This is a genomic window from Thalassotalea coralli (assembly GCF_055786205.1).
Genome location: NZ_JBVVBK010000001.1, coordinates 634,387 through 692,057, shown reverse-complemented (window position 1 = coordinate 692,057; position 57,671 = coordinate 634,387). Strand labels below are relative to the sequence as shown.

Sequence of the window (57,671 nt, the reverse complement as noted above, 5' to 3'; positions counted from 1 at the left end):
TACCAAATTTTTTCCGCTGGTATTTTTTTAGGCTTGCTCGAATCATCTCGATAAGATTTGGTCTTTCCAGATCCTTTTCCCTTGCCTTTACTTTGACCACGGTTTGACACTTGAATCGCCATCAACAATTTACGCAACACTTGCGATTTACAACGTCGATAGTTTTTGTGCTCAGGTTTACGGAAAAATGCGCTAAGTTCTGAAGCACTTATGGTCATTTCTTGGCTGGCAAGTAGCTCAATAACTTGGTCGCTTGTTAACGAGAAAGCGATTTGTATCTTCTTTAGCACGACATTGTGATTAATTTCGGCATCAACAGGCGGCAACTTACCGTCTTTTTTGCCGCGCTTATTCACGATCAGGCCATTAAGAAAATGTCCTAACATGTCATCTGGCATAGTGTTAAAACCTGGATCTTCATCAGCAGCTAACCATGCTGACACTTGCTGTAGACTAACGGAAATACCCACTTCGTTAAACAAGGCGATCATTTGCTGATCTTTAGCGTTAAGAATATATCTAAGGCGGCGGAAAACATCGTTGTTAGTCAATGGAAGCTCACTATTATGGATTAGTTAAAACCACCGTATTATAAAGGAAATCCGCTGATTGGAGAAATAATTGTGTTAAGTTCTATCAATGCTTAGGCGTGCTGCGGTAGAATCTGCCAACAGTTTTGGCAAAATTAACCCTTTAGATAGTTCAATGAGTAAACGGCATTCACTTCTTCAACCTGTTCTTACTAACCGACGCGGCGAAAAAGCAGATAAGAAATCTTGGCATCAATTACTTGGCTCAAGTTCATCTGTCGCTATATACCAAGCTGCACTGCAAGCAGAACAGCCACTACTGCTCGTTACTCATGACACGCCATCAGCTCTGCGTTATGAACAAGAACTGATGAGTTTAAACAAGGCTCAACTTACTATCTGCCTATTCCCAGATTGGGAAACATTGCCATACGACAGCTTCTCACCACACCAAGATATTATTTCTCAGCGGTTAGCGACCTTATATCAATTGTCGCGATTAGAGAAAGGAATTGTCATTGTCCCTGTTACTACCTTAATGCAACGCTTAGCCCCTAAGAGTTATCTCGACAGCAATAGCTTGCTCATTAAAAAAGGCGATAACAAAGACTTACACCAATTAAGACAAGAACTTGAAGCAAGTGGTTACCGCAATGTTGATCAAGTGATGGAACACGGTGAGTTTTCAGCTCGTGGTGCTATCCTCGATTTATACCCAATGGGAAGTAAAACACCGTTTCGTTTAGACTTTTTCGATGATGAAATTGAAGAAATTCGCCTATTTGATCCTGACAGTCAACGCTCCAGCGATAAAATTCCGGCGATCGATTTATTGCCAGCACATGAATTCCCAACGGACCAAGAAGGGATCAACACCTTTAGGCGACAGTATCGTGAAACCTTTACAGGTGCTATTAATAAAGAGTCAATATACCATCAGGTGAGCGATGGCATCATGCCAGCGGGTATAGAATATTACTTGCCGCTATTTTTCGAGCAAACCAATACCTTGTGTGACTACTTGGCGGCAAACACGCTAGTAATGCTTTCAGGGGATATAGAAAGAACCTGCAATAATCACTGGCAAGATATCGACTATCGATACGAAGACCGCCGCTACGATCCAACGCGTCCTTTATTAGCGCCTAATCAATTATTTTTATCAGCAGAAGAGATATTCTCTGCATTAAAGCCATTTGATCGCATTACCTTATGTCATCGCAAAGGTCATGAACAAGGTGCGCAAACAGTTGATGCAGCGCTGACTGAAAACGAAGAGCAAGCTGTTGGCCGAGGTCAAATTTACTACGATGTACTCCCGCTACCTAACATCGCGGTGGATCATCAATTAAAACAACCCTTTGATCGTTTAAATCAATTTATTGCCGACAAAGAAACACCTCACAAAGTGTTGTTTGTTGCGGAAAGCCAAGGCCGCCGTGAAAGTGTATTAGAACTACTACAACGTAACCAGTTAGCACCTAAAGAGTTTACCTCAATTCAAGAGTTTATTGAGCAAGATGAAGCCATAGGCATTACGGTAAACAGCCTGGCACAAGGTTTTAGTTTTCAAGTAAAAGGCGCTAGCGCGCGCAATGCTATTGCCTTGGTAACGGAAACGGAATTACTGGGTGATCATGTTCGCCAAACGAGGCGTCGTAACAAGCAACAAGATGCTCAAAACGATGCCATCTTTAAAAACTTAGCCGAGCTTAGCATAGGCCAACCCGTTGTCCATATCGAGCACGGCATCGGTCGTTACTTAGGCTTACAAACGATAGAAAACGGCGGCTTAAAAACAGAGTTTTTAACCCTAAGTTATGCCAACGATGCCAAACTTTATGTACCGGTAGCTTCATTACACCTGATATCTCGTTATTCAGGGACAGAAGCAGAAAATGCACCTTTACATAAACTTGGCAACGATACTTGGAGCAAAGCGAAGAAAAAGGCCGCAGAAAAGGTTAAAGACGTTGCCGCCGAACTTTTAGATATTTACGCCAAACGTGCTGCCAATAAAGGCCACCAATTTAAGCGAGATAAAGACGATTATCGCGCGTTCTCTGACAGCTTTGGTTTTGAAGAAACCTTAGACCAAGAGCAAGCAATTCATGCCGTCGTTAGTGATATGCTCTCTGAAAAAACCATGGACAGACTGGTTTGTGGTGACGTTGGCTTTGGTAAAACTGAAGTTGCAATGCGTGCAGCATTTGTTGCTGTTAACGACGGAAAACAAGTGGCAGTGCTGGTTCCAACTACCCTACTAGCACAGCAACATTATGAAAATTTTAAAGACCGCTTTGCAAACTGGCCCGTTACCATTGAAGTGCTTTCTCGCTTTAAAACAGCAAAACAACAAAATGAAGTGATTGCCAAAGTAGAGTCTGGTCAGGTAGACATTTTAATTGGTACTCACAAGCTTTTACAAAATACCATTAAATATCATGACTTAGGTTTACTTATCGTTGATGAAGAGCACAGATTTGGTGTAAAACAAAAAGACCAAATTAAGAAGCTTCGCGCCAACGTAGATATCCTAACCTTAACTGCGACACCAATCCCGAGAACATTAAACATGGCAATGGGTGGGATGCGTGATTTGTCTATTATTGCCACGCCACCTGCGAAACGCCTTGCCGTTAAAACCTTTGTTCGCCAGCGCGATAACGCATTGATTAAGGAATCTATTTTACGTGAAATCCTCCGTGGTGGTCAGGTGTACTTCTTGCACAATAACGTCGACACCATAGAAAAAACCGCACAAGAACTTAGTGAACTTATTCCCGAAGCAAAAGTAGTCGTTGCACATGGTCAAATGCGCGAGCGTGAGCTTGAACGCATTATGAGTGACTTTTATCATCAGCGCTTTAACGTGCTTGTTTGTACTACCATTGTGGAAACAGGTATCGACGTACCAAGTGCAAATACCATTATCATGGACAGAGCTGACAATTTAGGATTAGCGCAGCTTCACCAATTACGTGGCCGTGTTGGACGTTCACACCACCAAGCTTATGCTTACTTGCTAACACCGCACGAAAAGCGCATGACCAAAGATGCCAAAAAGCGTCTTGATGCTATCGCCTCCCTAGAAGATTTAGGTGCAGGCTTTACCTTAGCAACCCACGATCTAGAAATTCGAGGTGCCGGTGAACTATTAGGTGAAGAGCAAAGCGGCTCAATGACCCAAGTAGGCTTTAGCTTATACATGGACATGTTAGATCACGCGGTTAATGCCCTGAAGCAAGGTAAGCAACCTTCTTTAGACCAAGTATTGGCCACGCAAACTGAAGTAGATTTGCGCATTCCCGCTTTATTGCCAGACGACTATATTTTCGATGTCAGCTTGCGTTTAAGCCTATACAAGCGGATCGCCAGTGCAAAATCAAAAGAAGCTTTAGACGACATTCAAGTGGAGCTAATAGATCGCTTTGGTTTATTACCGCAAGCAACGAAAAATTTAATTCATATTGCAAAGCTTCGTCTGAAAGCTCAAGCAATAGGCATTGCTCGTATTGATGCGAGTGCCGCGAGTGGAGCTATCGAATTTAGTGACGATACACAAGTAGACCCTAGAGACATTATTGACCTTATCCAAAGCCAACCAAGTGTCTATAAAATGGAAGGGGCAAACAAACTTAAGTTCGTCAAAGCAAACGAAGAGGCAGCTGCCCGTGTTACCTTTGTTTCGGGGTTAATTTCCCAGCTAGGTAAAAATCGTCATTAACAGTAGTGAGATTTAACGGTATGATGCTCATAGCAATTTTGTCGCAATTTGTGGAAGTTGAATGAAAACCAAGTTAGGGTCAAAGTTAGGATCTACTTTAGGGTCATTAGTCACTGGTGCTGTACTCTGTTTCAGTACTCAAAGCTTTGATGCTCAGGCTAACACTAAAAGTAGATGGTCTGGCGACTGGTTTGAAATTGAAGTTATCGTGTTAGCGCACCTTAACGATAAAAACAAAGTACACGAAAAGTTCGACCCTACTCCACTTTCTATCCCCAGAAATGTTAGAGATCTGCTAGCTGGATATTTACAGCCCGATATTGCAACACTTAAACAGCAGTTACCTAATTGTAAGGATCCCGTATATCCGCCAACGCCTATTGAGCGAGGCGCGATATTGCCGTATATGTTGGCAAATTTAACGGCTGAGGAAATATCTTCGCTGCCGTTAACCGATGAATTGTACTTAAGACTAGAAGGTGAGCATCAAGCCAAACTGGATGAAATCGCCCAACAACAGGCACTAATAGCAAACCAAGAATCTAGTTTATCTTTAGCAGCAAGCGATTCAGAAGATGACTTTTTCGATCGGGTAACACCTGAAAATGTGCGCTTATCTGATACCAAACAAGACCCACAAAATAACAATCAAGAATCGACTGACTTTAGTCAACAAGCAACAAATAACTCTCCTATCAATACATTAGGAGATGCTAATAGTGACGGTTCAATAGCGACCTTAAATCAAGTTAACCAGTCTGACACACTGATAGAAGAGCAATTAACCGAAGAACAACTAGCCGAAATCAATAGCTTGGTATTACAAGCTGAGCAAGCCTTCCCAGAGCTGCCTTTTGCTTATAATCACTTACAACAGAAAATAGCAAAAACTTGGTGTGCTATTTCTGAGGAAGAGTTTATTGCATTAAATGCTAACCCTGAGCTTTATTCTTACCTTGGTTATAATGTTGATGAAATGCCAACGCGCATAGACAATGCCGAAGACCTTTATGCGTCAGTTCCTTATTTAATTAGCAAAGACTCTCTCAAGCTCGCCGATATCTTCAGAAAAATGCGCCTAAGTAAGCACTTCAGGCCGATGTTGCACTTTGGTTGGCGACAACAGGTTTTTGAAGAGAATAGAGCAATTCCAATGCGATTATATGCAGGCGATAACCTTGCACTTAATTACTTAGTAGAACAAAGCCAGTTTGAAGAAGAACAACAGCAAGCTTTAGAGCAAGAGCGCATATTACAAGAAGCACTGCAACTTTCTTTAGATAGCGAAAGTGCAACAGAACTAGACAGCGAGCAAGCGACAGAAAAAGAACAGGCCTTTGCTATACGCGTGCAGGATTTGATCGAACAGGTTGAGCAAATCAACCCACAAACTCCTATAGAACAAGTGACTGTGCAAGCTCAGCCATTAACCACGGCAAGTAATCAACTGATGTTCGACAAAGCCCCTATTGAGCCATTACAACCATGGTTTATCGACGGGCTACTCAAAGTTTATTTAGTCGGTAATTACTTGCATGTCGACGCAGATGTATCTGTTGTTGATAAAACTCTCGCAGAACAAGCGACACATAAGTTAACGTTTAATGATGCACCACAGTTACAGACTGTAAGACTGACGCAAAGCCGCCGAATGATCAGCCGGGAAACCCACTTTTTTGATCATCCATACATGGGTATTGTTGTGCAAATTAGACGTCATCACAGGCCAAAACCAAAAGAAACATTAGATTCAGAAGTAGAATAAAAGAGATTTTTATGGATAAAGAAATTGAAATTCAAGCTGCGGTATTCCGTCGCCTTTTACGCCATTTAGACAGCCGAAAAGACGTGCAAAACATTGAGTTAATGAATCTTGCAGGTTTTTGTCGTAACTGCTTTTCTAAATGGACAGTTGCAGAAGCCGAAAAGCTAGGTGTTGAAGTTGATATTGATGATGCGCGCCAGCAAGTTTATGGTATGCCGTATCAAGAGTGGAAAGAAAAGTACCAAAAGCCAGCGACACCAGAGCAGCTTGCTAAGTTTGAAGAATTAAATAAGAAGTAATATTTCAAGCTCTTTCGAACACACGAAAATACATAACTATTTTTACACAGAGTGGCTTCAAACTAAGCATCGTAAAGCAATCTCAACGTGCTTTGTGAACAACCACTCTGTTAATCATTAAAGACTAAAGATTAAACCCTTCAATGTAATGTTCTGCCACCTTATCAACAAATTGAATTGGTAAAGCACCTATCAAGTTAGTTAGCGCAACGATAGACACACCATCATCTGGATATACGATCATAGTAACCGCATTGCCTCCACTCGCACTGATCGCTTTATGATTTGCTCGGTCTATTGTTTGCCAGCCCATAGCATAACCATTTTCGTATTGATTAAACCCACCAGTTTTTCCAGTGTTTAATACAACTGGTGTCCATAGTAAATCGAGATTATTTACAAGCTTTCCCGATTGAAGCGCGATAATATACTGTGCAAGTTCACGAGCGGTAGAGCTCATACCTGCAGCAGTCCTCAATAAATAGGGAAATTCACCATAAAAATTTCTGTATTTATTGTTTCCAACATAGAAATACTGTCGCGCTTGATTAGGAATGGCGAATTCTAAATAATCAAACCCTGCATTTTCAGTAAGTTTCATTCCTGCGGCTTTAAATTGTTTTTGAGCGATGAAGTCAGGGAAACCATTTTCAACGTATTTATCAATAATTTTGCCGATAGCCGCGTACCCTGTCTGATTGTAATCAAACCTTGTATTTGATTCGTATCTAAACGGGAGCTTTTGCACTTTTTCCCATGAAGCATCTGGATCACCTACAACAATTAGGTCAACTAAACGACCACTTAAAATCTTAGGTAGGCCTGACGTATGAGCCATTAAGTGCTTAATTTTTAGTGGCTTCCATTTTTCAGGTAAACCAGATAAATGTTTACCTATAGGGTCATCAAGTGACAGCAAACCTTGTTCAACTAGCTGAACGAGGGCGACGCCAGTAAAGGCTTTGGTCATTGAATTAATAGGAAACACCGTTTCACTTGTTACTTCGATGCTATCTTGTAAATTAGAGTAACCGTAATTACCTTCCTTAATGATCTTACCGTCTTTGATAACCGCTAACTGCAAGCCGGGTATATTTCGCTCTGCCATCAGTTGCTTGATAAGTTTATCTGTTTTATCGGCGAGCGCTGATTTAGAAAAGCTCGAACTAACTAAAAATAAAGCTATCAGAATTATATTCAGCAAAGAATACTTAGTGTTATACATCAAATGTTCCTTATACTCTTTTTCATTTGGAATTAATGTGGTCTGTGATTATTTATCGTGTTTTTTATGGCAGCTCACTCATGATGTAACTGCCCAAAAAAATGGCCGGTAAGAATAGGTGACATTCGCACAAAAGCCAATTATTTTTTATTATATTAAACAAATCCTTATGATGATTTAGGGGGACATATTTAGTTAAATTCTAATAACAAACAGTATTGTTATACGAGCTTAACTCGGCCGTTTGAGATAATATGTCTAATAAGCTTGCGGGTTTTCTGGTTTTGTTAACGCTTTTTCTCGGAAGATAAAGATTGAACCCAAACTGCCCCAGCCTCATTCCCTTTCTCGTCATGGTTTGGCGAGCCTGCAACGACAACATCATTAGATAGTCCGATATTCCAACCGAATCTATCATCAGGTTGGCTATGTTTAGCGACGAATTTAGCCGAATACTGCCATTTATTCGTATTTTTTTGATAAACATAAATTGCGCCCGTATCTTTACCATTTGCGTCATGGTTCATCGCACTAATAATCGCAGTATCGCCACTTAATGCAACGCCACGCCCAAACCTATCATCGGCCTGACCATCGGGTGCTATTAGTTTCTTATGCTGTTTCCAGCTTCCATTGTTTCGAACAAAAAAATAAGCCGCGCCCGCATCTATTCCGTGTTTATTATCATCACGCCTCGCCGAGATAAGTATGGAATCACCAGAAATAGCCACTCTCACGCCAAAAATATCGGTATCGCTAGCATCTTCCGCCATCAACTTGGCTTCTTGTCGCCACAGGTTATCTTTTAAAACATAAGTATAAACAGCACCCGCATTGTCAGCTTTGGCATCATGTAAATCAGCGCCAATCACAATGGTATCGCCATCGATAGCGGCGCTTATACCAAACAAGTCACCAGCCATACCATCATTTGCCGTTATTTTAGTTTGATAAACCCAGGTATCGCCTTTCCTTTCATATATATAAGCAGCACCTGAATCATTCCCCTTTGAATCATTTCTTGGTGCGCCTATAACCAGATGATTTTCGGTTAAGGCGATACTTTGTCCAAACGCATCTCCGGATTTCGCATCTGGTGCTGTAAATATATGCTTTTGGCGCCAAACGTTTAATTGCCTCTCGAAAAAGACTACAGCACCAGAGTCTTTTCCCTTATCATCTCGCCTCATCACGCCTAGCATCGCCATGTCTCCTTTCAAGGCGACTTTCCCCCCTAAGGTATCGTCAGCAAATGCGGGAGTAGCTACAAGTTTAGCTTGCTGCTGCCAAAGATTGTCCTCCAATACATAAACATAGGCTGCACCAGCATCTGTAACTTCACCAACATCTACTTTAAACGCCCCCACTAAAGCGGTATTACCATCAATGGCAACGCCATAGCCAAATGAGTCCCCTACTTTGCCATCGTTTGCTAACAGAAGTTGTTGCTGTGCCCAACCACTAACACAAAATAAGGCTGCTGCTACACACAATCCTTTTTTAATCTTTGTTATAAGTTTCATTAGTTTCCTTTATTAAATGCTTTGAAATGGCTTATAAAAATATATGATCACCCTTTACGTAACTGCCAATACTATTGAAGCAAGCCGGTAATATCGTAGTAATGTATCGTTACCATACGCTCAGTAGTGATAAACGCCCAGTCCCACTCTTTAGTAAAGCGGCTAAGCGGATTTAATTCTTGAATTTCTCGTAAATCAAGACCTTGTTCGACTAGTAATTTTATAATTTGGTGAGTCTCACTAAGCATCCTAATCGTTGCTTTTAAATCAGTTATGGTGGCTATAGGCCCGTGGCCAGCGATAATTTTAGTCTCTTCGTTAGCTACTGCTAATATATTTTCAATACCTTTAATCACCCCTTTTACAGAGCCACCATTGTCTATATCGATAAATGGAAAGCGTTTATTAAATACCAGATCCCCTGCGTGAATAACGTTAGCTTCTTTAAACACGACAAAGATATCGCTGTTTGTATGAGCATTTGGCGTGTGGTACAGCTCAATACTTTGGCCATTCATGTTAATTGACGTACCATCGCTAATATCAACTGTCGGGTAATACTCAGCCGTAAACTTTGGTGCTTTACGGCCGAGAGCCTTCAATGCTTTGGGGTTAGCAAGGTAACGTTTTACATTAGGATGAGCCATAATCACCGAGCCTCGCTTCTTAAAATAAGCGTTTCCCCTAACGTGATCCCGATGAAAATGCGTATTTAAAATTAAATTTACTTCCTGATTACCAGACAACGACTTTTGCGCATTATCAATAAACTCGGCTAGATGTTCCATTTGCGTATCCACCATGAATACACCATCCTTACCGACTAACACCGCGACATTGCCTGAAAGATCTGTTCTGATCTCATATAGGTTATCACCAAGATCAGTAACTTTAAGCGTTATATCACTATTGTCGTCGTGGATTGGTAGGCTGTTTTGAGCAATTTGATTATGCGCGTTTGCAAAACAACACCAACACCCAATGGCAAGTAATTGTATTAATTTACCCATTTTCTAAGATCTCACATTTACTTTCTAAGTGCTTGTTTCTGAAACCATCTTAATGGGCAATTAAAGCTAAATATAATTTTAAAATGATATCTTATTCATTTCAAAAAATGATGAATCAATTAAAATGACAGGTCATACATAAAGATATATGATGAATAAAAATACTGATTCAGGATAATAATAGTGCGCCCTCATGAACTTAAGTTATTAGTTATCTTTGATGTGATAATGACGGAAAAATCGATCACTCAGGCGGCTGAACAACTATCGATGACCCAACCCGCAGTATCAAATGCGGTGGCAAAAATGCGAGTACTATGGAAAGACAAACTCTTCGTACCTGACGGCAGAAAAATTCAACCCACTAGCTTCGCCGAAAACCTATGGAGTAAAGTACGAGACTCTTTACACAATATTAATCAAGCCATCGAACCAGAAGAGTTCGAGGCAGCAAATGCTCGTAGGACTTTTAGAGTTGCGTTGCCTGACATCGCGCTCGATACACTTTGGTTACCATTAAGGAAGTTATTTGAAAAAGAAGCTCCCGGCTTAAATCTGCATGCGGTGCCTTATACAATTGCCAATACCAAATCTATGTTAGATGGCGCCGAAGTTGACCTAGTTATAGGCCAAAGTAATCGCTCACTTGAAAACATTTGCATTGAGCACCTCTTCGATACCAGTTATGTCTGCGTGATGCGAAAAGATCATCCGCTTTCAAAACAAGCCCTCACTGTGGAAACATTCTCACTTGCAGAGCATTTATTAGTTTCACTTTCCGGTGATATTGCAAACCCAACTGATCAAGCCTTACAACAACTGGGGTTAACTCGACGAATAGCTTTTACAGTAAATAAGTTTTCTTCTGCAATCCCAATTATCAAAGACACAAATCTTATTGCTATTTTACCGACAGACCTAGTTCACAGTCATGTGGCGAGTGGTGAACTAGCGATAACACATCCCCCTGTTGATATCCCTCATTCGTCTATCTCAATGTTGTGGCATAAACGACAAAATGCCGATAAAGGCTTACATTGGCTGCGCCAGCACGTAAAGCGAATCTTCATTGAACGTAGAACAGATCAAGTGGAAGAAGTGTTGAAATTTATAGGAGACTAATTATTAACTTACAAGCCTAAATCACTATAGTGTCCTTCAAGGCTACAGACATTTACCCGTCGTTAGCCAAGTGGCCATTATATCTTGGATGGTGCGCTTCAACTCCGCTGACCCCGAATCTGACATATCATTGTGTCTAGCTTCAGGAATTTTAACTATACAGCCATTAAACTCGTTAAGTTCTCTATTTGTATATAACACGCCGTCATCTGCTGGATAATCGCTTGCTCGAATCGATAATACGCGGATGGCTTTGTTTCTAGGCAGCGGTACTCGTCTGTGGTCTAGTGTAATGACCTGCTCTACATAGGTAGGTGCCTCATTAGCTAGCCATGATGAAATGTCACCACCATTAGAATGCCCCACTAAAGTTATCCTATTAAAGTCAGCATTTGAATACTTTTTAGCTAAAACCTCTCGAACAAATTTAAGAGATACGGTTCCGCGTTGCCAGTTTTCAGCTCGAGTTTCAAACAAGTTACCAGTCACCGATAACGGTGGATCTTGTTCGAGCTCGTGAGCAATCGACACGACAAAGTAACCTTGTGCTAATAGCGCTTTTTCTAAAAAAGAGTATTCGGTATGAGCAACCCCGTAGCCAGCGCTAATAAGCGCGACAGGACATTTAATATTTAATGTACACTTAACTTTAGCTGGAGCAGAAACTGCAATTGGAATTGTTCTATTTCTCTGTTGATCAAATACACTATTTTTAGCACTGATGACTCTTGCTTTAACACTATCTGATACCGACATGGATATAAGTGTTATAGCGATTATTAAAACTGTTAAATACTTTTCTTTGATCATACAAAACTCGGCAGTTTTTTCATTATATCGACTCTGAACTTGGATGAGGTGAGTCAGCCAGTTTAATACCACCGCTTTTCGCGGTTTTTCGCCACCAAGACGCCAAGATCGAACTATTAATATTCATTACAGGACCGAAAATAGCTGGGGCAATACCCATAGTGGCCGTTTTCCCCATTTCTACGGCGATGCCTGATGCTAAGCCAGAGTTTTGCATTCCCACTTCAAAGGCAATCGCGCGAGCAGATGCTTCATCCATTTTCACTAATTTAGCGACTAAATAACCCAGTGCTAAACCGAATATGTTTTGTAACGCGACTATTAAAATAATGGCGAAACCTAAGCTAAGTAAGTTGTCGCGGCCAGCCGCAATAATAATAGCGATAATTACCACTATGCCAACCATAGAAACGATAGGCATGGCTTTATCAATAATGGTAAACTTTCCATGCAGAAAATGATTAAATACCAGCCCCGCTAGCACGGGAAAGATAACAATTTTTGTAATACTCCAGAACATAGCAACTGCGTCTAATGGAATATACTCACCTGCCAACCATGTCATTAGAAGTGGTGTAACAAATGGCGCTAACAATGTTGAAAAGGCGGTTAAAGACAGTGATAACGCTAAGTTTGCCCCTGATATATAAGCCATTACGTTAGAGGCTAATCCACCCGGCGCACAGCCCACTAGAATAATTCCTGCCGCAATCTCTGGTGGTAACCCAGAGACAATGGCCATGGACATACCGATAAATGGCATAATGGTAAACTGACAAATTAACCCTACCGCAATACCTTTTGGCATTTTAGCAACACGTTTAAAATCATCGATTCCTACGGATGTTCCCATACCAAACATGATGATCATAAGAAGAGGCACGATTAATCCGGTTAACTTAAAGTCTCCAACCATAGTAAACATTTGTGGAAATGCCAGCGCCAGTGCGACAGCAATAAATATCGATATTGTAAATGCGGTGTTTTTAAGCATGGCTTGAAAGATCTTTTTTTAGTAGTTAACTTTTATTTTTTTATCAGTTAGTTATTAGCTAGTTAGCTTCATTGTTTTCAATAAAAATGCACACGGTTCGAATTGTCACCTACTTTTTACTCATAGTGGCTATCGAGTCAAAATCTTCAACATCCACTTCAACTTCACGTGCTCTAAAAAAACGGACGAAGCGCTTAGGGTACATAAAATACCCTTTATATCGGCATATTTTTCTTCGAAGTATATTAAAAGTAAGTAGTGATAAATAAGACAAATAAAATACAGGAAGTGAGCCCCAAAAAGTACTCTCTAAAACCTTCATGCCGATAAAATAAAGCGCAATTCCAGCAAGTAAAGAAAGTAATTTGTGCTTACCGTACCCCGGATATTGATGAAATTGAAAGTTATCAATTCGATTTAAATACCAGTTGCCGGTTTTACTCCCTGTTTGATTCTGGTATTTGGGTTCGCGAAAGTCTTTAGAAACCATAAGCTCGCTCCTGTAAAACTAAGCCTGACCTTCTAGTTTATTCACTAAGTTTGCGACCCGTTTACCTAAATATCGCGCAGTCGCTAAATCAATTTCATTCACTGTACCATCGCTTGATTGAGCAACAACACCTAGCTGACATCCTAATCGGTTCAAGCCAAGATCTTTACCTCCGCGAGGTAAATCGAGCCCAACCCAATACATGCCATGTTGATTCGCCAGAGTAATTAGATACTGTAAACTACTGGCCTGATCACCATTCAATGCACTACCACTAGTAAATCCGGCAGCAACTTTATTAGACCAAAATTGATCTGACCAATAGTCACTACTTGCGTCGGCAAACGATTTAAATTGCGCAGAAACGCCGCCCATATAAGTAGGAGACCCCATGATGATGGCATCACAGCTTTTTAATGTGTCAAACAGAGCGGGATTGACGAACCGCCCGTCAATAATTTCCTTTCCTTCAATCTTATGATCTACGATGTTATTGACACCACTTTCTTGAAGACCAGTTATAACAGCCTGCGCAAGCTGACCTGTCACATCTGTTTTAGTAAAATATACAACGGCAACCTTTGGCAATGCATTTTCCTCTAGGTAACTTTGACTTTAACTAACATAATACAGACCAAACGCTTAGCTGCAAGGATGGCTTGTCTATGAAATAAAGTAACTTTAGCGGCTAATTACACGTCCCTGTTTTAATTCAAGGTCACATGGCGCTTCAAATTTAGGCTCAATAAAATTAAACATCATATCTGTCACTTCAAACGCATAAAGTTCAGGGTCTTTACTTACATTGCGCTCTTTTACTCGCTGCTTACGTACGTCAACAGGCACATCTAAAAAGTGTAATTCCGTATCAAAGCTCAGTTCGTTGGCTTTTGTAGTAAAGTGTTCTCTCTGCGCTTTAGTGGTGAAACCAAGATCGAGAATAACGGTACCATTAAGGCTGAGTATTTGCTGACTCACATCCCAAATTTGTTCGTAACAGCGATACACCCTTTCCATCATCCAAGAGAAATCTAGAGACCTCATGTCTTTTGCATACAAAGTTTGCATCCACGGATCGATTGAAAACCTTACCGCCCCAACTTCTTTAGCAAGTGAAATTGAATAAGTGGTTTTCCCCGCCCCCGTTGAGCCACACACTAAAATTAATTTTGCCATAGCCTAACATCCAATGTTGAATTAAAAATGAAAGAACCATCATACCGATATAACAAAAAAACGCAGCTAAACCACTGCGTTTTTTAATTAATTCTTACAATTTGTATTTATCTAACTTTTGTTAATACTGGCGAGCATTACACTAAAGAGTATTCACTTATATATTGTGGCGAGTGAGTAATTTCGCGTAAAGCCAAATACAGCATAATGCGAGTAGCATTAACGCTATAGCACTCGGCTCAGGTACGTCAGTAGGGTTACGTATCTGAACTCCTTCCCATACATCACCAACACCATTGTTGCTAAAGTAAATTCTGACTGAGCTAACACTAAAAACTCCTGAATTTTTAATAACAGTGACATAAAATTGCTCGGTAACAGGAACAAACGCCAAAGAGTTACCAAATCCAAACCCTTGAACATCATCCATATTAACGTGCATATCCAGTACTTCAGCTAGCTCGCTGCCACCAGGCAAAGCGCCAATCAATAGATCAAATGAATCACCAATATCCATAAAGTTAGGGGCAAAATAGAAATGTGGTCCATTGGCTTCAGCGCCAACAAAATCGACTTCAGGTATTGCAGCATTATCAAACTCGAAAATTAAGTTTGCATGAGCGTTAATACTCGACATAGACAATAAACAAAGAACTAAAAGCAATCTAAATTTTAGACGAATATGCTGCTTAAACTCGTCATTAATATATTGGTTAATAAATTGATTTAAATAGTACATTAGATTTATAACTCCGCTTTATAAAAGGTTAGCAACTCATCGAATGAGTAACTCTAAAAACAGAGTAATAATGAAAGTATTCGTGGTAAAATTAATAATTCTAATCAGGTTATTAATTAAACTTTAATACTTTAAAAAACAAAGTATTAAATGAGTTTTAAGCAATTAATTTTTTAAAGATATCTCAGGGCGTTTTGTTGCAGCTGCTCAATAATCTGCTTTTGTAAGCTAGAAAGGTATCTATTCTTAATAAAGCACAACACGACAGGGCTTTTAAATTCCTGCTGATGGTTGATAACGTCAAAGCTTTGTTCTTGCTTAAGCATGTGCGCCGATACTATCGCTTCGCCAAATCCCATTCGCACACCATCAATAATGCCGTAAACGTCGTCATAAAAACCACGATCAAACTCAAAATCTGTTTTTCCTTGCGCTGCAAAGAAATTAAATGTAGTCATGTCGTGAACATCGTGATCTAAGAAACAAGGAGGCTCAGGTCGGTAATCTTGTGCTTTGTTTCGAATGTGTACAAGAGTTTCTTCACCTAACTTAATCGACTCTATGTCAGGGTCTTCAATAACTTTATCAGTAACGATAAAGTCGACCTCTCCAGCCACCAAAAGCGGCAGTAACTCCCGTAATTCACGAGAATAAAACTCTGCTTTTAATTGATGCGGAGAATTAATCAGCGGGATCAAAGAAGGCATTATCACTGAACGCATTACTGAACTAAATGCCCCTATACGCACGATACCATTTGCAAGGGCACTGCGACCGGAAATGTTATTAAGTACATCTTGCTCTCTCGTTTGAAGATCAGATGCGTACTCTAATAAAATTTTACCTTGTTCCGTTAACCCAATTCCCTCTTTACCTCGAATAAGAAGTTTACTGCCTACCTCTTGCTCAATTTTAAGCACACGTTGAGATAATGCCGACTGAGTAATACACAAAGTATCTGCAGCCTTACTAAAGCTTTTATCCATTGCCACTTGGTAGAAAGCATTTAGCCTGTCGGTGTTTAATCTCATCATAAGCGTATCTGCCTTATTTGACTGCACTTTTTGTGTCGATAAGTAAAATATACGCTAATTATTTTTTAAGGGGAAAGTAAATTGATTGATAGGCTAAAATGCATATGATAAGTCAATAAAAGGGGCGAAAAAATGAAATATAAAAAGCACTTTAAAGCCCCAGGCGTGACCTTGTGGTCTACAGGAGTTTACTCCCCCGCTTGCTTGCGGCGTGAAGCAATGTCTTTTTGCATTTCTGCTGCTAGCGCTTGAATTTTAGGCATAAAGTCTTGCAATAATTGCTGTGACATCGCGGTTGAGTCCTGCATGACTAATGGCATTTTTTTCACAAATGTTTGACCAATATCAGACTGATAAAAGGCAATAAGTCCTTGGATTTCTTCTTCGGTGAAGCGGTTAACGTATATCTCAACCATTGGTGCCTTTAACTTATCCCAACCCATTTCTTGTTTTAGTAGAGTTGAAACTTTCTTCATATAGCCGTTAAACGCAGGGCGCTCTTTTTCTGATATCCCCATTTGCTTAGACATGCCTTCAAACATGCCGGTGATTTGATCGTAGGTGGCGTCCATCATTTTAGACGTTTCAGTTAGTTCTAGTAACTTTTCAACGGATGCAGTTGAAGCTTTGTCTGAAGCTGAAACACTAAAAGCAAGGCAAAGGCTGAAGGTTAAAGTAAATAGCTTTTTCATTATTAATCCTTTATTGAGGTTGTATTTTGAGTTCATTAATCCTAACAAACAACAAAAGGTTAACACTCATAGCAGATGCAAACCAACTTAATCACCATCATAATCCCCATATAAAATTCACAACAATTCTATTAACACCGAGTTACATTCATCGGCAATGGCAAAAAGCGCCCGTGCAACTCCCCCTTAATCCCAAATAAATCACTTTGACTTCAAGTCATGAAACTCAAAAAGCTATCCAGCTCTTATTATGAGTACCAACATTAGCGGAAACTATTCTGGAACGATGCAATGTATCAACCAGTGTATTTATTTATATTCTCGTAATTATCTAATACACCACCTTGGTATTTTATGTGATAACATGTCTATTTTATATTGCATGCCAACATCATTACAGCGTAATAATGTTGGCATAAGCATTTGTTATATTGAGCTTTTAAACATTACCTACTTGACAGTCATTACGGAAATGTTCTGAATCGTTTACACCAGCAAATAACTTATGATTATTAGTTTTAAGATTTATAGCTGAATTGCGAATTTTAATTTGGTATAATGTATTCAATATAACTTTTAGACAAAGGAAATATAATGGAAACAAATAGTACAGATTGGCGTTATACCGTTATGCCAGCCGTGTTTACATGGTTAAAAGAGACAGAATCAGGCCTTGAAATTGATCTTGCTACAACACAAAAGTACGCAGCAGACATTTTAAGAGTTCAAGGTAAAGGCGGCACTAGAATGGGTGGTCTTGTTGGTTCAGGTACTCTGGGTGAGAACAGCTACCTTAGCTCTGAACAACGTCTTTCTTTACTTGGTGCTCTTTCTGAGGTTGCTAAAGAATTCAATGTTCCATTAATCAGCGGTGCTGCTGCCGAAACTAAAGAAGAACTTGCCAAAATCGTTACTGAATTGGCGAAAGTTGGTGTAGATACAGTAATGGTTATGCCACCGAAAACTGCAGAAGCACCTTCTGATGAAGAAATGTATGCTTACTATGAGCTATCTGCAACAGCAGCTAGAGAAGCAGGCGTTACCATTATGCCTTACAACAACCCTGATGCGGCTGGTTATCATGCGCTTTCTACAGAGCTTCTTAAGAAACTTGCAGCGCTTCCAGAAGTAACGGCTCTGAAAATTTCTACAACAGACGTTTCAATTATCGAAACACTAATGTTAGAAGACAAAGATTTAAAGATCTTAGCAGGTGTTGATACTGTTACTGTACACGCTGGCCTTGCTGGTGCATGTGGTGGTATTACAGGTGTAGGCTGCATTTTCCCTAAAGCTAGTGTGACAATGCAAGAGTACGTTAATGAAGGAAACTTTGCTGAAGCTAACAAAATTTCTCAAGCAATGAACTCTATTTCATACCTTGATGCCCAGCCATTACTTCTAGAATACCTTAAGTTCGCTTTTGGCATTCACCACAACGACGACAATGGCGGCCTTCGTACACTTGGTAAGAAACTAACACAAGCACAAATCGACGATGTTCGCGCAAGATATGTTCTTGCAAAAGAAAGACTTGAAGCTTTAGGTTTAGCTGAGTAACTCTTTCGAATTTTGAAAAAGAAAAAGCCCCGTTTTTGCGGGGCTTTTTTGTTAGTTTCGCACAGTAATTTACATCTAAAACAGCCTGTAAAGCCTAAATTTTAATTTGAATCGCTTGGCGCACTTGGCGTCTGTCTTTTTCTGCTCGCGATTCTAGCCAGCGGCCACGCGCTTTTTCTTGTTGACGGCGATCATCACCTGAACGGCGTTCTTCACCCTGCCAACTTTCACTGTTTTCTGGCTGGTGTTGAACAGCAACGTCAGTTTCTTGTTCAGCAAAGGCTTTTAGGGCTTTCGCTGATTGGCGTGATTTCGGATGTTGTGATTGTTGCTTGCGATCTTTTGCTGCGTTTTCAGTTTTGTTTAAATAAGATGGCGGCAAAAGCTCTGCCAATACGTCCATTATCTTATACCTAAATTAGCGTTGTTGTCGTTATGTTCTGTTTAATTTATCGTCACCTAAAAGAATAACTTTAATAAAAATTGCTTGTTTTTTATCACTTTTATGCATAACAACTTTTTGAGCTGATTCAAGTAAAACTTTTTATCTCTTCTGGGGTTAGGTATCGCCATTCACCAATAGGCAGTTCGTCTAAGCTTACATCGCCTATTTGTTCCCTATGCAAGCCAACTACTTTATTGCCTACTGCAGCAAACATTCGCTTAACTTGATGGTACTTACCTTCAGTAATGGTTAACAATACCTCTCTTGCTTCGATTTGTTCAAGTTTGGCAGGTCTAGTTAAATTCTTCTCGCCTTGAAGCTGAACACCTTGTTCAAACTTTTCTGCGACATCTGCAGCCAAATCGTCTCTTAGCCATACGCGATAACGTTTTGGACATACTTTTTTAGGAGAAATAATATTATGTGACCATCTACCATCATCGGTTATTAACACTAAGCCAGTAGTATCAGCATCTAATCGCCCGGCTATATGAAGATCAAACGCTTTATCTACATCAATATAATGTAGCACTGACGGATATATTTCATCGACATTAGAGCAAATAGTGTCTTGAGGTTTATGCAACATAATATAACGTGATTCACGTGCTGTTAACGGATAGCCATCAAACAAAATCTCATTATTTTCATGTACCTGAGTAGCAGGGTCTTTAATGACTTCACCGTTTACTTTCACTAACCCCATTTTTAGAGACTTTTTAGCTTCACTTCTAGTGAGTTCGGTACTTTTACAAATAAACTTGTCTAATCGCATTTTTCTAACTTAATGATTTTACGCTTAAGAATTGATACATTAATCCTATAAGCGAAGATAAATTGAGCATCACAACATGCTGTTTGGCGCATAGTTTACTGCGCCTTGGCATTTTAACCAAATAGGATCAAATAAATGGATCTGATTTCAGGCATTTTAATAATAGCCAGCATTCACTTTTTAGCTGCGGCATCACCAGGTCCGGATTTTGTTTTAGTTAGTCAGCAAAGCTTAAAATACGGCAAGAAAACTGGTTTATTCGTGTCACTGGGAATTACCTTAGGTCTATCGATTCATATTCTTTATTCTGCTGTCGGCCTATCGGCCGTCATTGCCAATTCTGAAACAGCATTGTGGGTAATTAAAGTCTTAGGCGCAGGCTATTTGTTTTACTTGGGAATAATGAGCCTTAAATCTCCAGCCAAAGCTGCAGTTGAAATTTTTGAATCGACCAGTGACGATATTCCCTCGGCAAAATCCAGCCTATTTAAAGGCTTTTTATGCAATGCGTTAAACCCTAAAGCACCTATTTATTTTGTTGCTTTGTTTACCTTGGTAATCACCCCAGATACTCCAGCCGACCATTTAATGGTGTATTCCATTGTGATGATGCTTATTCAAATGGCGTGGTTTTCTAGCGTTAGCCTGCTGCTATCTAGACCTAGCGTAAATAAAGCCTTTCAGAGTATGGGACACTGGTTAGATAGGCTAATGGGTTTAGCTCTGATTGGTTTAGGGATAAAAATACTATTCACTAAGTTACAACCTTAAAGCGGGGTTCCGCAGGTAAAAGAATAGCGAGAGTACTTATGACAGATTCAACTTTTAAAAGCTTTGCTGAGTTTTATCCCTACTACTTACAGGAACATCAGCACCCGACATGTAGGAAGCTTCACTTTATTGGTTCGGCATTGGTATTGGCTGTATTAGCCATTGCTCTTTTAACTGGCAAATACAAACTGCTGTGGCTATTACCTTTGATTGGTTATGGCTTTGCTTGGGTTGGACATTTTATGTTTGAGAAAAACAAACCAGCCACCTTTCGCTATCCGTTTTATAGCTTAATGGGTGACTGGGTTATGTTTTATCAAATACTAACAGGAAAGCTAAAGGTGAACAGCTAGCGGTTACTGTTTACCGTTAAGTGCCTGTTCCTTTAACAGCGCTTTAATTTCTGCCAACTCAGCTTCTAATTTTTCAATTTGCGCACGGCTTGCAGGCTCCCCACCTTCGTTGGTTTCACCGTGTTGACGAGCTCTGTGCTGTTCATGCTCTTCTGTCATGACTTCTAAAATAGTACCGACCATCATATTCAAGAAGATAAATGCTGTTAAAAATATGAAAGTTAAATAGAAGATCCAGCTTAGTGGGTATACCGCCATGGTTTCATACATAACATCTGTCCAGTCTTCAAACGTAGAAACCCTGAACAACGTCAGCATGGAAATAGAAACATCGCCCCACAGCTCTTCATTTATTTGATGGAACAAAATGCTACCAATGGCCGCGTAAATGTAGAAGATAACAAACATGAGCAAGGCAATATAACCCATGCGAGGAATGGCTTTTAGCAGCGCATTAATCAGTAAGCGTAGCTCTGGCACCATAGAAACCAAGCGCAATACTCTGAATACTCGAAGTAGACGTGCTAATAGTACACCTGAGCCGCCAGCAGGAATTAAGCTACCAATAACAATTAAAGTATCAAATATATTCCAGCCGCTTTTAAAGAATTGTGATTTCTTAGGTGTAGCTAAAAATCGAATCACAATTTCAACCAAGAAAAATACCGTGATGGCATTATCCATGACCGCCAAGGCACCAACCATTGACGCAGGTAAATCGTGAGTCTTTGCGCCAATTAATAAAGCTGAAATAACAATGACGGCGATGACAATCCCTTGAAATATCGGGCTTGAATCAACCTTTTTTAATTTATCTTGTAATGATAAAACCAAACTACTCATGATTATTGTGCTCTGTCACCAACAAATGGGTTTGTTTGACGTTCATAGCCAAAAGTACTCATTGGGCCATGACCTGGAATAAACTGCACTTCGTCTCCCAAAGGAAACAAGTTTTCACGAATCGATTTAATTAACGTTGGATGGTCGCCTCTAGGAAAATCAGTTCGACCAATTGAGCCTTTAAACAGTACATCACCAACTTGTGCTAATTTCGATTCGCGATGGAAAAACACAACATGTCCGGGAGTGTGACCAGGGCAAAAGTACACTTCCAATTCAATTTCACCAAAACTTACTTTGTCACCTTGGTTTAGCCAACGTGTTGGTTCAAAGTGTTCAGCGTGATCAAAACCAAATCGAGTGCGCTGCTCTGGAATTAGATCAATCCAAAACTTATCTTCCTTATGCGGCCCTTCAATTGGCACTGCATACTTTTCGGCAACCGATTTGGTAGCGCCTGCATGGTCAATGTGCGCATGAGTTAAAAGCACTTTTTCTAAGGTTAAGCCTAACTGCTCAATGGCGTGAACAATTAATTCAATATCACCGCCTGGGTCAACAACCGCTGCGGCTTTAGTTTTATCACACCAAAACAAAGTACAGTTTTGTTGAAATGGTGTTACGGGAATAATTTTGTACTGCAACATAAATTCTGATCTCTGCAATAAAGTGGCGCTATTTTCCTTACTCCTTGCCCTTGGTGCAATCAATTTTTGTAACAATACTTTGAATAAGTTAAAACAATCGCTTGTTTATGCATAACAAACGTTGTTGTCGAAAATAAACACAGGTGTTAGCTATTTTTTACACAGGCTAGAAAAACCAAAATAATGAAATTTAAGAAATACCTTTACTTATCCGTTTCGAACTCGGTAAGCTCGAAGCTACATAAAAACAATAACGTTCAAAAATATGCAAGTTAGGGATTCTTTTCACTCGCGGATTGGCTTTGTTTTAGCCGCTGCGGGTTCGGCTATAGGTTTAGGTAATATTTGGGGCTTCCCCACAAATGCAGCTAATAATGGGGGCGGTGCCTTTTTATTCGTTTATTTAGTGGTTACTGTGCTGTTAGCACTACCAGCGCTTTACGCGGAAATTTATATTGGTAACCAAGCACAAAAAAACCCAGTATCTGCACTAGGTGATGCCTGTAAAGAGGTATCTGAAAGTTTAGGTAGAAAAGCAGGAATAATTGGTCTTACAGGCGCAATTATGATGCTGAGCTTCTACACGATTGTAGCAGGCTGGATGTTAGCTCATGCGCTTGCAGCGATAACTTCTTTAGTAGGTTTAGAGTCTTGGTCACAATGGCTTAGCACTTCAAGTACTGAACGAAATGTAGTGTTTACGCCTATCTTTATTTTGCTCGGTGCTGCCATTATTCATCAAGGCGTAAACAAAGGGATAGAGCGTTGGTCAACGCGTTTAATGCCTATTTTATTACTTATGCTTATAGGGCTCATCATCTATATAATGCAACAGCCAGGTGCAATGAAAGGTTTGGAGGTTTACTTAATTCCTGACTTTAGCCGCGTTACTGATCCTGATTTAGTCGTTTCCGCCATGGGGCAAGCATTCTTTTCGTTATCTATCGGTGTAGGCGGCATGATGGTTTACGGCTCTTACATGGCTAAAGATAAAGATTTAGGCAAGTTAGTACTTTCTATAACTGCGTTAGATACGGGCATTGCCTTTTTAGCCGGCCTATTAATCATTCCAGCGTTATTTGTTGCACAACAAGCGGGTCAACAGGTATTCCAAGATGGACAGCTTATTGGTGAAGGTCAGCTGATCTTCCATGTACTTCCACAATTATTTGAATCTATGGGAACAATCGGCTTAGTGGTTGCAGGAGGGTTTTTCTTATTGCTATCAATAGCTGCGCTAACATCAACAATCTCTTCGACGGAAGTACCAGTGTCTTACTTAGTTGAAGACAAAAATATCTCCCGCCGCAAAGCTACTTGGATGGTTTCTGCAATAGTGCTGTTTTTCTCTTCACTACTTATTGCATTCTTCGATGTTTTATTTGGCGCATTTATCGCCGCGTTAACCACGATATTGCAGCCGCTTAGTTGTTTATTCTACTTTATTGTCGTCGGCTGGTTATGGAAAAGAGGTAACAAGTTAAGAGATAAGAGCTTGCAAGAAGGACGCCCTTTCTTAGCTCACTGGGGCAACTATTTGCGATTTGTTTGTCCTGTGTTGTTATCGGTTGTTTTCGTAAACGTGGCAATTTTAAATTAACAACAGTGTAGTTTGGGATTTTATAAGGCGCTATTCTAGCGCCTTTTTTATTGAGTTGGCTTTGAGCTAGCCCCATGAATTTTCGCTAGCCCTATATCGAGAGCCCTAGCTATTTCTGCTGATTCGGCTTTTTTTCTCGACAGAGCAACATAAATATCACTACTATGATTCCTTGCCCCTTTAACAACATCGTCTTCAGACAAGTTTAACTTAGCAAGATTATAAGCAGCTACTTCGTCAAACATAATAGCTAAATCGACACGACCACTAAGCAACATTCTTATAATTTGCTCCTGGCTAGAGACACGAAACTCTTGAAAACGATGACGCTGTTTTTCATATTCGTTGCCATATTCATAACCGAGTATTAAACCAATACTCGCACCGTCTGGAATGTCATCGACCGAAGCATAATTTTTAACGTTTTTTGCGGAGTAAAAGTAAGAAGCATGAGCGACTAATAAGACTTGCTCACCGAACAAAAACTTTACTTCGGTATCCGATTGGCGTGTGACATTAAAACAACCGTGAACATCTCCATATTCCGCCATCTGAAGTGCCCTAGCATAGGGAACAGCAATAAACTCAGGTCGAAACTTACTGCCTTTAAGTGCCTGTTGAATAAGTGTTTTCGAAATACCATTACCTTGAGAATCAGCATATGGCGGCCAGCTGTCTTCCGCGGCAAAGATAATGACTTTCTCAGAAGCCGTGAGCTGAACACTAATGCTGAGAAGTATAAATGCGAGATAGATTTTCATCATTCAATTATAGCCCACAGGTTTAACGTGCATTGCACCAAAGCGCTTTCACTACTGACTAACGTTATTGCGCCCTTTCTTTTTCGCGCGATAAAGCGCTTGGTCTGCAACTTTAATGACTTCCTCAAACGTTTGCTTACTTTCTTTAGCGGCAACCCCAATAGAGATTGTTACGCTAACACTTTTTGATTTGTCAGGCTTTTTCGCCTGCCGTGATTTCTTGTCTTTTCTTAAAGGGTGCCTGATAACAATTTTATAATCGGCAATAGTTTGTCGTAAATGTTCTAGTTCATGTAGGCATTGCTCTACGTTCTTTCGTGGAAATATCACGGTGAACTCTTCACCACCGTAACGAAACACTTTCCCGCCTCCTCTTACTTTTGCCAATTTAGCACCAACAAGTTTCAGCACTTGGTCACCGATATCATGACCATAGTTGTCATTAAACTTTTTAAAGTGGTCTACGTCTAACATTGCCACAGTGTATTTTCGACCTAATGACAAAGCATATTGGTTTAATGCTCTACGTGATGGAATGCCGGTAAGTTCATCTCGATAGGCTAAATAATAGGAATCCACGATAACAACGACAATGTAGTGACTTAACAACATTACCGCTAGTACACTTAGTGGTAATGATATTTGCTGCTGATACAGCATGGTTAAAAGAATCAAGCTTGTTAGTAAAGATGACACCAACAAATCAGCATTTCGCAAACTACGATAAAGCACATAGAAGGCGATGACAAAAAGCGGGATATTAATGGGTAAGTGAACAAATAGCTCTTTGACTATACTTTGGCTTGCGAAGTTTTCCTGAAGGTAATCTATGCCAACAAGCCAACCATAGCCCACAGCTATACACCCAGCTATTGCGATTAATCGCCACACCAAATGAACTGAAAATAAACTTCGATCTTTTACTTTTGTTAAAAGTGCTAATAACAACAAGCCAGATAAATACAACCAATCTCTATTGGCTTGCAAATAACTATTGCCATCAACCACTCCTTGCTTAACGCAGTAATAAAGCAAAACAACAAGAATAAGAAGGTTATAACGCGAGCGATTAAACTGAGCACTGATAAAAAAGCTAGCAAGAAACAGCAACCAAACAGAATTTTCAACAAAGTTAATCTTCGCTGTCCAATAAGGTGTTGAATACGTGACAAGGGCAAACAATATGCTTACCAATAACCCAGTCCATAATGTGGACTTTAGTCCTTCTAACTTTTGAAGCAAAGATACCTCTCAGAGTGCGTCAGCTAATGTTGTTATTGTTACTGACGAATCGTTTCTAGTGTTTATTTTCTGCGCTTTTACTAGCGTTTTCGGTTACTTAACCGCGCCGAGTAATGGCTAGTTATCGGCACCATCTTACGATTCATTAATAAGATGATCAATTGCTTGGCTATTATCGGCTTGCAACTCGACTTGTTCTATCTTTTCAAATCGCTTGGTTATCTTATCTGCTGACGTATTGATTTGCTTAACATCGGTTGCCGCCTGGTCAATGTGCTTAGCAAGGTTGGTAAAACGCGTTTTAAATCGACCAAAATCCGACGATAGTTCCCGTAAATGCTGTTGGATCAAATGAACCTGCTCTTTAGTTGCTTCATCTTTGAGTACCGCTCGAGCAGTTGTTAAAATAGCCATTAAAGTTGTTGGCGAGCACAGCCAAACACGATGCTGGTTGGCAAATTCCACTAAATCAGGAAAATGTCCATGAATTTCGGCAAACACAGCCTCTGCCGGAATAAACATGATAGCACCATCTGCGGTTTCTTTATCAATTAAGTATTTACTGCTGATGTCTTGTACGTGCTTTTTAATGTCTTGCTTAAACTGGCGTTCGCCCTGCTTTCGTTCAATATCACTTAGCTCGACGTTTGTCATTACACGATAGCTTTCCAAAGGAAATTTGGCGTCAATGACTACATTACCTGTGGGCTCAGGTAACCACAAAACACAGTCAGCTACTTTTCCGTTAGATAGCGTATGTTGCAGGGAGAAATGTTGCTCCGGTAGTACATTACGAATCAAGGCGTTAAGTTGAACCTCACCAAATGCACCGCGCGAACGCTTATCGGCAAGAATATGCTGCAAGGAAACAACGTTTGTCGATAACTCAGTTATCTTCTTCTGTGCTTCATCAATTAGCGCTAATCGCTTAACAATATCATTAAAGGTCTTATTGGTTTTATCAAAACCATCTGTTAGACGTTTATCCACTTGTTCACTAATTGCTTTAAGACGCTCATCGGTTGTTCCTGTAAGCTCTTTTACTTTCTCAGCAATTTGTTCACTTGCAAGTTTTAACGCCCTTGCTTGCTCTTCTCGGTTTTCTTTACTGGTTTTATTAAGCACTGTCATCAGCTGCTCTAGCGTTTGGTGATGCTTTTCACTCAATGACTGCTGAAATTGATGCTGTTGTTGCTGCAACCTTCTAATATTCTCATTAGCCGTAACTAATTGTTTTTCATTATGGCTGGCTAACTCTTTTTGCAATTGAAGATTTAATTGTGAGAATTGCTGGTTAAACTGTTGGAGATCAGATTGCTGTTTTTCAATTAAAAGTTGAGAGACTTGAGCAAGCAATGCATTGTTCTTTTGGCGAGAAAATAGTAATACGACAAGCAATGACACCAAGCAAAGACTCGCTATAGCAAGTAATACCAGAGCAGTATTTTCATCAATCCAAACAAGCAAGTTTGCCATTCAACTCTCAAACAACTGTAAATATTTCCAGTTATTTAATCACAACCTAGGTAAATTGCCAACGAAAGAAAATAAAAAAGCGGCTTAGTTGCCGCTTTTTCAATAGGATTGCTTAGTAGGAACTAAATACTATGATAGCTTCTCATCTAGTTCTTCAATTTTCGCCTGCCAAATGGCAGGGCCTGTTACGTGTGCTGACTCACCCGTTGAATCAACCGCAACCGTTACTGGCATATCTTCTACTTCAAACTCGTAAATTGCTTCCATACCTAAATCTTCAAAAGCAACAACTTTTGCTTTCTTGATCGCTTTAGATACTAAGTATGCAGCACCACCAACAGCCATTAAGTACACAGACTTGTTATTTTTGATTGACTCACACGTTGCTGCGCCGCGTTCTGCTTTACCGATCGTACCTAAAAGACCGGTTTTGGATAACATCATTTCAGTGAACTTATCCATACGTGTCGCAGTTGTTGGGCCAGCAGGGCCTACCGCTTCATCACCAATTGCATCAACTGGGCCGACGTAATAGATAAATTTATCAGTAAAATCAACTGGTAGCTCTTCACCTTTGTTGATCATATCTTGGATACGTTTATGAGCAGCATCACGGCCCGTTAAAATCTTACCTGAAAGAAGAACTGTCTCACCAGTTTTCCACTCACTTACGTCAGCTTTTTTCAATTCGTCAACATTAACGCGGCGAACGTTCTCACCTACTTCCCAAGTTATTTCTGGCCACTCTTCTAACTTAGGCGGCGTTAAGTCTGCAGGGCCTGAGCCGTCTAAGTGAAAATGAACGTGACGAGTAGCAGCACAGTTAGGGATCATCACTACAGGCTTAGAAGCTGCGTGTGTTGGCGCTGAATTAATTTTTACATCAACTACTGTTGTTAAACCGCCTAGGCCTTGAGCACCAATACCTAGTTTGTTAACGCGCTCATAAATCTCTAAACGTAATTCTTCTTCAGCATTTTGCGGACCACGCTCTAACAATTCCTGAATATCAACAGGATCCATTAAGCTTTCTTTAGCAAGAACACCTGCTTTTTCAGCAGTACCACCAATACCTATACCTAACATCCCTGGTGGACACCAACCTGCGCCCATTTTAGGAAGTGTTTCAACAACCCAATCAGCTACAGAATCAGATGGGTTCAACATCACCATTTTAGTTTTGTTTTCACTACCACCACCTTTTGCGGCAATCATCACTTCAACTTCACCGCCAGCAACCATATCAAGATGCACAACCGATGGCGTGTTGTCTTTCGTATTCTTGCGGGTACCTGCTGGGTCGGCAACAATAGACGCACGTAAAGGATTATCTGGATTCATGTATGCACGACGTGTCCCTTCATCAACCATTTGTTGAACCGTCATGTCCGTTTTATCCCACTTAACATCCATACCTACTTTAACGAAGCAAGTAACAATACCTGTGTCTTGACAGATTGGACGCTTTCCATGAGCAGACATGCGAGAGTTAATTAAGATTTGTGCAATCGCATCTTTCGCCGCTTGGCTTTCTTCTTTATGGTACGCTTTCTCTAATGCTTGAACGAAATCCAATGGATGGTAATAAGATATATATTGCAACGCGTCTGCGATGCTATCGATCATGTCTTGCTGTTTAATAGTAGCCATGGTTGCCCTTTATAATTTTGCTCTGTAATTGCTCTATTTACACTCTGTCTCTAGTGAAATTCGTGAAACAGTTGAAAGTTATAATTTTGCCCGTATGATACCCTGCTTGAATCAAGCTCGCTAGCGTTAAAACACTATAGGTAGTCACTTTGTCTATTAATTGTAATTCAATTATTTCCGCTTCGCCTTTGCACTTTCAATTAGACGAAAGTAAAAAAGAGCATCAAGAAATTAAACCTGAACAGGTTTTTCAAGCATTTGCGGATATGCCTTGGGCAATGTGGTTGGATTCAGGACAAAGTAATCACCCTGATAGTCTGTTTGATATTATGGTATGGCAGCCAGCAGTAACACTTATTACTGAAAACAACGCTACTCAAATCTCAAATACAACAGACGGCTCTTCTAAATCAATCAGCAGTGCAGAACAAGACCCTTTAACTGTATTAGCGAACTGCCAACAACAACTATTCGCAGACACAAACATTGAGACAGATAGCGCTTTACCATTTTCAGGCGGTGCTTTAGGTTATTTTGGCTATGATCTAGGCCGATATTTTGAGCAGTTGCCAGAGCAAGCTCAAAAGGACATTAATCTACCAGAAATGGCAGTAGGTCTTTACCTTAAAGCAATTGTTTATAATCGTAAAACTAAGAAATACCTATTAATTTGCCCTCAAGACCAACGAAAAGCCACAGAAAAAGAAGTGAGTGAGCGTATTGCAGCGGTTGAAAAGAAAAACCCATTCAAGCTAACGTCAGATTGGCAACTACAAATAAACAAAGAAGAATACACTGAAAAATTTAACAAAATTCAAGCGTATTTGCGCTCTGGAGATTGTTATCAGATAAACCTGACCCAGCGCTTTTCAAGCCAATACCTAGGCGATGAGTATCAAGCTTATTTAGCGCTACGCAATGCCAATAATGCACCGTTCTCTGGCTTTATTCGCTTACCCGATGCAGCGATTTTAAGTGTATCACCTGAACGTTTTATTCAAGTTCAAGGTAAGCAAGTACAAACTAAGCCAATTAAAGGCACGCTTCCTCGTTTAACCGACCTCACCCTAGACCAAGAGCAAAAAGCCAAGTTACAACAGTCCCCAAAAGACCGAGCCGAAAACTTGATGATAGTGGACTTGTTGCGCAATGATTTAAGTCGCTCTTGCCAAGCTGGAACCGTAAAAGTGCCTAAATTATTTGAAGTAGAAAGCTTTCCAGCAGTTCATCATTTAGTCAGCACCATTACGGCGCAACTTTCAGAAGATAAAAGCGCAATTGATCTGCTAAGAGCAAGTTTTCCTGGCGGCTCAATCACTGGCGCGCCAAAAATTAGGGCGATGGAAATTATTGATGAATTAGAGCCGCATCGCAGAAGCATCTATTGCGGCTCAATTGGCTATATATCAGCGTGCGGCAATATGGATACAAGTATTACCATTAGAACATTAGCTGCTCTTGATAACACGATATACTGCTGGGCAGGTGGTGGAATAGTCTCAGACTCTACTGCAGAAAACGAATATCAAGAAGCTTTTGATAAAGTAAATAAAATACTGCCTATACTCAGTCAACTAAGTTAACCTTAAAGTTAGCATAGTTAGTTCAGGAGTTATCTTGAAACAGTCAGAATTTTTAAATCGATTTTTCGTTACTCCGTACCCAACAAACAGAAACGTTTTTAAATTACCGGAACACATTTCAGCAAGACCTTCAGCGGTACTCATCCCCTTGGTCGAGATAGGTGACGAACTACAAATCGTCCTGACTAAACGTGCCGCTCACCTAAAGCATCACGCGGGACAAATTAGCTTTCCGGGTGGGAAAGTGGAAGAACAAGATAAGTCGCTTATCGATACAGCATTAAGAGAAGCCGAAGAAGAAATAGGAATTCCGGCAAGCAACGTTAAAGTGTTAGGCGAACTTACCGCCTATCACACCATTACAGGCTTCTCGATAAAACCGATAATCGGGTTACTTCAACAAAATCAAAGTTACCTGCCAGATACGCAAGAAGTAGAAAGCGTTTTTCATGTACCGCTATCCTTCTGCTTAGCAAGAAATAACTTTTCCACCATAGACGTGAAAAGAAAGCAACTAGAGTACCCTGTTTACTTTATTCCTTATCAAGAGCATTTTATTTGGGGGGCTACTGCGGCCATCTTACACGACCTTGCCAACCACCTATCTGCATAAAAGCATCTATACTTTTTATACCTTATATATTTTTCCTGTATAGGCTAGCCTAAGATGTTGGGTCAAAGAGATTTTTAATTAAGTCTATTTCGGGTATCATACCGAAGAAAATTTATAACTCTTATAATTAAACAAATTTAAATTCAGGTTTAACGCATGATTAGTGTATTTGATATGTTTTCCATCGGTATTGGGCCATCGAGCTCTCATACTGTTGGGCCAATGAAAGCGGCAAAACTGTTCGTTGACCACTTAATAGAGCAAGGCAAGGTCGAGCAAGTAGATCGTATTAAGACCGAACTATTTGGTTCTTTAGGGCAAACGGGTATCGGTCACGGCACGGGCAAAGCCGTTATTTTAGGTCTTTTCGGTGAAACCCCGGAAGGGATCGCTGTTGAAGATATTGATCGAATCTTAGAAGAAGTGAACACCAGCGAAAAGATCCGACTGACCAATGGGCAAGAAGTCGACTTCCCTAAAGCTGACGCAATTATTTATCACAGACGTAAAACACTTCCTGCACATGCAAACGCGATGACTATCTATGCTTATGCCAACGATGAGCTAGTTTTAGAAGAAACCTATTATTCGATTGGTGGCGGCTTTATCGTTCAAGACTGTGATTTTGAAAAAGAAAAAGACAAAGCATTGTCTCTGCACACTAATATTAAACGCCCTCATGTATTTTCATCGGCCGACGAACTTTTACAACTAGCAACTGAAAAAGGTCTAAGCATCAGTACCATTATGATGGACAACGAAAAATGTTTAGCTGATGAAGCTACTATTCGCAAAGGCTTAGTCGACATTTGGAAAGCGATGAAAGATAGCGTTGAGCGCGGCATGAAAACCGAAGGCATTTTGCCTGGCGGGCTAAAAGTAAACCGTCGAGCGCCAGCACTTCATCGCTCGTTGTCAGTTGAGAAAAATAATGACCCATTAACCGCAATGGATTGGGTAAATTTATTTGCGCTAGCGGTAAACGAAGAAAACGCTGCCGGCTCTCGCGTTGTTACTGCGCCAACTAACGGTGCAGCTGGTATTATCCCTGCTGTTTTATGTTACTACGACAAATTTATCAAACCAGTATCAGACGATGACTGTATTCGCTACTTACTTACGGCTGCAGCGATTGGCGTGTTGTATAAAACAAATGCGACCATTTCAGGTGCTGAAGGCGGCTGCCAAGCAGAAGTTGGTGTTGCGTGTTCTATGGCAGCAGGTGCACTTACTGAACTGATGGGTGGCTCTCCAATACAAGTAGAAAATGCAGCTGAAATAGGTATGGAGCACAACTTAGGTTTAACCTGTGACCCTGTCGGCGGCCTTGTACAAGTTCCTTGTATCGAGCGTAACGCAATGGGTTCAGTTAAAGCAATTAATGCTTCTCGACTAGCCCTACGAGGCACAGGAACGCAAAAAGTATCTTTAGATAAAGTCATTAAGACCATGTGGGAAACAGGTAATGACATGAAAACCAAGTATAAAGAAACTTCTCGCGGCGGCCTAGCCGTTAATATTATCGAGTGTTAGTTCACTTCTAGCTATCATGGGCAACTTCTGTAGAGTTGCCCATCTTCTAAAAAACCTATCATAAAGTTCAAGTTAATCAATTATTCTAATCAATAATTTCCCCGCATAATTACCTTAGTTCGACATCAACAACTATATTTAACAATTTATCGCGAAGGAAATTTAACATGAATAACAACAAAGAAGGCCAAGCAGTTCCACAAGTAACTTTTGCCACTCGCCAAGGAGACGCATGGGTTAATGTTACATCCAATGACTTGTTTAAAGACAAAACCGTTATCGTTTTTAGTTTACCGGGAGCTTTTACTCCAACCTGCTCTTCTAGTCATTTACCTAGATACAACGAATTATTTTCTACTTTTGCGGAACATGGCGTCGACAGCATATTATGCTTTTCAGTTAACGATACCTTTGTTATGAACGCGTGGCAGCAAGATCAAGAAGCTGACAATATTCAATTTATTCCTGATGGCAATGGTGAATTTACCGATGGCATGGGTATGTTAGTAGACAAAAATGATCTGGGTTTTGGTAAGCGTTCATGGCGCTATAGCATGTTGGTGAAAAACGGGATCGTTGAGAAAATGTTTATTGAACCAGATGAGCCAGGTGACCCGTTTAAAGTATCTGATGCCGACACCATGCTTAATTACATTGCTCCTGATGTAAAGCTACAAGAGTCTATTGCGGTATTTTCTAAACCAGGCTGCCCATTTTGCGCTAAAGCAAAACAGCTATTAATTGATAACAATCTGAACTACGAAGAAATTGTGTTAGGTAAAGATGCGACAAGCGTTAGCTTACGTGCAATCAGTAATCGAAGTACTGTGCCGCAAGTTTTTATTGGTGGTAAGCACATAGGTGGTAGTGAAGAGTTAGAGCAGTACTTATCGTAATAACTCCAAGAAAATAAAAAGCCAAGCAATTAATTTACTTGGCTTCTTTCTGTAATATACGCTAGGAGTACTAACGAACAGGTAGCTGAATATCAGCAAACAATTCGTCTATTTCAGCATTGTTTTTCATCAATACCGCACGGGTGACTATGTCGCGATTTAAATGTGGCGCAAATCGTTCGATAAAATCAAACATATAGCCACGTAAGAAAGTACCGCGCCTAAAGCCAATCTTGGTAGTACTAGCTTTAAACAAGTGGCTCGCATCTAAGGTCACTAAATCACTATCTAGGTTCTTATCCATTGCCATTGTTGCGATTACACCAATACCAACCCCCATACGCACGTAAGTTTTGATAACGTCGGCATCTGTTGCGGTAAAGGCAATTTTTGGCTCAACTCCGGCAGATTTAAATGCTTCGTCTAATTCAGAGCGCCCTGTAAAACCAAACACATAAGTAACAAGTGAATATTTCGCAACATCTTCAATCGTTAACTCTTTTTTGTTTGCTAGCGGGTGATCAGGTCTAACGATAATACTGCGATTCCAGTGATAGCACGGCAACATAATCAAATCGTTGTATAAGTGAAATGACTCAGTAGCGATGGCAAAGTCTGCATCACCTTTTGTTGCAGCATCACTGATTTGCGCTGGTGTGCCCTGATACATATGCAAAGAAACTTTCGCATATTTTTGCATGAACCCTTGGATCACATCAGGTAGTGCGTATCTGGCTTGCGTGTGTGTCGTTGCAATACGCAACTTACCTTCATCTGGTTGCGTGTGCTCTCTTGCAACCGCTTTGATTGCTTCGACTTTAGATAAAATCTCCGTTGCGATATTAATAACTTCTTTTCCGGCGGAAGTGACATGTGTTAAGTGTTTACCGCTGCGTCCAAATATTTGAATGCCAAGTTCGTCTTCGAGCATTCTTACTTGTTTACTAATCCCAGGTTGAGATGTAAATAGGCTCTCGGCGGTGGCAGAAACATTTAGATTATTGTTTTGTACTTCGACAATATAACGGAGTTGTTGCAGCTTCATAATGTTTTTTCTATTTTACTTATGCAAAAAATATATACCCAAATAACAATTTATTCCATAGGTTTGTTGAACCTTGCGTAAAATTAATTCATAAAAATCGACATCTGCTGCGTTTTCGAAAGAATATTACTGCTTAAACTTTTGTTACAAAGTTAAATCCTTCTCGGTCAAACTAAAAATATCTAATTTACGCTCAGATTACCAATTTAATTTGTTATCATCTTGGACTATGCTTGAGCGAACATTTTTTGTAGACTGTTCAATATTAGCTAGTTTTTAGACTTATATAAGAGTCGCTTAGGTGGGTAAAGCACATGATTGGAATTATTATCGGTTTAGTGATTGCGCTGATCGTAGTTGTGGTAATTGTTAATGCAATTCAACAACATAAAGAAAAGCAGGAGCAAGAAAGGCGTGCTAAAGTCGCCGTTCAGAAAGCGGTTATAGATGAAACCGAAGAACTAATTATTAATCTTGCTCACTTACCTGCTAACCCGCAAGTCGTTGAAATTTTAAATAGAAGAAGCTTAAACGCCGCTAAACAAATGCAGCAAATAATGCCTGAAATGAAAGGTATTAAAAATCGCATTAATGAAATGGAAGCCCGTTTAGCTGCCTCTAAAGACATGTCAGCATCTAGAGGTGGTGAAGAGTCCTTTGTATTACCTGACAACGAACAACAACTAGTTGTAATACTGCAAACAATTAAAAAACTAAGGGCAACTTTAAAATCAGAACAATCTAAAGGTGCACTAGATGCTCAAACCTTTATGCAAGAAGATCAAAAACTTGATGGTATGCAGCTAAAAATTAATGTCGAGAGTTTACTAAAACGCGGCACACAAGCACATAATAAAGAAATGTTAGGCTCTGCACGCCAGTATTACGAAAAAGCATTACAGACGCTTACAGACCACCCTATCCAATCTGATTACTCAAGAAGTAAGCGTGAAGAAGTACAAGAACAGCTTGACCTTATAACCAACGCACTTAAAAACACTAACGCCGCAGACGCAGCTAAAAAAGCGAAAGCGGAAGAGGATGATTTGGATTTACTATTCCAACCAAAGAAAAAGTGGTAATGACCAGCTACTCTATAAAAAAGCCCGAACATGTGTTCGGGCTTTTTTTATGATCAATAATTTCCAAAGAAACTAGAATGGCATTTTAAAACCAGGAGGCATCTGCATGCCGCCCGTCAAAGAACCCATTTTTTCTTTGTTTTGTTCTTCTACTCGTCTCACTGCATCGTTAAATGCTGCGGCAACTAAGTCTTCTACCATTTCTTTGTCGTCTTCCATTAAGCTCTCATCGATATCAACACGACGAACGCTATGACTACCAGTCATTACAACCTTAACCATGCCAGCTCCGGCTTCACCAGTTACTTCCATATTTGCTAGCTCTTCTTGCATCTTCTGCATTTTGGCTTGCATTTGCTGGGCTTGCTTCATTAAGTTGCCCATTCCACCTTTCATCATAATCTTTACTCCAAATAGCTGTTGTCGCCAAAGATAGTGGCTAACAACGTAAAATTCAAGCCTCTATAGTGCTTCTATAGACTCTGGCGATAACTCTGCTTGAAACTTGTCCTGTAATGCGACGACAATTTCATCCTGTGCAAGCAGCTCTTGTGCGTATTCGTAACGCTTTTCGTTTATTTTACCTTGGATCTGCGCAGGATCGTCAATAGTTTCTTCAACGACTCTTATTTCCACACGCATTGGGCGCTCGAAATACTCTGACACAAACTCTTGCAGTTGATTAAAGGCATTTTCTGAGCGTAAATGCTTAGTCGACTGGTTCAATAGCAACAAAAAGTGATCTTCATCTTCACTTTGGCCTAGCGTGGCATTTAGTGCTAATTGACGTAACCTACCATTAAGCGCCATAGCATCAATAATATTTGCCCATTTATCGACCTGATTAGCTTTTTTCACTACAGAAGGGTCTATTTCCACTTCGGCAAAAGGCTGCTCAGGCAGTGTATCTAACTCTGGGACATCTTTAGGCTTTTCTTTTACAATTTCTTTTTTTTCTTGACGCTGCTCCGCGTCTCTAGACTTTTTTCCGTCTTTCTCCAATGCTTGTTTTTGACTTCTCAGCATATTGCGATTAGCAAGCACTTGGTTAATATCCGGATTACCTGTATTTTCAACTTCTACAGGCTGTAAAGGCTCGATTACTGGTTGTTCAGGTGGTTGTTGTTCAGGCTCAGTTTTATTTTCAAAGGCTTGATGGTTAGTTACCTGTTGTGGTTGCGCGCTACTTGCACTGAACATCGCAGGCTGTTGCTCTTTTAACGCTTCAGCACTTTGTTCTAACTCCGCAACTTCCTGATGTAGCAACGAGGCTTGGTCTGACGCTTCCTCATAATGACTTTCCCCGCTTTCATCAACATCACTACTGCCAGAATTTTCCAATGATAGATCATTGTCTTCGACCTGGTTAAGTGAATTCCCTTGCTCTAAAATCGATAAAGACTGACTTTCTATAGGTTCAGGTTCTATCGTAGATTTAACTATTGGCTCAATTGTTTGCTCAGCATTAGGGCTAGCGTTAACTTGTACTTTCTCTACCGAAGTAACCGGCAATTCAACATCATCGAAGTCTGTCAAAGATGCCTCCGACGACTCAGTGACAGCTACATGCGTATTTGCTTTTCGTTGTGGCTGGAAAGCCAATAAACGCAGCAAAACCATATCAAAAGCAGCTTGTTCGTCAGCGGCATAAGGCAAGTCTTTTCGGCCATTTAATACAATTTGATAATATAACTGAACATCTTCCGGCGATAGCGACTGACAGAATTTTTCTAGCAACGTATTGTGTTCTGGCTGGAGGTCAAAATGAGTGCCAACAACTTGTGTTAACGCAATTTGATGTAACAGCTGAATTAGCTCCGCCATTAGGCGACTGTAATTAGGCGCGTAGGAGGCAATTTGTAGAGACAGTTCCATTAATTTAGCACTGTCTTGTTTGATCAACAAAATGAGTATTTTATAAACCCAATTACGATCTATCCCACCCAACATCTGCTGTAAATTTGCGGCGGTGATATTGCCTTGTCCTTGAGCGATCGCTTGATCAGTTAAACTCAGTGAATCACGCATACTACCGCGAGCGGCTTTAGCCAGTAAAGTCAGTGCTGTCGGTTCAATTTGTACCGATTCAGCAGACAAAATTTCAGCCAGCTTGTCTTCTATTTGTTTAACAGAAAGCGCCTTTAAATGAAATTGTAAGCAGCGAGAGAGCACAGTAACCGGTAACTTTTGTGGATCCGTGGTCGCAAGAATAAACTTTACATGCTCTGGTGGCTCTTCAAGGGTCTTTAACAAGGCGTTAAAGCTACTTTTAGACAACATATGGACTTCGTCTATTAAGTAGACTTTATATTGACCTCTAGTGGGCGCATATTGAACATTGTCCAAGATTTCGCGCGTATCATCCACTTTAGTGCGAGATGCAGCGTCTATTTCTAACAAGTCAACGTATCTACCTGCATCGATGTCAAGACATGTATCACACTTGCCACAAGGAGTTGCAGAGATACCTTGCTCACAGTTTAAGCTTTTCGCAAAAATTCGAGCAATGGTAGTTTTACCAACACCTCGTGTCCCAGTAAACAGGTACGCATGATGTAAGCGCTGCTGATTCAATGCGTTAGACAGCACTGAGACCACATGCTCTTGTCCCATCAGCTCAGAAAAGTTCTTTGGGCGCCACTTCCTAGCAAGTACCTGATAGCTCATGAATATTTCCTATTCACCTTCATAATCTACTAAAGAGTGTACTGATAGCCCCAAATCGGTCAGCCTTTTTTCTCCACCTAAATCAGGTAAAGAAATAACAAATGCCGCATCAGTTGCTTGAGCACCAACGCGCTCGATTAATTTAAGCGTCGCTTCTATTGTGCCACCGGTAGCGAGTAGATCATCGATAATAAGTACTTTATCTTCACTTGTTAAAGCGTCAGAGTGGATTTCAAGGGTATCTGTACCGTACTCTAATTCGTAATCTTGAGCAAAAGTCTCTCTAGGTAGCTTTCCGGGTTTTCTTACAGGTACAAAACCTATCCCCATAGCAACGGCTAATGGCGCACCAAATAAAAAGCCTCTTGCTTCAGTACCAACTATTTTAGTAAAACCCTGGTTGTTATATTTCTCTTTCAAAAGCTCAATGGTTAGCGTGAATGCTTCGGCACTTTCTAAAATTCCAGTGACGTCTCGAAACAAAATGCCAGCTTTAGGGTAATCAGGAACAGCTTTAACTGCGTTTGAAATGATAGTTAGTTCTTTATTGCTCATCGATTAAAATAAATTGTATTCTTAAAAAACTAAGAATAAAGCAATTTCGATTATTTTGATATAGCAGAAGAAGTTGAATTTTCTGGAAGTGATTTGTTTAATTGTTCAATGAGCAGTTCAGCATTTATCGGCTTAGACAAAATTCGTTCAAAAATCGCTGATTCTGGTAAGGATTCCACCTCGCGAATGTCTTTTGTCGTAATAAATATAACTGGAGTCTTCTCTGTTTGTGGGTTCGACTTTAAGTTTTTAGTCAATTGAAAGCCATTCATCAAAGGCATTAGATGATCGATAATATACACATCATAACAAGCATTTTTTGCCTGCTCCAAGCCAGACAACCCGTTTTTACGCCAAGTTACAGAGTAAGCGTGGCCTTCTAGCAACTCAATAAGACTTGATGCTGTTTTTTCGTTGTCTTCAACAAGTAATATGCGCATATTAGCGATCATCCCAATGTTTTAGATTAACCTAAAACAGTAAACCAACCCATTACCATAGGTAATAAAGGTGCAGCTACTAAAGCTACTAGCGCTCCGAATAAGTGACGTTTAGACGAGCTATCTTTAAAATTATCATTGTGTGACATCATTAACTTCCTAATAAACTACAAAATGAACGGCGCGCATTCTAGCTAAAAATAGGCCATTTAGACAGCACTTTTTTGATCTAGATCAAAGTTATAACAATTCAGAAATCTAACAGACATAAAAAAACCAGCATAAATGCTGGTTTTTAAACATGTATGTCAAACACTTATTAGATTGGTTTGCCTTTACGTTGAGCTTTGTTCTTGATGTAGCTAACCCAAGTACGTGCTGTCTTACGCGTTTTAGGATCTTTCATAGCGTTTTGAATTGCATCATGCGCTTTTTTGTATTCACCTAAATAGTAATAAGATTCAGCAATAGCCATGTATAAACGGCCTGGGTTCTTAGCATTAAGAGCAAGTGCCTTATCCAATGCTACAACAGCTTTCTTAAACTGCTCGTCTTGCTTAAGCAACACACCAGTTTTACTGTAGTGCTTAGCTTCACCTGTTAACTGTGCAAGTTCAGCATAGTACTTAGCAGCTAAATCAATGTTTTGTGCCGCATGATAAGCGTTAGCTAACGAAGCAATGTTTTTCTCATCGCGTTTAATATCACCGCTATCAATGTGCTTCTGCAAAATTGAAGCACCTTTAAACGGAGCATCTTGCTGAGTATATAAACTTGCTAACGTTTTAAGCTGACTCTCTTTCGTTAAGAAACCCTGCTTATAAGCTAATGACAACATTGCCAAACCACGCTCGTAATCTTCAACCATAAGATAGAAGTTACCAAGCTGAGTCCAGAAAAGAGGCTCTTCTGGGAATAGAGGCAATACAGTTTCTAGTACTTTAATAGCATCGTTAAACATCTTACGTTCGTAGTAAGACTGAAGCTTAAGAACGTACGGGTTTTTATTGTGCTTATCACCGTAAGCAGCAATTGCTTTGTCCGCAGGTTCAATCATCTTATCAAGTTGTTTCAACTCGAAATAAGCGCTGGTAATTTTAACCCAAACGTCACCGTCTGATTTACCAGAAAACGCCATCCACTTGTTGTAGCTTTCAATTGCATCTTTATAGGCTTTAACTTGCATCTGCATGTCACCTAAAAGCTTCATTGATTCGTCCTGATCTTTTTCATTCAAAATATCAGGAGCCACCGCAGTCTTAAGATACTTAATCGCGTTTTCTTCGTCACCAGTAGTCGCATATAAGCGAGCTAAGAACATATCAACGTATGCACGGTCATAGTCTTTCTTCGCGTTAATATCTAAAAGAATTTGTAAAGCGCCGTTTAGATCGTCAGCAGAATAAAGTTCAAAAGCTTTAGCAACTTTCTTACCTACTGAAGGACCAACTAATTGCGTCTTACGCTTTTCTTTTTTCTCAGCTTTTGCTTCTGCTGCTTGAACAAACTCAGCAGTAGGTAACTGAACTAACGCGATGGATGCAACTAACATCAGAGATTTAGTAATCTTATTCATAATGATTAACTCCCATCCATATTAAAGTCTAATTGAACTGTTAAACCTGTACGTCTAACTGCTTTACCATCAACTATCTTCGGCTTGTACTTCCACTTTTTAAGTGCACGCTTCGCCGCTTTGTTAAAGATACGTTTTGGCTGTGCATCAATAACTTCTACGTCTTCAACACCACCAGCTTCGTTAATAGTGAAAGATAGTTTTACCCAACCTTCAATACCGTCACGAGCTGCTTGAACAGGATATTTAGGCGTGATTCGAACAATAGGAGTCGCATCACCATCTCGGCTAAATCCTGCACCAGGCGCTGACATGTTTGTGTTAGCACCACCAAGGTTTACACCCGGCATGTTAAACGATATTCCGCCAGTATCTGCACTAGTGTCAGGTTCTGGAGCAACAGGTTTTGGTGGCTGCTTTGGCGGCGGTGGTGGCGGAGGCGGAACACGTTGCTTAGTTTGAGCCTTTGACTCAGGTGGCGTTGTGTTTACCTCGATCACAATATTATCTAGCTGTTCTTCTTCTTTACGGTCAGTACCTGAAATCAAGTAAGCCATAAAAGAAAACAAACCAAATGTTACCGTTGCACCAAGTAGTATTGATACTAAAAATCGAACCATAATTACCCCCTAGCTGCCGCGATTGAAATACGATCGACACCAGCTTCTTTAATAGCGTCCATTACTTTAATAACAACGCCATGTTTAGCTGATTTGTCAGCCTGAATGATAATGACATCACTCGGTTGTTCAGCTAAAAGCTTTTCTAGATTAGGAGCAATACGTTCAACATCAACAGCTTTTTTGTCCATCCAAACTTCACCAGAGTCTCTAACAGCAATAAAGATGTTAGCTGCTTTCTGTTTAGATTGGTTAGCTGCCTCAGGTTTAATTACCTCAATACCAGCTTCTTTAATAAAAGAAGTGGTTACGATGAAGAAAATAAGCATGATAAAGACAATATCCAACATTGGCGTCATGTCTATTACCGCTTCTTCTTCTTCACGAATACGTTTACGGGCCATTATTCTCTCTCTCTAGTGATGAGGTAAACTGTCAATCAGTTTAGCCTTTGCTAGTTTAACCTTCACGTCTAAACGACTACTAAAGAATACACCTGATAATGCCGCTACCATTCCTGCCATTGTAGGAATTGTTGCCATTGATATACCAGACGCCATCAAACGCGGGTTACCTGTGCCTTGTTGTGCCATTGTTTCGAAAACAGCAATCATACCGGTTACTGTTCCTAGAAGACCAATTAGTGGACACATAGCAACTAAGGTTTTAATCGTTAACATGTTACGTTCGAGTAACTCTGCCGCTTCGGAGATCCATGTATCTCTAATTCGATGTGCATACCAAGATGTTGTATCGGTTCTGGCATCCCACTTAGAAACGATATCGTCTCTAAGTTTTGGGTAAACAGCCATCAAGAACCAATAACGCTCAATCATTAATATCCACATTAAAAAGAGCGCAACAGCGACAAAGTATAAAACGTTACCGCCAGTTGCAATAAAACTCCTGACAGATTCGATAAGTTCCATCAGGAATAACATTACTTAGACTCCTTCTCTGCGATTTCAGCAATTAAACCAGCACTTTGCTCGTCTAATTTGTGAAGTACAGATTTGCTACGACTTGCTGCGATACTGTGAGCAAGAATAAGTGGTAATGCAGCGATTAGACCTAGTGCTGTAGTTACAAGCGCTAGAGAGATGTTACCAGCCATGATCTTCGGATCACCTGTACCGTGCAATGTAATTGTTTGGAAGGTTAAGATCATACCGATAACTGTACCTAATAGACCCATTAGCGGAGCAATTGCCGCGAACATCTTAATTAGGTTAATACCACGGTCAATCTTAGGTGTTTCACGAAGGATAGCTTCGTCAAGTTTAAGTTCTAACGTTTCAGCGTCAGCATTCTTATTCTCGTTGTAAACAACTAATAAACGACCAAGTGGGTTGTTTTCGTTAGGTTGAGACATGTTCTTCTGCTGTGCTTTAATCTTAGAACTCACAGATGTAAGAACAATGAAACGCTCTAGAGCAATCAATAAACCAATGACTAACAATACAGTGATTGCGTAACCAACCGTGTCACCTTGGTGGTAGAATTGTTCTAGTGTCTTCTTACGCGTTTCAAGTGTTAAGTAACCGCCACGTGAAGGGTCAACGTAAAGGTCTGTATAACCTGAAGTAAGGTTAAAGAAGTTTTTAGCTGTATCTGCAATGAAGCCAGCTGGTTGCTTAGCAAGCGGCTGAACCTGGTTAACTTCGTCATTGAAGTTTAAGTAACCGTCCGCAGAAACAAGGTTAAACGTACCGATACGTGTAATTGTTTGCGTAGACTTAGTACCGTCTAGGTTTGTTACTTCGCCAGAGAACTGTGAAATTTCACCAGATTGCGTCATTTCAGTTTGAAGAGCGAACCATAATTCTTCTAGTTGCTCTAATTCAGGAATTTTAGTCGCGTTTGCGATAGCGTTAAGCTTCTCACCACGGCCTGGGTATTGTGCACTTACAATTGAAGTTGCGATCATACCGTAAGCATCAGCGGCAGCTGCACGGCTAACACCGAACATTTCACCTAGGTCGCCTTGAGCATTGTCTAGCTCAACTTCTTTTTGACCAATAGTAATTTCGTTTTGAGCAAACTCTTTGTTCAAACGTGCACTACGGTCATTTTCTCTTTTAAGCATAGCTTTTGCTTTGTTTAAAAGCGCTTGTTTGTCAGCACGTGCAGCCATAAATTCAGCTTCACGCTTTTTATCTAACTTAGCTTCAGAAATACGGTCATTTTTTACTTGCTCAAGCAACTTTTGTAGATCGTTAGCTTGTGCAGTTACCGTTAAGCCAGCTGTCATAGAAGCAGCAAGCAATACGTAATTAATTACTTTTTTCATTATTGAGCTCCTGCTGCAAATACTGGAAGTTTAGTTAAGTCTTTCGTTAACTGGCCACGAGCCATTTGAATACCGTCTTGAATAGGCTTTAAGTATTCGTCACCTAACTTATCCCAAGAGCGAGATTCGTTGTTCCAAACCCAAGCATTTTTCATATCAAGAGACTGTGCAACGAAAGAGATACGACCCATGTGTAAGAAGTCAGCTGTAATTTTTTGACCACCAAGGTCTAATTCTGCAGTGTAAGCATTAAATACAGTACCGTAGTTTGCTTCGATTTCATAAGCTTCTAAAACTAAACGGAATTGTTCTGCAACAGGTACGTTTGAATCGTCCATAATGTCACGTAAGCGTTCAACGCGCTCGCGACGAGATTCGATTTTAATTGGCACATCTAATTCAATGAATTTTGCTAATGTATCAATCATTTTGTACATCAATGGAACAACACCTTGCTTGGTTTTATCAATACCAGCAATTTGATCTTCCAAAGATTTAATATTTGCATTTTGACTATCAACTAGACGCTGAACGTGGTCATTGTACTGAGCTAGAATCTCTGCTTCGTCCACTGTATTACGATACTCAGCTAAAAGCTCAAGAGTTTGTTCGTAAATATTATCAATTTTAGCTTGCGACTTTTCAGACGCTTTGAAGATTTTTTGTTCGGCTTGCTGTAACGCTTTTAAGTTATCAGCTGAAGCAAATGTGCTTGCTGTTAACGCTAGTGAGCCGACTATCGTAGATGCGATAAGGCTTTTTTTGCTTAATATGGACATAGTTCCCAACCAATTGTTATTGAAAGTAGATAACAAATTTCATTTAACTTTTAGAGAAGTCTCAAGCTAATCTAAAAGTATTCAAGTTTTAATTTCTCTAGAATAAAACCATGCAATATTCCCAGACGACATACTTTATGTCAACTGGACATACTAAAAAGAAAGTTAAATTAGTAATATTTTTCATATTTATATGCTTTATGAAACACTAGGACATACATAGTTCTAATGCTCTTAACATATTTATAAGTTAACTTTCCTCTTAACATGTATTAAATATTGACCTGACATGTTTTACTAATTCATTCGTAGTAAGTCAAATTTAATTACATTTAAATGTCATTTTTTTGAATAGAAAATTTGATAACGAAATGTTAAACCAGCTTTAAAATCATGTTCCATAAAACTTTAACCCCATATTTATTAAGACTTTAATATCAAAGAACCATAATTAGAATACAGAACCAGAAGTTAAATTTTAGTTTTCTTTATTTAATATATTTTTGACTACACCTATCGTAATTGTATCTATATTGATACCATCTGTATTTATTGAAACAGTTAAACATAGCCTACCTTATGCTTTTTCGTTTACGTTAAGGTAAATTATTTATTTAAACGTAACCGATCCAGTATGCTATGATTTCGCCTCTTAAAATTCATACTGAGTCACTTGCGAGTAATTATCCCCACATGGAGCCTATTTTAGACCTAGAACTATGGATTACCCTTTGCAGTGTGGGTTTTATGGCAGGACTGATCGATGCAATAGCCGGTGGTGGGGGGATGCTTACTGTACCAACATTACTAACCGCTGGGCTTCCTCCTCATGTTGCTTTAGGAACAAATAAACTAGCCGCTTCATTTGGCTCATTTACCGCTTCATTGACTTTTTATAGAAAAAAGCTATTTGATCCCTATTTTTGGCGCTTCTCTATTATTGCGACGGCGATAGGCGCAGTAATTGGCACAATTGTCGTGGGCTACCTTTCAATTGAATTCTTAGAAAAAGCGCTTCCAGTGCTTATCTTGCTTACGGCCGTATACACACTATTCGCTAAGAGCACAGTCTACCAAGACAGCGAACTCCCCAAGGAAAGTACAAAATTAAAAGCTAAGCAAACTGGCCAAGGATTTATTCTCGGATTTTACGATGGCGTTGCAGGTCCAGGGACAGGTGCTTTTTGGACTGCATCCACAAGCGCTATATATAAAATCAACCTATTGCTTAGTTGTGGTTTATCAAGAAATACAAACTTTGTGAGCAACATCACTAGCTTAGCGACATTTATTTACTTAGGCTCTGTCAATTTTTTACTCGGTATTTCTATGGGCATTTTTATTATGCTCGGGGCTTGGGTAGGAGCCCATTGGGCAATAAAGTTTGGCGCGAAGTTTATCCGACCTATGTTTATTATTATTGTTATAGGCATGTCCATTAACTTGGCTTGGCAAGCTTGGGGTTAGACAATATGAGCATCCAAGCAAAACGCCTATTAGCTCGCTTAGGCTCGGTCATAGACCAATTGGAAGTAGACGCCAAACAAGTAGATAGCTTAGTACAATCGCAAAGCCAACTGACAGAAGAGCACCACCGATTTTTTTCATTACAGTTATTTTCCACCAAAGGAAAACTATACTCACTGTATGTAGTAGAAATTAAAAACCTTTTTGCAAAGTTACCAAACCTACTAAGTCATGAATCTAAAATGCCAGCCGAAGCAGCTATTGAAAAAATTGAGCAACAAATCGCGGCACTTTCTACAGCACTTGCTAGCTTTAAACTGCAGAAAAAACATGAACAATTTTTCACGAAGCAGGAAAAGAAGCAACGCTACAAAAAGTATACTCAAACGCTACTGCAGCCTACACATGATTTATACCAACAATTAGCTGAAACTCACGAATTTGAGAGAAGGCTTTTGCTAATGCTCGAAGAAAAACAGCAAGCGTTGAACACGTCTTCCGAAGCTAAGCGTCAGGCAAAACAGCAAGAAGTGCTTGTTGTCCATCAACGCTTAGGGCGCTGTCGTCAAGCCATTAGTAAAATAGAACGTCAGATTGAAATGGCTGAGAAAAAAGCACCCAGCGCTCGCTAATATTTGATAAAAACAACACAAATTCTAGCGCGTTAGTAAAAAGTGTGTCAGCATTAGTTTGTATGATTTTTATAGGGAGCGATCATGAAAATTTCTGATGACATTCATAACTATTATGAAAAGTTAGTCCTTCAACAGTTTACTACATTAAAGTTAGAAGAAAGGTATGATGCTGATTTCATCGCTGACTTAACCTGTGTTGTCCTTAACCAACTTCCTTCAAGGTATATTCGTCACGAAGTCGACATGGCCTTTTATCTACCCGCTTCAGAACGATTTGAAATGGAATCTAAAGTCAAAGACGCAGTCACAAAAGCGCTTGAATTTATGAAGTTACATAATAATTAAATTTATTAGCTACAAAGAACAAACATAAAACGGTCAGTCATTTAACTGGCCATTTGCAACTAGAGGTGTTGGGTGGCAACCCTAACAGCCACACTCCGGCACATGAGTCGTCTGCTGCGGTTGCTTCCTTCCGGACCTGGCCGAGTTCACAGAGTATCATTGCGAAGGGACCGAAAGGGTCACCATAGAAATGAGCACTATTGATAGTGCGCGTGGATTATCGCTAATAATGACATTGCATGCAAGAACTTGCTCGTCATTCTAATTTGTTCGCTCAATAATCCACCAAGTTTAACAATAAAGCAGAAACAATTATTCTTCGTTTCTTTCTCGAGCAAGTTTCTCACTAAATTCTAGCAAGATAGATTTAACCACTAACAAGTTTTCCTTCCCTAGTCGAAGCATTAGTTTGTCAGCATCGTCCATGCTTTCATAATATTCATCTTTATACTGATACATAACACTCGGTCGCACTAACTCTTGGCGCTCTTTTGGAATCTCCATATCCAGTACTTTAGTCATGGCATCCTGTAATATGTCAGTAAAATCTTCGTCTGGATAACCTAATTCACGGTAAGCTTCATCAATTAAAGGCTTTAACTCAAAATACCAGTTCACTAGCTCATCGCTGTCCAACGATCGCAGTAAATCTACATATAGGCTAAACCTTCTGGTAGACATTTCATCCCACTTAATCGTTACCTGACCATCCTGATTGATTTCTTTAGCCGTAAAGCCTGACGCTGGTTTGACTAAAGGGCTATGTTCATAAGCAACCATGCCTTGTGAAAAATTATCAGTAAATACAACAAAGCGGCGGATCATGTCATCGTCAATAACAAGTTTCAATAACTCTTTACGCCATGTAATACTAGGTAGTTTTTCTTTTAACCAGCCATCGCTTTCCGCCAAAGTAGGCAAAACGACTTCTGGTTCAACTGGCTCTACAACAGGTTCTTCGATAACTTCAGGTTCAATTGTTGGTTCTTCAATTATCTCTTCTTCTACAGGCTCTTCAATCACAGGTTTTGTTTCAACCACAGGAGCAGGAGTTATCACTTCTGGCTCCGGTTCTTCTTCACCCATTAATATCCATACACTTGCAGCTAAAACGATCGCAATAATAACAGCGATAACTGCCCAAGGCGTTTTCTGCGTTTGTTGCGTATTTGACATATTTTCCTGATCCATTTTCTTTTACATCTCGAGAATGATTGAGCCAGATTAATTAATGACTATTGCATCTCTTTTTCTGTTTGGATGCAAGCGCCAATTGCCGTTAGAAACAAATTATTTCACATAATTTATAATTTATTGCGCGTCCGGCTGATTTTCAGGTAGCGCCAATTGAAAAGCAGGAAGTGAATTACAATGTTCAACAATTCGCGTAATATTTGGAAATGGCGTCATATCAAGGCCAAATCGATTGGCATTGTAAACCTGAGGAATTAAACAAATATCAGCTAAAGACACCTGATCACCAAAGCAAAACTTTCCAGCATGTTTTGCAAGCTTAGTTTCAATCGCTTCAAAACCAGTTTTCATCCAATGATGTGTCCATGCAAGCTTAGCTTCATCTGTTTGATTTAGCTCTTTTACTAAATACTGCTGCACACGCAAATTATTAACTGGATGTATTTCACAGGCGATATCAAAACTAAAGGCTTTAATTTTCGCTCTCTGCTCTATGTCGCCAAAAACTAACGGACAAGATGGAAATTTTTCGTCGATATACTCCAATATGGCTAGCGACTGATTTAACACAAGGTCATCATCAACCAGTGTCGGCACTAAATGTGTAGGATTAAGGGCTACATAATCTGGTGTGTGCTGTTCGCCACCATTTTTAACTAAGTGCACACTTAAATTTTCAAAAGGTATGCTTTTTAAGTGCATAGCGATGCGTACACGATAAGCAGCAGACGAACGCCAATATCCGTAAAGTTTCATATTGATAAGCTCTAATTATTGATTGGTTTTCGACATGTTAACGAAATGAAAAAGCCCTAACAACTTAGGGCTTTTAATTGAAGAATATAAGGTTGTGCTTAATTCTTTACGCTGCATTTACTTATTACGAATTTTGACTAACTAGGTTTTTACCGTTTTCTTGTTAATGTCATATTCACGCAGTTTATTAGCTATAGCTGTGTGACTTAACCCAAGTTTCTTGGCAAGCAACCTAGTACTAGGGTAAGCAGGATATAATTTTCTAAGAAGGTTAGCTTCGAACGCTTTAACAGCCTCATCTAAAGTACCATCAAACTCTTCTTCCAAATACCCATGCTCACGGGTATAGGCAGGTAACTGCAAGTGCGAGGTTTCAATGACATTACTTTCCAATAATGAAACAGCCCTCAATAGCACATTCTCGAGCTGTCGAACGTTTCCAGGCCACGGGTAATGTTCGATAAAGTCACGGCAATCGTCCGACATGAAAAGCGCAGATTTACCATTTTGCTGCCCAAACTTAGTAATAAAATACTCAGCTAACGGGATAATATCTGAGCGTCGTTCTCGAAGCGAAGGAATATTCAAACCTAAAACATTCAGGCGATAATATAAATCTTCCCTAAACTTTCCTTGCTGAACCATAGCTAACAAATCATTATTAGTAGAGCTGATGATTCTTACATTAACCGTAATTTCTTTTTCATCATCTACACGTCGGAATATACCGTCTTGGATAACTCTCAACAGCTTAGTCTGTAATTTAGGTGACATTTCCCCTACTTCATCTAGGAAAATGGTGCCACCATCAGCAAGTTCAAATAAACCTTTTTTATTATTTGGCGACTCTGCGGTACCTATTCCAAATAATTCTGTTTCAGCAGCTTCATCTGGGAGTGACGCACAGTTTAGTGTCATAAAGGGTTTTGTCGCACGATCACTTGCGGCATGGCATGCTTGCGCAACAAGTTCTTTGCCAGTGCCTGTTTCACCAACAATGAGCATAGAAGAATCTAATAGCGCCATGCGTTTTGCTTCTCTGATAACTTTACGCATTGCACCACTACTTGCATGAATGCCTGAAAAGTTATTTTCATTGGTTTGTTTAAAAGCGCTAATTTGTTGTCCAAGCCTTGCTTCAGACTTTAAAATAAGAACAGCACCAGCTAACACTAAGCTTCCTTCATTACCCGCAACATGAATTGGAAGTGCGTCAGCAACATAATCGTCATCCATTAGCTTGATACGACGTGTTTGAGCCAGCACCTCGTCACCATCTAGCCAACGATTAAAGTTAAACCCTTTAAGCCATTGGCTAATTGGTTGACCAATAATTTCTGATTCAGGTAAGCCAATAATACTTGCAGTGATGTGATTAACAATACGAATATTGCCTTTTGCATCAATTGAGAGAAACGGATCTGGAAACGTTTTGATAAGAGTCGAAAGCTCATTCTTTTCACGCTCAGATGGCATATAAGGAGTTGTTTTAACATCTTCAACACCTTCAATTAATCGGAGTTGAGGCATGAAGTCTTGTAGTTCGGAAAACTCCAAATCAGGAATATTGATAAAAATTTTGCCTGGTTGCTTTAATTCAATGCCACGCAGATCAATACTTCTTTCAACAAAAATCTGCAATACATCTTGTGCAATGCCGACTCGGTCGTGACAACCAATCTCTAAACGCATAAAACTCTTCTCTTACTTTACATATTGCTATTGTAAACTAAATTTTACATCAAAAAAAAGCCCCCTAAGAAAGGAGGCTTCATTTGCTTTGTAACAATCTTTTTCGTTAGCAATAAATCGTTAACTGTTAACGCGAGTAAAGATAGAAGTAGTTGCTACAGTAAGGCGTCAGTTTTGGCGGCACAAATAAAGTCGTTTTTATGTAAGCCACCGATAGCATGTGTCCACCAAGTTACGGTAACCTTACCCCACTCCAATAAAATGGCTGGATGATGAAATTCTTCTTCAGCTAATGTTGAAACTTTGTTAGCAAATTCCCATGCTAGTTTGTAGTTTTTGAACTTAAACTCTCTCTCTAACATCATGACACCGTCTCTAACCTCAGGAACCCAATCAGGTAACTGAGACATGAATGTCTGTAACTCTTCGTCAGTAACTTTAGGTGCATCAGCGTGACACGCTTCACATTTTGCTATTGATAATTCTGCGCTCATTTTATTTTTACCTTAACTTGCTAATTTTGAATCTTTCGGTGGAAACTTTGCTTCAAATAAGCCTAACTCTTTCGCTTGCTCAACAAAGTCAAAAATTTCTTCAATTTCGTATTTTCTTATCTCGTCTAAGTCACTTACTTTATTTAACATATAGTAGATGGGCTGTAAGATGTCGATACGGTATGGTGTTCTTAATACATCAAGGATGTTATCTGCTGACAATGGCTTACGTTCAACATTTTCATCATTTAAGGCGTAAACAGTTTCGCTTGGCGACGAAATGATGCCCCCACCGTATACCTTAAGTCCTTTTGGCGTATCCAATAAGCCAAACTCGACAGTAAACCAGTAAAGACGCGCTAAAAATACACGCTGCTCTTTAGTGGCATTTAGGCCCATTTTTCCATAGGCTTCGGTATAACTAGCGAATGAAGGGTTCGTAAGCAGTGGACAATGGCCAAATATTTCATGAAAGATGTCAGGCTCTTGCAGATAGTCGAATTCTTCACGAGTTCGAATAAAAGTAGCGACGGGAAATTTGCGCTCTGACAGCAAACGGAAAAATTCGCCAAACCCTATTAAGGCAGGAACAGGCCAACACTGCCAACCCGTTTCTTTCATTAAGACTTCGCTAACTTCATTCAGCTGCGGAATACGGTCAGTTGGTAAGTTTAGCTTGTCTAATCCTAAAATATATTCGTCACAAGCCGTCTCTTTTATGTAAGAAAGCTGTCGTTCAATCAGATCTTTCCAAACACCATTTTCTTCATCGCTCCACGCGATATTGCCATTTTCATCAGGTGTTCTGGAAACATACTTAGTTGCTTTTGCCATGATGTATCCTTTAAAAATTTCAGATACGCGTTAATTGCTAGGTTATTAGTTTGCGATTGTATCGACACAACAATTTTTAAGGTAAAAATTACAATTAACCGTATCTGATTAGTTGGCTACATCTTAAGATAGTCGCTAATGAAAAATCACCAAACAAAATTCGGACATTTTTTATACACTTTAAATTTTCGTAAAGAATAAAGTACAGAAGATTCATAGCACATTGAAAGTATTTACTTTTTGTTAGCCAAATTCTTTACTTGCTCAACAACTTTTCCGCGAAGTTGTTTAACTTTAGGCGCATTTTGATTGTCAAAAGGGATTGGGCGGCACATATACATAGTCTGTAACCCTAAGCGAGCTGTTAGCATGCCCGCTCCTAAACCTTGTGCTAATCGAGCCGAAAGTTTTCCAAGTAAATCGGCGCCTATAATATCGGTGCCTAAATCGGCGATCAGTTCGGTCGCTCCCGTTAAAACCATATTTTTAAATACCTGTTTGATCAATCGGATGCGTGACCAATAGCTTAATCTTAAACCATAGAGGTTAGATATTTCGTTAATCATTTTCATGTTACGCCAAAAAACAATCAACATATCGACAAAAGCTAATGGACTTAGTGCTACCAACACCACAGATTCTGCCGAGTGTTTACTGACTTTTTCCAACGCTAAGTCATCGACTTGAGATAACACTTGCTTAGAAAACAAAGTCACTATCTCTTTGTCGTTTAAAGTATCTGGAATTCCAGCGGACCATTTGCCTTGCTCTTCTATCGGCAGGTCAATCGGCAGTAATTGATAGATATCGTCACAAAGTGTATCAACTGCTTTAGCTGGTTTATCCTGAAGCGCGCTTCTAGCCTGCTCCCTTAATCTATTACGTTTTTTTAATGAACTTAATCCTCGCAATTCACGCCATGCGAAAGAAGCCGTAGCAGCGACAAATGCTGCTAATAGTGAAGCATACAAAGCTGCAATAATCGGCTCACTTTGAAAGCCTTCGATGAAAAACTGCACCAACTCAATAGCAGTAAGTACCGCGACGAGAGTTCCAATAATTTTCCAAGTCCACGACGATTTGCTTTTTTCAATACCTTCATCAACAACCTCGGTATCGACTAATTCATCTACTTCGGTAAAGGCACTATCATCAACAATAACTTGGCTAACTAATGCATTGGCATTGTCTTCATCAGTTTTCGTGTCTAATTCTTCGAATAGAATTTGTTGTTTGAATTCTTTATTTTCTAAGGTCATTTTAATTTATCTCCCAACAAAAACTCCAAAGCTTGATCCATGCGAATATGCATAAGCGCGTCATGAGGGTTACTCATGGCTTGCGGCGCAAAATCTATAAAGTCAAAGGGGCGCTGTTGCCAAAACGCTTCATCAGGCAGGCTATCAGGAACGCTCCCTGGGTAAAGCGTAACAACTTTATCACTGGCGAGCCTTTTTCCTTGAATAACTTGAATTTCTTGTCCTTTATAATCACTTTTTCCAGCTTTTGTTGCTCTTATTGATGCCATCACCAACGACTCCATATTGACGGACTCGAAGTTCACCCGTTGTTTTATTGGATACATTAGTTGCTCTAACAATAACTGAAGGTTACCGTGTTGATCAGGCGTTATATGATCGACCTTTGTCGCAGCGAAAAGCAATTTATCAATTTTAGGTGAAAACAAGCGCTTTAGTAGATTTGATTTTCCGTAATTAAAGCTTTCGGTAATCAAAGTAATGGCATGTTGTAAATCATCAAAGGCGTATTTACCTTTATTCAAGGGCGTTAAACAGTCGGCAAGAATAATTTGTCTGTCAAACTTAACAAAATGCTCTTGATAGAACTTCTTAATAACACGCTCTTTATATTCAACAAAGCGCGCTCTCAGCATACCAATACAGCTGTTGTCGCTCGCATTTTGATATTCATCTTCGTCAATGTCATCGAAGCTAGTAAATGGGAAGAACTGTAAGATTGGCGCACCTGATAACTCGCCAGGTAAAATAAAGCGCCCAGGTTGAATGACGCTTAAGCCAAGGTCATTTCTGCATTGATGCAATAGCTTGGTGTAACTCTCTGCGATCTCCGCGAGCAATTCTTCATCAGCGCTTTCAAAAGGTTGAAGCTTACTCACTTGCTCAAAAAATTCTTTACTTAGTTCGTTTCTCGGTGCTTGACGAAATAAAGCAGACGTATAGCGACTCCACTCTTCATAGGTCTGATTTAACATAGGTAAATCAAGGAGCCATTCGCCTGGATAATCAGTGATATCAACAAACAAAGTTGCACTGTCTGTCGCATATTTAAGGAGTGATTGTTTTGGCTGATAACGAATGGCTAATCTAATTTCACTTATCCCAGAGGTTGGAATAGGCCATGCAGGTGACTCACTGGATAACTGTTCTATCGCTTTTTCATACTCAAAGCGTGGAATATGTAAATGCTGCTGCGGAACACGTTTAGTACCTATTAACCTTTTTTGTGAACTGGCATCAAAGAAGTCAAGTTGGGCACCATTGTCGTGATGAAGTAATTGATTAACAAAGGAAGTGATAAACGCCGTTTTACCGCTACGACTTAGCCCCGTTACCGCAAGGTTAACATGTTGGTCGATTGCGCGATTTTTAAGATCTTTTGCCTTGTCTTTAATTTTAGATAAGGTTTCTTTTTCCAGTATTGCCATTACTCAATTTCACTACTTGAAAAGCTATTTTGACATGTTAGCGAGAAACACAGCCAAAATTAAGTGCTTATATTAATTGAATTTACTATTTTTCGATTTAACTGGTACCTATTAACCTTCAGCGTTTAATTTTCATTCAAATTAAATAGGTTCTGGTTCAACACGATGTGATAAACAAAGCTAACCTCATTGTCAGTTTTGCCGCTAAAGCGAAAGCCTAAGATGTAAAAAAAGCGGCTTATGCCGCTTTTCCTTATAGTCTGCTGATTTCCCGCGATACGGTAAATTCAGGAGAAGTGACGTATCTTTCTATTTTCTGTAATTCTTGTTCAAGTGTATTGAACTTATTACTAATTTCATGAAACGCCTGTTTAGGTGGTTTCCCTGCCTGCCAAATACGTGACTTAACCTTGATTGGTTTAGAGGACAATGCATCTTGCACCTCTTTGTTTAACGTACCGGCATTAAACTGTTTACTTTCCGTTCTATCTGGCGCTGGCTTTTTATCAAGTATAAACCAAGCTGCAATATAGATAACAATAAACCAGCCCATTCCTAAAAGCACACCTGATACAATAAGAATTCTTACTAACCAAGTTTCCCAGCCGAAATAGTCGGCTACACCTGCACAAACACCCGCTAACTTCCCTTTACTCGGGATTCGAAATAACTCCCCGCGGCGTTTGTTCATACTTTATTCCTCCAGTCAGGCGTTTCAGCGTCTAATATAGCCTCCAAAGTTTTAATTCTGTCTGCCATTTTATCTGCCAATTCAGACAGTTCTGAAAGCTGATTGTATTCTTCTTCTGACAAACCTTGGCTGATTTGTCGCTTACTACGGTAATGTAATATTAACCAAATTGGTGCAACTAAGATCATAAAGATGATCACTGGTGCCATGATGACTTCTTCCACGATACTCCTCCTTTGCTAAACTCTGGAATAAAACGACAAACTTACTCTGACTTTGCAGATTTATCTTTACCGCTGATTTTAGCCTTTAATTGCGCTAATTCATCATCTACGTTTTCATCGTTTTCCAATTCAGCAATTTCGTCAGCCAAGGACTTACTGCCCATATCGTATGATTCTACTTGCGCTTCAATGTCATCAATCTTGCGTTCGTAACGGTCAAATCGACTTAGTGCATCATTCACTCTATCACTATCAATGTTACGTTTAACTTTCAAACGCGAGCTAGCTGTTTTTTCACGCATGATGATCGCTTTTTGGCGAGCTTTTGCGTCAGCTAATTTTTCCTGTAGTTGCGAGATTTCATCTTGTAACTTTCCTAAGTGATCATCTACATGATTCAACTCGTCTTTAATAGATTCTGCACTTTCAGCGCTCTTTTTCTTTTCAACTAAAGCTGCGCGTGCTAAATCTTCTCTTCCTTTACTTAATGCCAGTTCAGCTTTTTCCTGCCACTGAACAGCGTCTTGTTCAAATTTCTCAGCTTGGCGCGTTAATTCCTTTTTGTCGGCTAACGTTTTCGCAGATGATGAGCGTACTTCGACTAAGGTATCTTCCATTTCCTGAATAATCAGGCGTACCATTTTTTCGGGATCTTCGGCTTTATCAAGCAAGCTATTGATATTTGAATTAATAATATCTGTAAATCTTGAAAAAATACCCATGTTTTTACTTCCTCACTCTAAAAGAAAATTGTGGTCTGCTTAAGTTGTATTCACAATTTACGCCAAGTTTATTTTTGTTTTTAACTTACTGTTTTTAAATAATTTATTAAATATTCAAAAAAATCTTTTCAGCGCTCGCTTAATAAAATACACTATTTGTTAGCGAATTATACTAATAATTAGGATAACGATGTCCAGATTCAATCAACAAGATAATTTGATCGGCCAATCTAATAGTTTTTTAGAGGTATTGGAACAAATTTCTCAAATTGCTCCCCTTAGCAAGCCAGTGTTAATTATTGGGGAGCGAGGTACTGGTAAAGAGCTGGTCGCCGCGCGATTACATTACTTATCTAAACGCTGGGATCAAAATTACTTGAAGCTGAACTGTGCTGCGTTAAATGAAAACTTATTAGAAAGTGAATTGTTTGGGTACGAAAGTGGCGCATTTACAGGCGCTAACAAACGCCATGAAGGTCGCTTTGAGCGTGCAGATAAAGGCACATTATTTCTCGATGAAATTGCAAATACCTCCGGCTTAATTCAAGAAAAACTATTAAGAGTGGTTGAATATGGTGAATTTGAACGTGTAGGTGGTTCTCGCACGATAAAAACCAACGCAAGACTAGTCGCTGCGACCAATGAAGATTTACCGTCGATGGCGGACGCGGGTGAATTTAGAGCAGATTTGTTAGATAGGTTAGCCTTTGATGTTATTACCTTGCCACCTCTTCGCGAACGGGTGGAAGACATTTTAATGCTAGCAGAACACTTCGCGATAAATATGGCGCGAGAATTAGAATTTGAGCTTTTTAGCGGATTTACGGAAAAAGCAAAACGTGCCATGTTAGATTATCATTGGCCTGGAAATATTCGTGAACTTAAAAACGTTGTCGAGCGAAGTGTTTATCGCTGCAATAATCCGCACCTGCCCGTTCACGAACTCGTGATAGACCCATTTGAATCTCCATATAGGCCAACTAAACGTGTTAA

At 39.8% G+C, this 57,671-nt stretch carries 59 protein-coding genes and 1 other RNA gene (2 of these 60 only partly in view); 17 read left to right on the top strand and 43 right to left on the bottom strand.

Annotated elements, in window-relative coordinates; genetic code table 11:
- Window positions 1–551: the 5' portion of a YehS family protein gene (locus tag ACOB80_RS03100; RefSeq protein WP_473164334.1), read on the bottom strand. Its footprint begins 73 nt before the window's first position; 551 of the gene's 624 nt are visible here — the first part of the coding sequence; the start codon lies at window positions 549–551; its stop codon lies off the left edge, out of view.
- Window positions 552–705: 154 nt separating this feature from the next.
- Between ACOB80_RS03100 and mfd the strand changes: the two genes are divergently transcribed.
- The 3 genes from mfd (at window position 706) to ACOB80_RS03085 (ending at window position 6,321) form a co-directional block, all read left to right on the top strand.
- Window positions 706–4,257 (top strand): transcription-repair coupling factor, encoded by a 3,552-nt coding sequence (gene mfd, locus ACOB80_RS03095; protein ID WP_473164785.1) that lies wholly within the window; start codon window positions 706–708, stop codon window positions 4,255–4,257.
- A gap of 61 nt (window positions 4,258–4,318) precedes the next feature.
- Window positions 4,319–6,022, top strand: coding sequence for a CsiV family protein (locus tag ACOB80_RS03090; RefSeq protein WP_473164333.1), 1,704 nt, complete (start codon window positions 4,319–4,321; stop codon window positions 6,020–6,022).
- A gap of 11 nt (window positions 6,023–6,033) precedes the next feature.
- Entirely contained in the window at window positions 6,034–6,321 is a 288-nt protein-coding gene (locus ACOB80_RS03085; protein WP_473164332.1) for a DUF1244 domain-containing protein, read from the top strand.
- A 124-nt stretch (window positions 6,322–6,445) separates the two neighbouring features.
- Here ACOB80_RS03085 and ACOB80_RS03080 read toward each other — a convergent pair whose 3' ends face one another.
- The 3 genes from ACOB80_RS03080 to ACOB80_RS03070 all read right to left on the bottom strand — a co-directional run bounded on the left by ACOB80_RS03080 (window position 6,446) and on the right by ACOB80_RS03070 (window position 10,079).
- Window positions 6,446–7,546 (bottom strand): serine hydrolase domain-containing protein, encoded by a 1,101-nt coding sequence (locus tag ACOB80_RS03080; protein ID WP_473164331.1) that lies wholly within the window; start codon window positions 7,544–7,546, stop codon window positions 6,446–6,448.
- A gap of 287 nt (window positions 7,547–7,833) precedes the next feature.
- Window positions 7,834–9,069 carry an FG-GAP repeat protein gene (locus tag ACOB80_RS03075; RefSeq protein WP_473164330.1) on the bottom strand — a complete coding sequence of 412 codons (1,236 nt, stop codon included), beginning with the start codon at window positions 9,067–9,069 and terminating at the stop codon, window positions 7,834–7,836.
- Window positions 9,070–9,140: 71 nt separating this feature from the next.
- A complete protein-coding gene (locus tag ACOB80_RS03070) occupies window positions 9,141–10,079 on the bottom strand; it encodes an MBL fold metallo-hydrolase (protein ID WP_473164329.1) in 939 nt (312 codons plus the stop codon).
- Window positions 10,080–10,262: 183 nt separating this feature from the next.
- On the opposite strand from ACOB80_RS03070, the gene ACOB80_RS03065 reads away from it, so the two are divergent.
- On the top strand, window positions 10,263–11,201 hold the full coding sequence (locus ACOB80_RS03065) for a LysR family transcriptional regulator (RefSeq protein WP_473164328.1): 939 nt from the start codon (window positions 10,263–10,265) through the stop codon (window positions 11,199–11,201).
- 42 nt (window positions 11,202–11,243) lie between these two features.
- Here ACOB80_RS03065 and ACOB80_RS03060 read toward each other — a convergent pair whose 3' ends face one another.
- From ACOB80_RS03060 to ACOB80_RS03025, 8 genes are all read right to left on the bottom strand, one after another.
- Window positions 11,244–12,011 carry an alpha/beta hydrolase gene (locus tag ACOB80_RS03060; RefSeq protein ID WP_473164327.1) on the bottom strand — a complete coding sequence of 256 codons (768 nt, stop codon included), beginning with the start codon at window positions 12,009–12,011 and terminating at the stop codon, window positions 11,244–11,246.
- 22 nt (window positions 12,012–12,033) lie between these two features.
- Complete coding sequence (locus ACOB80_RS03055; protein WP_473164326.1) at window positions 12,034–13,005, bottom strand: bile acid:sodium symporter family protein; 972 nt, start codon at window positions 13,003–13,005, stop codon at window positions 12,034–12,036.
- Between the two features lie 109 nt (window positions 13,006–13,114).
- Window positions 13,115–13,495 (bottom strand): hypothetical protein, encoded by a 381-nt coding sequence (locus ACOB80_RS03050; RefSeq protein WP_473164325.1) that lies wholly within the window; start codon window positions 13,493–13,495, stop codon window positions 13,115–13,117.
- Window positions 13,496–13,513: 18 nt separating this feature from the next.
- The gene (locus ACOB80_RS03045) at window positions 13,514–14,083 is read right to left on the bottom strand and encodes a flavodoxin family protein (RefSeq protein ID WP_473164324.1); all 570 of its coding nucleotides are present in this window, start codon (window positions 14,081–14,083) and stop codon (window positions 13,514–13,516) included.
- A 93-nt stretch (window positions 14,084–14,176) separates the two neighbouring features.
- Window positions 14,177–14,671 carry a P-loop nucleotide/nucleoside kinase family protein gene (locus tag ACOB80_RS03040; protein WP_473164323.1) on the bottom strand — a complete coding sequence of 165 codons (495 nt, stop codon included), beginning with the start codon at window positions 14,669–14,671 and terminating at the stop codon, window positions 14,177–14,179.
- A gap of 157 nt (window positions 14,672–14,828) precedes the next feature.
- Window positions 14,829–15,410: a PEP-CTERM sorting domain-containing protein gene (locus ACOB80_RS03035; RefSeq protein WP_473164322.1), complete on the bottom strand. Its 582-nt coding sequence runs from the start codon at window positions 15,408–15,410 to the stop codon at window positions 14,829–14,831.
- Window positions 15,411–15,583: 173 nt separating this feature from the next.
- Window positions 15,584–16,444, bottom strand: a complete 861-nt coding sequence (locus tag ACOB80_RS03030) for a LysR family transcriptional regulator (RefSeq protein WP_473164321.1) — start codon at window positions 16,442–16,444, stop codon at window positions 15,584–15,586.
- Window positions 16,445–16,632: 188 nt separating this feature from the next.
- A complete protein-coding gene (locus tag ACOB80_RS03025; RefSeq protein WP_473164320.1) occupies window positions 16,633–17,136 on the bottom strand; it encodes a DUF2059 domain-containing protein in 504 nt (167 codons plus the stop codon).
- A gap of 594 nt (window positions 17,137–17,730) precedes the next feature.
- On the opposite strand from ACOB80_RS03025, the gene ACOB80_RS03020 reads away from it, so the two are divergent.
- Window positions 17,731–18,696, top strand: coding sequence for a dihydrodipicolinate synthase family protein (locus tag ACOB80_RS03020; RefSeq protein ID WP_473164319.1), 966 nt, complete (start codon window positions 17,731–17,733; stop codon window positions 18,694–18,696).
- Window positions 18,697–18,790: 94 nt separating this feature from the next.
- Here ACOB80_RS03020 and ACOB80_RS03015 read toward each other — a convergent pair whose 3' ends face one another.
- Window positions 18,791–19,099: a hypothetical protein gene (locus tag ACOB80_RS03015; protein WP_473164318.1), complete on the bottom strand. Its 309-nt coding sequence runs from the start codon at window positions 19,097–19,099 to the stop codon at window positions 18,791–18,793.
- 127 nt (window positions 19,100–19,226) lie between these two features.
- Window positions 19,227–19,916: a 16S rRNA pseudouridine(516) synthase RsuA gene (gene rsuA / locus ACOB80_RS03010; RefSeq protein WP_473164317.1), complete on the bottom strand. Its 690-nt coding sequence runs from the start codon at window positions 19,914–19,916 to the stop codon at window positions 19,227–19,229.
- Between the two features lie 135 nt (window positions 19,917–20,051).
- Between rsuA and ACOB80_RS03005 the strand changes: the two genes are divergently transcribed.
- Complete coding sequence (locus ACOB80_RS03005) at window positions 20,052–20,687, top strand: LysE family translocator (RefSeq protein WP_473164316.1); 636 nt, start codon at window positions 20,052–20,054, stop codon at window positions 20,685–20,687.
- 38 nt (window positions 20,688–20,725) lie between these two features.
- Window positions 20,726–21,040: an Mpo1-like protein gene (locus tag ACOB80_RS03000; protein WP_473164315.1), complete on the top strand. Its 315-nt coding sequence runs from the start codon at window positions 20,726–20,728 to the stop codon at window positions 21,038–21,040.
- Between the two features lie 3 nt (window positions 21,041–21,043).
- Here ACOB80_RS03000 and ACOB80_RS02995 read toward each other — a convergent pair whose 3' ends face one another.
- Window positions 21,044–21,883: an ion transporter gene (locus ACOB80_RS02995; protein ID WP_473164314.1), complete on the bottom strand. Its 840-nt coding sequence runs from the start codon at window positions 21,881–21,883 to the stop codon at window positions 21,044–21,046.
- A 2-nt stretch (window positions 21,884–21,885) separates the two neighbouring features.
- Window positions 21,886–22,527, bottom strand: a complete 642-nt coding sequence (locus tag ACOB80_RS02990; RefSeq protein ID WP_473164784.1) for an MBL fold metallo-hydrolase — start codon at window positions 22,525–22,527, stop codon at window positions 21,886–21,888.
- A gap of 268 nt (window positions 22,528–22,795) precedes the next feature.
- On the opposite strand from ACOB80_RS02990, the gene ACOB80_RS02985 reads away from it, so the two are divergent.
- A complete protein-coding gene (locus tag ACOB80_RS02985) occupies window positions 22,796–24,130 on the top strand; it encodes a sodium-dependent transporter (RefSeq protein WP_473164313.1) in 1,335 nt (444 codons plus the stop codon).
- A 47-nt stretch (window positions 24,131–24,177) separates the two neighbouring features.
- Here ACOB80_RS02985 and ACOB80_RS02980 read toward each other — a convergent pair whose 3' ends face one another.
- The 4 genes from ACOB80_RS02980 to ACOB80_RS02965 form a co-directional block, all read right to left on the bottom strand.
- Entirely contained in the window at window positions 24,178–24,894 is a 717-nt protein-coding gene (locus ACOB80_RS02980) for a substrate-binding periplasmic protein (protein WP_473164312.1), read from the bottom strand.
- Between the two features lie 48 nt (window positions 24,895–24,942).
- Window positions 24,943–26,133: a GGDEF domain-containing protein gene (locus ACOB80_RS02975; protein WP_473164311.1), complete on the bottom strand. Its 1,191-nt coding sequence runs from the start codon at window positions 26,131–26,133 to the stop codon at window positions 24,943–24,945.
- Between the two features lie 135 nt (window positions 26,134–26,268).
- On the bottom strand, window positions 26,269–27,609 hold the full coding sequence (locus ACOB80_RS02970) for a DNA recombination protein RmuC (protein ID WP_473164310.1): 1,341 nt from the start codon (window positions 27,607–27,609) through the stop codon (window positions 26,269–26,271).
- A gap of 129 nt (window positions 27,610–27,738) precedes the next feature.
- A complete protein-coding gene (locus ACOB80_RS02965; RefSeq protein ID WP_473164309.1) occupies window positions 27,739–29,259 on the bottom strand; it encodes a fumarate hydratase in 1,521 nt (506 codons plus the stop codon).
- Window positions 29,260–29,408: 149 nt separating this feature from the next.
- Between ACOB80_RS02965 and pabB the strand changes: the two genes are divergently transcribed.
- From pabB to ACOB80_RS02945, 4 genes are all read left to right on the top strand, one after another.
- A complete protein-coding gene (pabB, locus tag ACOB80_RS02960) occupies window positions 29,409–30,842 on the top strand; it encodes an aminodeoxychorismate synthase component I (protein WP_473164308.1) in 1,434 nt (477 codons plus the stop codon).
- 34 nt (window positions 30,843–30,876) lie between these two features.
- The gene (locus ACOB80_RS02955; RefSeq protein WP_473164307.1) at window positions 30,877–31,455 is read left to right on the top strand and encodes a CoA pyrophosphatase; all 579 of its coding nucleotides are present in this window, start codon (window positions 30,877–30,879) and stop codon (window positions 31,453–31,455) included.
- Between the two features lie 156 nt (window positions 31,456–31,611).
- On the top strand, window positions 31,612–32,988 hold the full coding sequence (locus ACOB80_RS02950; protein WP_473164306.1) for an L-serine ammonia-lyase: 1,377 nt from the start codon (window positions 31,612–31,614) through the stop codon (window positions 32,986–32,988).
- 167 nt (window positions 32,989–33,155) lie between these two features.
- A complete protein-coding gene (locus tag ACOB80_RS02945; protein ID WP_473164305.1) occupies window positions 33,156–33,884 on the top strand; it encodes a glutathione peroxidase in 729 nt (242 codons plus the stop codon).
- Window positions 33,885–33,954: 70 nt separating this feature from the next.
- Here ACOB80_RS02945 and cysB read toward each other — a convergent pair whose 3' ends face one another.
- Window positions 33,955–34,929 carry an HTH-type transcriptional regulator CysB gene (gene cysB, locus ACOB80_RS02940; protein WP_473164304.1) on the bottom strand — a complete coding sequence of 325 codons (975 nt, stop codon included), beginning with the start codon at window positions 34,927–34,929 and terminating at the stop codon, window positions 33,955–33,957.
- A gap of 314 nt (window positions 34,930–35,243) precedes the next feature.
- On the opposite strand from cysB, the gene ACOB80_RS02935 reads away from it, so the two are divergent.
- Window positions 35,244–36,011, top strand: a complete 768-nt coding sequence (locus ACOB80_RS02935; RefSeq protein WP_473164303.1) for a hypothetical protein — start codon at window positions 35,244–35,246, stop codon at window positions 36,009–36,011.
- 72 nt (window positions 36,012–36,083) lie between these two features.
- Here the strand turns inward: ACOB80_RS02935 and ACOB80_RS02930 are convergent, their stop codons facing one another.
- From ACOB80_RS02930 to ACOB80_RS02880, 11 genes are all read right to left on the bottom strand, one after another.
- Complete coding sequence (locus ACOB80_RS02930) at window positions 36,084–36,413, bottom strand: YbaB/EbfC family nucleoid-associated protein (protein WP_473164783.1); 330 nt, start codon at window positions 36,411–36,413, stop codon at window positions 36,084–36,086.
- 60 nt (window positions 36,414–36,473) lie between these two features.
- Window positions 36,474–38,678, bottom strand: coding sequence for a DNA polymerase III subunit gamma/tau (gene dnaX, locus ACOB80_RS02925; RefSeq protein WP_473164302.1), 2,205 nt, complete (start codon window positions 38,676–38,678; stop codon window positions 36,474–36,476).
- A 9-nt stretch (window positions 38,679–38,687) separates the two neighbouring features.
- Window positions 38,688–39,233, bottom strand: a complete 546-nt coding sequence (apt, locus tag ACOB80_RS02920; RefSeq protein WP_473164301.1) for an adenine phosphoribosyltransferase — start codon at window positions 39,231–39,233, stop codon at window positions 38,688–38,690.
- Between the two features lie 50 nt (window positions 39,234–39,283).
- Entirely contained in the window at window positions 39,284–39,673 is a 390-nt protein-coding gene (locus ACOB80_RS02915; protein WP_473164300.1) for a response regulator, read from the bottom strand.
- A gap of 26 nt (window positions 39,674–39,699) precedes the next feature.
- Complete coding sequence (locus ACOB80_RS02910) at window positions 39,700–39,825, bottom strand: hypothetical protein (RefSeq protein ID WP_473164299.1); 126 nt, start codon at window positions 39,823–39,825, stop codon at window positions 39,700–39,702.
- A gap of 167 nt (window positions 39,826–39,992) precedes the next feature.
- On the bottom strand, window positions 39,993–41,249 hold the full coding sequence (locus tag ACOB80_RS02905; protein WP_473164298.1) for a tetratricopeptide repeat protein: 1,257 nt from the start codon (window positions 41,247–41,249) through the stop codon (window positions 39,993–39,995).
- A gap of 5 nt (window positions 41,250–41,254) precedes the next feature.
- A complete protein-coding gene (locus ACOB80_RS02900) occupies window positions 41,255–41,869 on the bottom strand; it encodes an energy transducer TonB (RefSeq protein ID WP_473164297.1) in 615 nt (204 codons plus the stop codon).
- A 2-nt stretch (window positions 41,870–41,871) separates the two neighbouring features.
- A complete protein-coding gene (locus tag ACOB80_RS02895; RefSeq protein WP_473164296.1) occupies window positions 41,872–42,273 on the bottom strand; it encodes an ExbD/TolR family protein in 402 nt (133 codons plus the stop codon).
- 12 nt (window positions 42,274–42,285) lie between these two features.
- Window positions 42,286–42,810, bottom strand: coding sequence for a MotA/TolQ/ExbB proton channel family protein (locus tag ACOB80_RS02890; RefSeq protein WP_473164295.1), 525 nt, complete (start codon window positions 42,808–42,810; stop codon window positions 42,286–42,288).
- The gene (locus ACOB80_RS02885) at window positions 42,810–44,159 is read right to left on the bottom strand and encodes a MotA/TolQ/ExbB proton channel family protein (RefSeq protein ID WP_473164294.1); all 1,350 of its coding nucleotides are present in this window, start codon (window positions 44,157–44,159) and stop codon (window positions 42,810–42,812) included. The genes ACOB80_RS02890 and ACOB80_RS02885 overlap by 1 nt, the downstream gene beginning before the upstream one ends.
- Window positions 44,159–44,938, bottom strand: a complete 780-nt coding sequence (locus tag ACOB80_RS02880; RefSeq protein ID WP_473164293.1) for a DUF3450 domain-containing protein — start codon at window positions 44,936–44,938, stop codon at window positions 44,159–44,161. Before ACOB80_RS02880 ends, ACOB80_RS02885 begins: the two co-directional genes overlap by 1 nt.
- Before the next feature lie 693 nt (window positions 44,939–45,631).
- Here ACOB80_RS02880 and ACOB80_RS02875 point away from each other — a divergent pair.
- The 3 genes from ACOB80_RS02875 to ACOB80_RS02865 all read left to right on the top strand — a co-directional run bounded on the left by ACOB80_RS02875 (window position 45,632) and on the right by ACOB80_RS02865 (window position 47,385).
- Window positions 45,632–46,405, top strand: a complete 774-nt coding sequence (locus tag ACOB80_RS02875; RefSeq protein WP_473164292.1) for a TSUP family transporter — start codon at window positions 45,632–45,634, stop codon at window positions 46,403–46,405.
- A gap of 5 nt (window positions 46,406–46,410) precedes the next feature.
- Window positions 46,411–47,037: a primosomal replication protein gene (locus ACOB80_RS02870; protein WP_473164291.1), complete on the top strand. Its 627-nt coding sequence runs from the start codon at window positions 46,411–46,413 to the stop codon at window positions 47,035–47,037.
- 84 nt (window positions 47,038–47,121) lie between these two features.
- Entirely contained in the window at window positions 47,122–47,385 is a 264-nt protein-coding gene (locus ACOB80_RS02865; RefSeq protein ID WP_473164290.1) for a late competence development ComFB family protein, read from the top strand.
- A gap of 79 nt (window positions 47,386–47,464) precedes the next feature.
- Here the strand turns inward: ACOB80_RS02865 and ffs are convergent.
- The 11 genes from ffs to pspA form a co-directional block, all read right to left on the bottom strand.
- Window positions 47,465–47,561, bottom strand: an RNA gene (gene ffs / locus ACOB80_RS02860) — signal recognition particle sRNA small type.
- 136 nt (window positions 47,562–47,697) lie between these two features.
- On the bottom strand, window positions 47,698–48,561 hold the full coding sequence (locus ACOB80_RS02855; RefSeq protein WP_473164289.1) for a DUF3014 domain-containing protein: 864 nt from the start codon (window positions 48,559–48,561) through the stop codon (window positions 47,698–47,700).
- 135 nt (window positions 48,562–48,696) lie between these two features.
- Window positions 48,697–49,335, bottom strand: coding sequence for a maleylacetoacetate isomerase (gene maiA, locus ACOB80_RS02850; RefSeq protein ID WP_473164288.1), 639 nt, complete (start codon window positions 49,333–49,335; stop codon window positions 48,697–48,699).
- Window positions 49,336–49,476: 141 nt separating this feature from the next.
- Window positions 49,477–51,027, bottom strand: coding sequence for a transcriptional regulator TyrR (gene tyrR / locus ACOB80_RS02845; RefSeq protein ID WP_473164287.1), 1,551 nt, complete (start codon window positions 51,025–51,027; stop codon window positions 49,477–49,479).
- Window positions 51,028–51,182: 155 nt separating this feature from the next.
- Window positions 51,183–51,521 (bottom strand): 4a-hydroxytetrahydrobiopterin dehydratase, encoded by a 339-nt coding sequence (locus tag ACOB80_RS02840; protein WP_473164286.1) that lies wholly within the window; start codon window positions 51,519–51,521, stop codon window positions 51,183–51,185.
- A gap of 12 nt (window positions 51,522–51,533) precedes the next feature.
- Window positions 51,534–52,355, bottom strand: a complete 822-nt coding sequence (phhA, locus tag ACOB80_RS02835) for a phenylalanine 4-monooxygenase (protein WP_473164285.1) — start codon at window positions 52,353–52,355, stop codon at window positions 51,534–51,536.
- Between the two features lie 233 nt (window positions 52,356–52,588).
- Window positions 52,589–53,614 (bottom strand): YcjF family protein, encoded by a 1,026-nt coding sequence (locus tag ACOB80_RS02830; protein WP_473164284.1) that lies wholly within the window; start codon window positions 53,612–53,614, stop codon window positions 52,589–52,591.
- Complete coding sequence (locus ACOB80_RS02825; RefSeq protein WP_473164283.1) at window positions 53,611–55,041, bottom strand: YcjX family GTP-binding protein; 1,431 nt, start codon at window positions 55,039–55,041, stop codon at window positions 53,611–53,613. Before ACOB80_RS02825 ends, ACOB80_RS02830 begins: the two co-directional genes overlap by 4 nt.
- Window positions 55,042–55,294: 253 nt before the next feature.
- Window positions 55,295–55,732 carry an envelope stress response membrane protein PspC gene (gene pspC / locus ACOB80_RS02820; protein ID WP_473164282.1) on the bottom strand — a complete coding sequence of 146 codons (438 nt, stop codon included), beginning with the start codon at window positions 55,730–55,732 and terminating at the stop codon, window positions 55,295–55,297.
- Complete coding sequence (gene pspB / locus ACOB80_RS02815) at window positions 55,729–55,941, bottom strand: envelope stress response membrane protein PspB (RefSeq protein ID WP_473164782.1); 213 nt, start codon at window positions 55,939–55,941, stop codon at window positions 55,729–55,731. Before pspB ends, pspC begins: the two co-directional genes overlap by 4 nt.
- Before the next feature lie 56 nt (window positions 55,942–55,997).
- Window positions 55,998–56,678 carry a phage shock protein PspA gene (pspA, locus tag ACOB80_RS02810; RefSeq protein WP_473164281.1) on the bottom strand — a complete coding sequence of 227 codons (681 nt, stop codon included), beginning with the start codon at window positions 56,676–56,678 and terminating at the stop codon, window positions 55,998–56,000.
- Between the two features lie 190 nt (window positions 56,679–56,868).
- Here pspA and pspF point away from each other — a divergent pair, with 190 nt between their 5' ends.
- Window positions 56,869–57,671, top strand: the 5' portion of a protein-coding gene (pspF, locus tag ACOB80_RS02805) for a phage shock protein operon transcriptional activator (protein WP_473164280.1). The gene runs 301 nt beyond the window's last position; only the first 803 of its 1,104 coding nucleotides appear in the window; it begins with the start codon at window positions 56,869–56,871; its stop codon lies off the right edge, out of view.

What these genes read in the sequence shown, in the direction of transcription:
- ACOB80_RS03020 (WP_473164319.1), top strand. Translation starts at nt 17,731, where the DNA reads ATGGAAACAAATAGTACAGATTGGCGTTATACCGTTATGCCAGCCGTG.
- ACOB80_RS02870 (WP_473164291.1), top strand. Translation starts at nt 46,411, where the DNA reads ATGAGCATCCAAGCAAAACGCCTATTAGCTCGCTTAGGCTCGGTCATA.
- ACOB80_RS02830 (WP_473164284.1), bottom strand. Translation starts at nt 53,614, where the DNA reads ATGACCTTAGAAAATAAAGAATTCAAACAACAAATTCTATTCGAAGAA.
- ACOB80_RS02895 (WP_473164296.1), bottom strand. Translation starts at nt 42,273, where the DNA reads ATGGCCCGTAAACGTATTCGTGAAGAAGAAGAAGCGGTAATAGACATG.
- ACOB80_RS03070 (WP_473164329.1), bottom strand. Translation starts at nt 10,079, where the DNA reads ATGGGTAAATTAATACAATTACTTGCCATTGGGTGTTGGTGTTGTTTT.
- ACOB80_RS03040 (WP_473164323.1), bottom strand. Translation starts at nt 14,671, where the DNA reads ATGGCAAAATTAATTTTAGTGTGTGGCTCAACGGGGGCGGGGAAAACC.
- ACOB80_RS02825 (WP_473164283.1), bottom strand. Translation starts at nt 55,041, where the DNA reads ATGGCAATACTGGAAAAAGAAACCTTATCTAAAATTAAAGACAAGGCA.
- ACOB80_RS02945 (WP_473164305.1), top strand. Translation starts at nt 33,156, where the DNA reads ATGAATAACAACAAAGAAGGCCAAGCAGTTCCACAAGTAACTTTTGCC.
- tyrR (WP_473164287.1), bottom strand. Translation starts at nt 51,027, where the DNA reads ATGCGTTTAGAGATTGGTTGTCACGACCGAGTCGGCATTGCACAAGAT.
- ACOB80_RS02900 (WP_473164297.1), bottom strand. Translation starts at nt 41,869, where the DNA reads ATGGTTCGATTTTTAGTATCAATACTACTTGGTGCAACGGTAACATTT.
- ACOB80_RS02970 (WP_473164310.1), bottom strand. Translation starts at nt 27,609, where the DNA reads ATGGCAAACTTGCTTGTTTGGATTGATGAAAATACTGCTCTGGTATTA.
- ACOB80_RS02950 (WP_473164306.1), top strand. Translation starts at nt 31,612, where the DNA reads ATGATTAGTGTATTTGATATGTTTTCCATCGGTATTGGGCCATCGAGC.
- ACOB80_RS02985 (WP_473164313.1), top strand. Translation starts at nt 22,796, where the DNA reads ATGCAAGTTAGGGATTCTTTTCACTCGCGGATTGGCTTTGTTTTAGCC.
- ACOB80_RS02880 (WP_473164293.1), bottom strand. Translation starts at nt 44,938, where the DNA reads ATGTCCATATTAAGCAAAAAAAGCCTTATCGCATCTACGATAGTCGGC.
- ACOB80_RS03060 (WP_473164327.1), bottom strand. Translation starts at nt 12,011, where the DNA reads ATGATCAAAGAAAAGTATTTAACAGTTTTAATAATCGCTATAACACTT.
- ACOB80_RS02910 (WP_473164299.1), bottom strand. Translation starts at nt 39,825, where the DNA reads ATGATGTCACACAATGATAATTTTAAAGATAGCTCGTCTAAACGTCAC.
- mfd (WP_473164785.1), top strand. Translation starts at nt 706, where the DNA reads ATGAGTAAACGGCATTCACTTCTTCAACCTGTTCTTACTAACCGACGC.
- cysB (WP_473164304.1), bottom strand. Translation starts at nt 34,929, where the DNA reads ATGAAGCTGCAACAACTCCGTTATATTGTCGAAGTACAAAACAATAAT.
- ACOB80_RS02840 (WP_473164286.1), bottom strand. Translation starts at nt 51,521, where the DNA reads ATGAGCGCAGAATTATCAATAGCAAAATGTGAAGCGTGTCACGCTGAT.
- ACOB80_RS03030 (WP_473164321.1), bottom strand. Translation starts at nt 16,444, where the DNA reads ATGATGAGATTAAACACCGACAGGCTAAATGCTTTCTACCAAGTGGCA.
- ACOB80_RS02865 (WP_473164290.1), top strand. Translation starts at nt 47,122, where the DNA reads ATGAAAATTTCTGATGACATTCATAACTATTATGAAAAGTTAGTCCTT.
- ACOB80_RS03050 (WP_473164325.1), bottom strand. Translation starts at nt 13,495, where the DNA reads ATGGTTTCTAAAGACTTTCGCGAACCCAAATACCAGAATCAAACAGGG.
- maiA (WP_473164288.1), bottom strand. Translation starts at nt 49,335, where the DNA reads ATGAAACTTTACGGATATTGGCGTTCGTCTGCTGCTTATCGTGTACGC.
- dnaX (WP_473164302.1), bottom strand. Translation starts at nt 38,678, where the DNA reads ATGAGCTATCAGGTACTTGCTAGGAAGTGGCGCCCAAAGAACTTTTCT.
- rsuA (WP_473164317.1), bottom strand. Translation starts at nt 19,916, where the DNA reads ATGCGATTAGACAAGTTTATTTGTAAAAGTACCGAACTCACTAGAAGT.
- pspA (WP_473164281.1), bottom strand. Translation starts at nt 56,678, where the DNA reads ATGGGTATTTTTTCAAGATTTACAGATATTATTAATTCAAATATCAAT.
- phhA (WP_473164285.1), bottom strand. Translation starts at nt 52,355, where the DNA reads ATGGCAAAAGCAACTAAGTATGTTTCCAGAACACCTGATGAAAATGGC.
- ACOB80_RS03075 (WP_473164330.1), bottom strand. Translation starts at nt 9,069, where the DNA reads ATGAAACTTATAACAAAGATTAAAAAAGGATTGTGTGTAGCAGCAGCC.
- ACOB80_RS03090 (WP_473164333.1), top strand. Translation starts at nt 4,319, where the DNA reads ATGAAAACCAAGTTAGGGTCAAAGTTAGGATCTACTTTAGGGTCATTA.
- ACOB80_RS03000 (WP_473164315.1), top strand. Translation starts at nt 20,726, where the DNA reads ATGACAGATTCAACTTTTAAAAGCTTTGCTGAGTTTTATCCCTACTAC.
- ACOB80_RS02965 (WP_473164309.1), bottom strand. Translation starts at nt 29,259, where the DNA reads ATGGCTACTATTAAACAGCAAGACATGATCGATAGCATCGCAGACGCG.
- ACOB80_RS03035 (WP_473164322.1), bottom strand. Translation starts at nt 15,410, where the DNA reads ATGTACTATTTAAATCAATTTATTAACCAATATATTAATGACGAGTTT.
- ACOB80_RS02855 (WP_473164289.1), bottom strand. Translation starts at nt 48,561, where the DNA reads ATGTCAAATACGCAACAAACGCAGAAAACGCCTTGGGCAGTTATCGCT.
- apt (WP_473164301.1), bottom strand. Translation starts at nt 39,233, where the DNA reads ATGAGCAATAAAGAACTAACTATCATTTCAAACGCAGTTAAAGCTGTT.
- ACOB80_RS03085 (WP_473164332.1), top strand. Translation starts at nt 6,034, where the DNA reads ATGGATAAAGAAATTGAAATTCAAGCTGCGGTATTCCGTCGCCTTTTA.
- ACOB80_RS02995 (WP_473164314.1), bottom strand. Translation starts at nt 21,883, where the DNA reads ATGAGTAGTTTGGTTTTATCATTACAAGATAAATTAAAAAAGGTTGAT.
- ACOB80_RS02935 (WP_473164303.1), top strand. Translation starts at nt 35,244, where the DNA reads ATGATTGGAATTATTATCGGTTTAGTGATTGCGCTGATCGTAGTTGTG.
- ACOB80_RS03015 (WP_473164318.1), bottom strand. Translation starts at nt 19,099, where the DNA reads ATGGACGTATTGGCAGAGCTTTTGCCGCCATCTTATTTAAACAAAACT.
- ACOB80_RS02885 (WP_473164294.1), bottom strand. Translation starts at nt 44,159, where the DNA reads ATGAAAAAAGTAATTAATTACGTATTGCTTGCTGCTTCTATGACAGCT.
- ACOB80_RS03005 (WP_473164316.1), top strand. Translation starts at nt 20,052, where the DNA reads ATGGATCTGATTTCAGGCATTTTAATAATAGCCAGCATTCACTTTTTA.
- pspC (WP_473164282.1), bottom strand. Translation starts at nt 55,732, where the DNA reads ATGAACAAACGCCGCGGGGAGTTATTTCGAATCCCGAGTAAAGGGAAG.
- ACOB80_RS03025 (WP_473164320.1), bottom strand. Translation starts at nt 17,136, where the DNA reads ATGAAAAAGCTATTTACTTTAACCTTCAGCCTTTGCCTTGCTTTTAGT.
- ACOB80_RS02890 (WP_473164295.1), bottom strand. Translation starts at nt 42,810, where the DNA reads ATGTTATTCCTGATGGAACTTATCGAATCTGTCAGGAGTTTTATTGCA.
- ACOB80_RS02875 (WP_473164292.1), top strand. Translation starts at nt 45,632, where the DNA reads ATGGAGCCTATTTTAGACCTAGAACTATGGATTACCCTTTGCAGTGTG.
- ACOB80_RS02915 (WP_473164300.1), bottom strand. Translation starts at nt 39,673, where the DNA reads ATGCGCATATTACTTGTTGAAGACAACGAAAAAACAGCATCAAGTCTT.
- pspB (WP_473164782.1), bottom strand. Translation starts at nt 55,941, where the DNA reads ATGGCACCAGTGATCATCTTTATGATCTTAGTTGCACCAATTTGGTTA.
- ACOB80_RS02905 (WP_473164298.1), bottom strand. Translation starts at nt 41,249, where the DNA reads ATGAATAAGATTACTAAATCTCTGATGTTAGTTGCATCCATCGCGTTA.
- ACOB80_RS03080 (WP_473164331.1), bottom strand. Translation starts at nt 7,546, where the DNA reads ATGTATAACACTAAGTATTCTTTGCTGAATATAATTCTGATAGCTTTA.
- ACOB80_RS03055 (WP_473164326.1), bottom strand. Translation starts at nt 13,005, where the DNA reads ATGCTTAAAAACACCGCATTTACAATATCGATATTTATTGCTGTCGCA.
- ACOB80_RS02980 (WP_473164312.1), bottom strand. Translation starts at nt 24,894, where the DNA reads ATGATGAAAATCTATCTCGCATTTATACTTCTCAGCATTAGTGTTCAG.